Consider the following 57,671-nt stretch of genomic DNA (forward strand, 5'->3'; position numbering starts at 1 on the left):
GGCGATTGGAACGTGGTTCTTGCGTCTGGCACGGGGGGCGTAGCCTATCTACCAACAGACCTGCACGGTATGCTGGGTGACGGCGGTTCCGCGGCTGGTATCGAAGGCGAATCCTTCGTTTACGGTTCTCAAGGCGCGACCCGTCTTGATCTCGTGCCGCTACTTGCATGGGAAATGCTGGGTCTCAACGTCGAACCGGTCTTCGGGATTGAAGGTCGCGGCGATGGCCGTCTGATGTTCGAGCGTGGCGAAGCCAACATCGACTATCAGACATCTTCGTCCTACCTTTCTGGTGTGACACCGCTGGTGGAAGCAGGCTCTGCAACGCCTTGGTTCTCTTTCGGGGCACTGGACGCCGACGGCAACATTGTGCGTGATCCAACTTTCCCTGACATGCCGACGTTCAAGGAAATCTGCGAAGCCACAGACGGTTGCGAAACCGAAGGCGAACAATGGGACGCATGGAAAGCATTCTTCGTCGCAGGTTTCCCAGCACAGAAAATGGTATTCCTGCCAGCAGGCGCACCTGATGAAGCTGTTGCAACCTTCACTGAAGCCTTCGCGGCTATTCAGGAACGCGACGATTTCGCTGAAATCAGCGCCGCGCGTCTTGGCGTTTACCCACAGCTAACTGGCGCTGCAGCGCAAACAGCTATGGCAAGCGCGACTGATGTTCCGCAAGAAGCAAAAGACTTTGTGATCAACTGGTTGGGTGAACGCTACGGCGTCGTTCTTCAGTAATCTAAGTCTAACGACCCCACTTGCCTGCGATGCGGGTGGGGTCATTACTTTTTCAATTTCAAAACATGGATGGTGTCGAAGATGGAAGTCTTTGCGACAGCTTTACCTGCGCTCAATGATGCGTTTGCGATGATCCTTCAGCCCCATGTGATCGGCTATTTGGTCCTCGGCGTTCTGATGGGACTGTGCATTGGCGTTTTTCCCGGCTTGGGAGGGATCGCGGGGCTGTCGCTTCTCTTGCCATTCATGTTCGGGATGGAGCCTGTCACGGGGCTTGCTTTAATGATTGGCATGGTCGCCGTTGTCCCGACATCCGATACCTTTGCGTCCGTTCTGATGGGGATACCCGGATCGTCGGCTTCGCAGGCCACTGTCCTTGACGGGTTCCCAATGGCGAAGAAGGGCCAAGCGGCACGCGCACTTTCGGCCGCCTTCGCATCCTCCCTATTTGGCGGCCTTATGGGGGCGGCGTTCCTGACGCTCTTTATTCTCGCGGCCCGCCCAATTGTGTTGCTGTTCAAGACGCCGGAACTCTTGATGATCTCGGTTTTCGGCCTGTCGATGGTGGGTATTCTGGCCGGACGTATCGCTTTGAAAGGTATTGCGGCCGCGGGGCTTGGTCTTTTGGTTGGCACCATCGGTGAAGGCCGGTTTGAAGGCGAACTGCGTATGGTTCCTGTCAGCTGGCGCTCTGCCGAGAGCGGCAGCATTCCGTTCGAGCTGTACCAATACCTTGGTGACGGCCTGAAGTTGGTGATCGTTGGTCTGGCTATTTTCGCCATTCCCGAAATCATTGCCCTACTGCGTCAGGATCGCGCCATTTCCGAACGCGCCCCTTTGGGCGGCGGATGGCTGTCGGGTGTAAAGGATTGGTGGGCCAACAAATGGCTTTCACTTCGCTGTTCACTGATCGGCGTAACCGTTGGCGTGATCCCTGGCCTTGGTGGATCCGTTGTTGACTGGATCGCTTACGGCCACACTGTCCAAACCGCAAAAGACAAATCGCAATTTGGCAAAGGTGATGTACGCGGGGTGATCGGGCCTGAGAGCTCGAACAACGCCAAAGAGGGGGGCGGGCTGGTCCCCACGCTATTGTTTGGCATCCCCGGCTCAGGCTCTATGGCGATCTTCATCTCCGGAGTCGCCCTATTGGGCAGCGGCCAGATCGAGGTCGGCCCCGCAATGCTCGAACGCAACCTCGACTTCACCTATGCGATCGTCTGGCTGCTCGCGCTGGCGAACGTTGTAGGCACGTTGATCTGCATCGCGGCGTCCGGCGGAATTGCCCGCCTAACGAGCATCCGCTTTGCGCTATTGGCCCCGTTCCTTTTCATGATTATTTCTTTCGCGGCTTTCCAGTCGCGTCAGGAAATCTGGGACCTTGTCGCCCTGTTCGCCATCGGTCTTCTGGGCATCATGTTGCGCCGCTTTGATTGGTCACGACCTGCCTTCCTGATCGGTTTCGTGTTGTCGCTGCCCGTTGAACGCTACGCAAACCAAGCCCACCAGCAAGCTAGCATCAAATTGCGCCAAGGCTGGGAGGTCGCACAGCCATATATTTTCAGCCCAATTGTCATCACGCTGATCATCATCACTGTTCTTTCAGTATTTATCGGCTTGCGTCAGGCCAAGAACATCCAAGCCGAAGGCGACGTGAGCGTTGGCACCAAACGCGCGCCGATGATGTTCCTTCTGGGGATAACGGCGGTTGTCGCGGTCTTTATGCTCAACGCATGGCAAATCCCCGATTACGCCTTCCGAGATCGCATTTTTCCCAACTTTATCGCCATGGTGACGCTGGTATGTTGTGTCGCACTGATTGGGCAAATGATGCTGCGCCCAGAAAACCACGCCATCTTTGCTGATCGCGAAGTGCAAGACGCCGATGTGAACGTCTACGGCCTTTGGGGAACGCTGGCATGGTTTGCTGGCCTGCTGGCCGCGACTTCTCTTGTGGGCTTCATCCTTGCCCTGGCAGGTTTCCTGTTGCTGTTCATCCGCATTCGCGCAGGCAAAAGCTGGGGCTTTGCCGCCGCTTATGCCGCCGTCGGCGTCGCATTTATCTGCGCTATGGCATGGGCCTTGAACCGCGACTTCCCGCCGGGACTTTTGCAATCCAACTTTGATCTACCATGGCCACTGACATGACCCAAACCGCTATTCCCTTCCTGTTCATGCGTGGCGGCACGTCCCGCGGACCATACCTGAACCGTGCCGATTTGCCGGATGATCTGGAAACATTGGAACATGTGTTGATCGCCATGGTCGGCTCTGGTCATCCGCTCAACATTGACGGGATCGGCGGGGGCAACGCGGTGACAACTAAGGTCGCCATGCTGTCCCGATCGGATGATGATTGGGCTGACATCGACTATTTCTTCGCCCAAGTCAGCGTTGAGGACCGCACAGTCGATTTCAAACCGACCTGCGGGAATATCTTGTCAGGCGTTGGCCCTGCAGCCATTGAAATGGGGCTGATTAAGGCACAAAACGGCGAAACCAACGTCAACATTCATGCCGTCAACACCGGCGCAAGAGTGGCGGCAACCGTCCAGACCCCGAAAGGCGCGGTATCCTACGATGGTGACGCGAAAATCGACGGCGTGCCCGGCACGTCTGCCCCCGTGGCGTTGCAATTCATGGACACCATCGGCGGCGCGACGGGTGCGTTTTTACCCACCGGCAACCTGATCGATACCTTCAATGGTGTCGATGTCACCTGCATGGATGTTGCCATGCCGATGGTCATAGCCAAGGCGGACGCCTTTGGCCTCACGGGTTATGAAAGCGCCGAGGCCTTGAACGACAACAAAGAGTTTTTTGCTGCCATGGAGGACGTGCGCATTCAAGCGGGCGAAGCCATGGGCATGGAAAATGTCGCGCAATCGGTCACCCCGAAATTCGGGATTCTGGCCCCTCCAAAAGACGGCGGAACCATCGCGTCGCGCTATTTCATGCCGTGGAAGGCCCATCCAACGATGGCTGTTACCGGTGCGCAGTGCCTCGCCTCTTGCGTATTGACCCCCGGCACCGTCGCCGAGGGTATGGCCGCCCGGTCAAACGACCGCCCCGCGAAGATCACACTGGAACACGCCAGCGGTCAAATCGACGTGCTGGTTGACTATGATCTGTCAGCGGATGGCATCGACCTGCGCTCGGCTGGATTGGTGCGAACCGCTCGCTTGTTGGCGCGGGGTGAGGTGATGATCCCCAAATCGGTCTGGTCGCGATGAAGGTTCATATCCTAGATGATTGGTTCGACACCCTGCGCGGCTTGCCTTGTTTCGCCAAACTGGCTGATCACGATGTGACGGTCTGGACGGACCACGAACCCGACCCCGTAAAGCTTGCCGTGCGTATCAAAGATGCCGAAGCGCTCGTGCTTTTCCGCGAACGCACCAAGATCGGGGCCGAATTGTTGGAGCGCACGCCCAATCTCAAACTCATCAGCCAGCGCAGCGTTTATCCGCACGTAGATGTGGCCGCTTGCACCGCGAATAACGTGATGCTTTGTTCCAACATGGCGGGCGGCGGGACGAACTATGCGGCGGCCGAAATGGCACTGGCACTCATCCTTGCCAGCTACCGTCAGATCCCGCAGCAGGTGGCGTCCATCCGCGCAGGCGCGTGGCAAATGGGGGTCGGGCGGACCCTGCGAGGGCGCACATTGGGTCTTTATGGCTACGGCCGCATCGCGCGGGCATTGGCGGGTTATGCCGAAGCCATTGGAATGAATGTGCAATGGTGGGCCTCCGAAGACGGCCGCGCGCGTGCCATGGCCGATGGCCAAACCGTTGCCGCCAGCCGTGAGGCGTTTTTTGCAACTTCCGACGTCATCAGCCTGCACGTGCGCCTGAAACCCGAAACCCGTGGAATTATCACTGCCAATGATCTTGCGGCGATGGCCCCGCGCAGTCTGCTGGTGAACACGTCGCGCTCTGGCCTCATTGCGTCTGGTGTCCTTGAGGCTGAAATCGAAAAGGGCCGCATCCACGCTGCCGTTGATGTATTTGACAACGAACCGCTGCGCGACAAGGCGCACCCGCTGCTCACACATCCCGATGTCCTGCCCACGCCCCATATCGGCTTTGTGACGGAAGACGAATTTGACCTGCAGTTCAGCGACATTTTCGATCAGATCAACGCCTATGCCGCAGGCCAGGCTATCCACGTAATCAACCCGGAGGTCTAAGGGAGAAAAGGCGCGGCGATTGGCACCTCGATGCTTCCCTTCACGATCTGCAGCACGGGTGGGCGGTCACGAAGGCCGTATCGCCCGCGCGAAAAGAAACTCCGCCACGCAAATGGCTTCGACTGGCGGTCGGTGCTGTATGACGCCGATCAACGCCAGAATTGCTTTGGGCCGCAGCGATATGGTCGATCAGGGTCGCGAGTGCATCAAGCTTCCAGCCGTTGCGGCACCTCTAAAGATGGGCGACAATGACAGTCTCTCGGAGACCAGCGGCCCACCTGTTGGTAGAGAACTGCCTCAACAGCCTAAATTGGTAGAAAACGCGGCATTTTCTCGGACAAGTACAAAGAACTGTCGTTTCACATTTTTTGTCCTCCGGTATCCGCTTGGGTGCAATTATTATGGGACAGTTTTCCCGAAGTCATTTGCTGGGCCATTTCGCGCTTAAATTTAGTTGACCACATACGGCGTCGATCTTTCCCAACGGGGATTGAACGGCCAAAGACGTGGAATACTTTGCAACTTCCTGATCACTTGCGAGTACGCCCAATACTTGAGTTGTCATGATGCCTGTCTCCTTTTGGAACATCATTTTTTCTCAACGGGATGTGCTAAGCCCTAATACAGGGGGCACTTGCAACGCTCACATTGAACCTTACAACGCGAACGTCACTTTATATGAGGGTAGGTGGCATGTCAGCGCTACGTCAGAGCGTTATAATCAACGCGCGCTCAAGGCTTTCCACGGCTCCTTTTAACTCAGCTTCAGATGCAACAAATGGCGGGGCGAGCATTACGTGGTCGCCGATGCGACCATCTCGGGTGCCGGGCATTGGATAGCACGCAAGACCTTCTGCAAACGCTGCCTTTTTAATCTTACCTGCAATCCCGCGTTTTGGATCAAATGGGGCTTTGCTCTCTCGGTCCTCGACCAGCTCAATGCCCCAAAACAGCCCGCGCCCTCGGATGTCACCGACGTTTGGATGTTCCCCAAATACCTGATGAAGCTGCGCCCCTAAAAATGCGCCGCGCGACTGCACCTGCGCGACCAGATCATTTTCGAGAATTTCCTTGAGAACCGCACAACCGACGGCGGCGGCGATAGGGTGCCCCAGATAGGTGTGTCCGTGCTGGAAAAATCCGGTCCCTTTGGCCACGGCATCATAGATGTGCGACGTGCACAGCATCGCGCCGATGGGTTGATATCCAGCACCTAAACCCTTGGCGATGCACAGAATGTCCGGAGCAATTCCGTCGGCGTCGCAGGCAAATAAATGACCCGTTCTACCCATGCCACACATCACCTCATCAAGGATCAGCAGCACACCGTGCGCGTCGCAAATCTCGCGGATCCTTTTGAAATAGCCATCAACAGGGGGAACCGCCCCAAGCGTCGCCCCGACAACAGGCTCAGCGATAAATGCCATGACGTTCTCTGGGCCAAGGCGCTGGATTTCTTCTTCCAATTCATTCGCGATCCGCTGGCCGTAATCAAACAGCGTCTCATCCGCCGCCCGCTCCGCGTATTCATAACAAGGTGCGATGTGACTGACGTCGATCAAAAGCGGTGAAAACTGTTGGCGGCGCCATGCGTTGCCACCAGCGGCCAATGCGCCAAGCGTATTGCCATGATAGCTTTGCCGGCGCGCAATCACATGTTTGCGGCTCGGTTCGCCGTTCTCAATATGGAACTGACGCGCGAGCTTCAACGCAGCTTCGACCGCTTCCGACCCGCCAGAGACAAGATAGACACGATCCAGATCACCTGGCGCATGTGCAATCAAGAGATCGGCCAGTTCTTCGGCAGGTGCGGTGGTGAAGAACCCCGTATGGGCATAGGCCAGCGTTTCGGCTTGGTCTTTGATGGCGGCAATGACTCGTTCGTTTGAATGTCCAAGGCAAGACACCGCTGCCCCGCCTGACCCGTCAAAGTAGCGTTTGCCAGAGGCGTCGATCAGGAAACAACCGTCACCACCGACAGCGGTGGGCACGTCAGCGTGACAATGGCGTGGGAAGATGTGGGACATGGGTGCGACCTTTATAGTCTAGTATGAAATGCTGGCGGAGGCGTCTGAGATTGCGCTTTAGGCCTGATAACCTGTTGCGCAGACGGATCGTGATCACGTCGTCTCCGTTAATCTCTGGGACAAAGAGGAAACAGAACCCGCGTTATCCTTGTGAGTATGCCCGTCTTCGCCGGTTATGCTGTTTTCAAATCCGACCCGTAGCGCACCACCACGTTGGGCTGCGTCAACCAAGCATGCGTGCTCAAAAGGCCCAAACGCGCAGACCATCCAACTGTCAGCTTCATGTTCAGCGGTCAGAAATGGTTGCAAATCTTCGGGGCGTGACGTCTGGTTTTTGCTGTACCTGCCAAGGACGTAGATCACATCGGTTTGGTGCTGCCGGATAATGCCGTCGGCGCGGCGCTGCATGTAAAGCGAAACATCATCTGGGCCGTAAAGAATATGCTGGACCTTCGTATCAGCGTCCGCGCATGCGCCATAAACAGCATCGGCCAGATCAGGTGATCGGTCGATTTCACGGACTGAAATTGATGCCCATTTGGGTTTTACAGTCTGCAAGCAGCGCAATTGCGCGGATACATCGAAAATCCCGCCGGCTTCGGTCGTGATCTGAACAGGCATGTAGGGCAACATGCGGTCCAGCTCTGCAATCGTTTCAAGGTACCGACCACCATCCAACGAATGTCGACCATCATCATCGCGAACATGGAGGTGCAACGCGTCGGCCCCTGATGCGTGGCAACTGATCGCCGTCTCAACAATTTCGTCCATCGTCATCGGTAAAGCCGCATGATCAGATTTCGTGCGGCGTGCGCCTGTCGGGGCCACCATGATGAAAGGCTTTAGCATTTAGTGTCTCCGCATCCGCGAAACGTTCGGGGCGACAAACGACCGTGCGGGTTTTGATTATGTTGCCGAGACAGATAACCCGAATACGGGAAGGCCTTTGTCAGCCTGCCGGTTTTCGTAACGACGGCATCGGCGACCAACATCGTTGCACAGTAGAGCAGGGGGAAAGCACTGCCCTCAACGAAAAGAGGCGCAGGCGAAGGAAATTCAGGCATTGGGACACGATCTATGTTGAAACCAAATCTTGCTGTAAGAATGTTCAAATTACAGATCCTGTCAATTGCATATAAAAATCACAAATGTTATTAACTGGCAGCAATTATGTGAGGGATGATCGCCGTGGATCCAACGCTGAAGTCCAAAACAATATCAATGCTTAAGGGCGAACTGCCTGACCTGTCGCCACGCCTTCAGATCGTTGCAAAGTACATCGTTGATCATCCTGCCGACTTTGGGCTGGACCCAATTCGCGAAACAGCGCGTAAATCGGGCGTGTCAACTTATACGCTCGTACGGATGGCCAAACACCTTAATTTCGATAGCTTCGAAGACCTGCGCGAACCGTTCCGGCACGCATTGGTCGCGTCCACGCACGTTACCGATTTGCCGGACTGGTTAACCAACTTGCAATTGTCGGGTGCAAAAGGGGCGGCACAGGCCGAAGCGGCGGCCAATTCAATCGGGGTCGTCCACCGGTCTTTGGAACTCCAGACATCAGGTCAGTTAGAACGGGTTGTCGAGATGCTGTTGGGCGCGCGAAACACGTATCTCACAGCCGTTCGCGCCAGCTACGGGCTTGCGTATTACTTTCACTATGTTGGCCGTATGGCGTTGCCATCATTGCAATTAATTCCAAGACACATGAACAGCGCAATTGATGAACTGAACGATGCAGGCCCCGAAGACGTCCTCGTTGCGATCACCTTCACGCCCTATTCAAAAGAGACGATTGAGGCATGTAAAATCGCAAATGAACGCGGTGTGAAGTTGATAATCCTGTCCGACAGTGAAATCGTTTCGTCGGAATTCACACCGCACGAAAATCTCATCGTGTCGGTTGTTTCAACGCATCATTTCGGCTGCTACGTCGGTGCGATGGCCGTGATGGAAGGCCTGCTCGCCATGCTTGTCGAGGCCGGAGGAAACGACGCGAAGCATCGGATCAAGAATTACGAAGATCTACGGCAAAGCCACGAAGCATATTGGGGCCCTAGGAAAAAACATTAGTTTTCGGCCGGATCACGCAGATCATTCGCGACGCAAAAGAAAACACCAGCAACTCGATCTGATCGGCGCACCGCTAGCCAGTATTTTCACCCATACGTTTGTTCCGATGCCACATCATATGGCCAACAAGTATCATCGCCGCTGCCGCTATGCCGATCCACATCACAGGGGCAGTTTTCCACAACACCAGAACTGCAATGAACAAACGTAATCCCGCTTCGGCACGTCCAATTGGTCCATAATCGAAACGCGCAAGTGCGGACGCGACAAGATAAAGCACAAGCACCAGTCGCAGGCACACGCCTGCCAAGCCGACCCAATCGACCTGCCCAGTATACCCTTCGATCAGGACGCGACGGCCCGTGTCGCTCGTAATCGTCACGGCCTCTTCGATCAGCAGCAATTCGGGGTACCACGCAAATACGAAGGGGATTGTGAACATGACGATGCCCACGCGCACGGCCGCAATGCTGGTCCGCATTGGTTCGGTCCGCGTGATCGACGCGGCGGCAAAGGCAGCGATAGCGACTGGTGGCGTAATCGCTGACGCGACCGCAAAATAGAACACAAACATATTCGCTGTGAAAAAGCTGACCCCAAGGTTGGCCAAAAGTGGCCCCAGCAAAAGCGCGACATTTACGTAGGCGGGGACCGTCGGCATCCCCATACCCAAAAGGATCGCGCAGAACATTGCGCAGGTCAGCGCAAGCATCAGGTAGACCCCGCCGACAATCGGGATTTCATAGCCTGCAATGCGCAAGACCTGTGCCGTTTCCAGCCACGCTGTGACAGCGCGCGTCAATTCGCCCGTCAGCCCGCTTTCGTTCAAAAACGCAGAGATGATGGAAACCGCGAACAAGAGCAAAAACAACCGTGAAACAAGAACCCCGCCTTCTCCAAGAGAGGTAAGAACTTTGGACGGTTTCGCCCGTGTTGCTGGGTCAAGAAACAAAAGCGGCAACAGCACGATGACGGCCCACCATCCGGCAGAAATTGCATCGCCCGTCGAATTGGTGATCGTCTGCGCGACACCAGCGGGCAGAATGCCTGCCAACGCGCTTTGTGCGAATGCATCTTTGTTTCCCAGCAGCAGGAACAGGATCGTCAGGATCGGAAGGAAAATGACAACAAGGTTTAGCCAATCCTGCCGTTCCATCACCAGATCGTCCGGAATCGTGCGCATGGCCTGCACCTTCTCGCGGCGGGCTTGAAACACAACGGCTAGAAAGATCGAAAAGAAGAACGCCATCGCGGGAATGAATGCCGCCGTGATGACTTTGGTGTATGGCACCGCCGTAATCGCCACGAGGACGAAGGCCGCGACCCCCATGACCGGCGGCATGATCTGTCCGCCCGACGATGCCGCGGCTTCGACCCCGCCTGCAAATTGCGGCGAAAACCCGTTGCGTCGCATCATTGGGATCGTCAGTCGCCCCGTGGACAATACATTGGTTACAGGCCCGCCTGTGATCGTGCCAAACATGGCCGAAGATACAATCGCTGCATGGGCCGGACCACCCCGCAGGTTTCGCGTCAACCGGACGGCCAGCTTGATCAGCGACGTGCCACCTGCCGAAGTGCCAAAAAGTGCGCCCAAGATGACATATGGGAAAACCTGATTGACGATGATGTCCATGAAGCGGCCCATGAAACCATCAGGCGTGATGAAAACGTTCGTCGCTTTTTGGATTGCTGCGGCAAGCGGATCACCCCCGTCTGCCCCGAGCTTCGTCAGCAGAAAGTTATTATCGCTCAGGTCAAACACCCAAATCAGCGCGGTGGATATGGTGTACAGCACAACAACGCTGGCGACTGCCACAAGCGGCAATCCCCAGACGCGGATATTGTAGAGAAAAAACAGCGTGATGATCGTGAACAGTAACGGAATGATCCAGACTCCGAACCGCGCCTGACACGCTGGAACTTCTGCCTCGAAGGTCATACCGGGGATCACACCAGCGGATCGTTCTGCCGCATCCGCGATCAACCGTGCGCGTTCGCCCGTGATTTGGTCGATCAAGCAAATGGAATCAATTTCGACAAGAAACCCCAATGCTCCAAGCACAGCAGCAAGGATCAGTCCCCCATCTAGACAGGCCCCAAGCCAAGCACGCCGCGGCTTCTCGTTGCGCCACGCCCGATAGACGCTGGCGTCCAGCGTGACGATCACCATCATCAAGACAAATAGCGGTGGATACAGATATTCGGTGGGAAACCCTGAAACACGGAAATAACGCAGGCCGGTGACGTCGCGCATCCAGTCCTGCAGCCCAGCGATTTCCGGCATGGTGTTGAGCATGCCAATGATCACGAGCACGAAGGCAAGCACCAGCGCCGCACGTCGGCCTCGGGGCATAGCAGTTTCCATGTTCCGTCTCTTTCAAATTCCGGTGGGGAACAATCGGGGGGCCGTTATACGGCCCCCGTGTTTGACTTAGGGACGTACGCAATCCGCGACGGTGTGACCGGCTTCTTCGTAAGCGCGGATCGCACCGGGGTGCATCAACATCTTGACGGCACCGCAAACACCTTGGCTGGTTCCGTCGATGTCACCAAAGCTCAGGAACAGGTAAGGACCGCGCGGCGATCCTGTTTCAAACCGTTCTTGGCCCTCTAGGAATGCTTTTGTGACCTGATAGGCCAGCTCGTCATCCATTGACGCCGGGACGATCTGCGCGAACGCCGTGGCAAAGCTGTCAAACGTATCGTCGTCAGTGACGATGGTGATATCGTTACCTTCATAAGCAGCCCGATATTCGTCTACAGGCACAGAATACACGGCATGACCGGGCGCATTCATAATCTGCTGTCCCAGTTCACTGTTCAGCAAGTCAGACGGCATATCGTAAATGGTAATCGCACCGGCGGCAGAAATCGCAATCTGTCGTCCAGATGGCAGCCCTTCGGGAATAGTCCATCCATCGGCACCACCGCCCGTGATGCTGGACACCGTATCAGGCCAAGGCGATTGAATGCCTTCATATCCTTCGCCTTCGGTCAAACCGGAAAGCAGTTGAACCGCCGCACGTCCGGATGTCAGCGCAGCACCGCGAGGCGGTCCGTTCCAGATGCGCAGTCCGTCAAGTTGTGTGATGTCCGTGATAGCGCCGCTATCATAATGACCAAAGATCTGCGCAGACGCGGCGGTAAAGAACAGCGCGCGCAGGTTTCCGGCTAATTCGGCACCTTTTTCTTCACCGACGCCGGAATAGGGGCCAATCCCACGTGACATCAGGAACGGCAGGATAAGCGGCGCGGGTGCCATATCCAATTGGCCTTCAGCAACAGCTTGCACCGAATTGGTCAGTGTGGCGCCTTCGGTAATTTGCAAGCTGGCCACGCCGGCAGATTCCAGAACGGCGGCAAGCGTTGTGTCAATATAATGGGGTGTTGATCCCGGCGATGTGGTTTCCGCTGTTAGGTTTGCTTGTGCGACTGTAACAGCAGGCAAAGCGGCAATGACCGCAGCCATAATGGATGCCTTGAACATATTTTCTCCTCCCTAGTGGCTGCATTGGGTCAAGCAGCCTTCGCTTCGGATAACCAGAAGCAAGGAAAGGTTTGCAAATATTACGTGACTTGTCACGTAATATTTTTTGCTGTTGAATGAGCCCGTAGGAGACGCAGATGGATCAAAAGTCGAAATCACGCGCGCAGCGACTGGCGGCACGCAAGGCCACGCAGGATGCAAACCTGTTCGGGCGCTTGCAAGCGGCGGCCACCGCATCGCGCACGCAGGCACAACGGCTTTTGCTGTCCGCGGGCGGCCTGTCGATCACCCAATGGCGCATTCTTTGGGATCTGCACGAGGCCGGACCACTTAGCGTGCAGGACATGGCGTCAATCCAGCGCACCGATCATTCCTTGGTCAGTCGGGCTCTGCCTGCGATGCGTGACAAGGGCTATGTCGAAACGGTCCCGAACCCCGATGATAAACGGCAATCGTTGGTCAATATGACTGCGGTAGGTGCACAGGCCTACGCCAATGCGGCACCGATCATGCAAATGCGTCGGGACGGTCTTAGCGAAAGCTTTGACCAAGACGAAATCGCAACTTTCCTGCGCTTGATCGACCGTTACGAAGCCCACCTCAACCAGCCAAATCTGGAGTCAGAATGAACGATCGCCCCAATGTCCTATGGATCATGGCCGACCAACTGCGCTTTGACTACCTCAGCTGCTACGGTCACCCACACCTGCACACCCCTCATATTGATGCGCTCGCACAGCGGGGCGTTCGCTTCACCAATGCCTACGTGCAATCGCCCGTTTGCGGACCATCGCGGATGTCGGCCTACACAGGGCGATACGTGCGCAGCCATGGATCCACATGGAACGGCATGCCTTTGCGGGTTGGGGAGCCGACCTTAGGTGATCATTTGCGCGACGCAGGCGCACGGGCTGTTTTGGTCGGCAAAACCCACATGATTGCGGACAAAGAAGGTATGGCTTGGCTGGGCATTGATCCGGCCAGCGAAATTGGCGTGCGCAGGTCGGAATGCGGGTTCGAACCGTTTGAAAGGGACGACGGTTTGCACCCCGACAGTCCGCGCCAGAATTGGTCGGCCTACGATGACTACCTCGTGTCACATGGCTACCAAAGCGATAATCCGTGGGAAGATTTCGCAAATTCAGGGCTCGACGACGATGGAGAACAGCTATCGGCGTGGTTGCTTGAAAACTCTCGCCTTGCGGCAAACGTGCCGGAAAAACACTCCGAAACGGCCTATATGACCGACCGCGCTATGGCCTTCATGGAAGACGCTGCGGCTGACGGACGCCCTTGGATGTGTCACCTCAGCTATATCAAACCGCACTGGCCCTATATTGTGCCCGCGCCGTATCACGACATGTATGACGAACGGCACATCATTGATCCGGTGCGCAGCGACGCAGAACGGCAGACCGAACATCCGTTAATGGCGGCCTACCTTGATGCGCGCGTCTGCAAAAGCTTTTCACGTGACCATGTGCGCAAGCATGTGATTCCGGCCTATATGGGGCTGATCAAACAGCTCGATGACAATCTGGGGCGGCTGTTTGCGTGGATGGATGAAAAGGGGTTCAGCGATAACACGATCATCGCAGTCTGTTCTGATCACGGCGACTATATGGGTGATCACTGGATGGGGGATAAGGACTTCTATCACGAAATGGCCGTCAAAGTCCCGATGATCATCGCGGACCCGCGCAAGGAGGCAGATGCGACCCGCGGCTTGGTGTCAGATGACCTGATCGAAATGATCGACCTCGCGCCGACCTTTATGAACGCCTTGGGATGCGAACCGAAGCCACATATCATCGAAGGGCGTGATTTGACGCCGATCCTGCATGGTACAAACGGTTTCGCGCGTGGCTATGTGATCAGCGAACACGATTACCACTGGTCTGAAATGGCCCGTACCTTGGACGTCCCCCAAGAAGACGCACACACCACGATGATCTTCGACGGACGTTGGAAATATATTCGGTGCGAAGGCTTTGATCCGATCCTGTTTGATCTCGAAACAGATCCTCAAGAACTGATCGACCTCGGGACGTCACAGGACATCGCCCACATCGAGACGCGCAAACGGATGGAAGCGGCTTTGCTGAAATGGGCGACCCAGCATCATACGCGCATCACGGCAACGCCGGCAGTTCTGGCAGGGCAAAAGACGGCAGCAAAGGCCGGCATCCTGATCGGATTCTGGGACGCCGAAGAATACGAAGCCACAACAGGCATCGCGTTCGCTGACCTGAAACCACAGGGCCCACGATAACTGCTTGGTATTACCTAGATTAGTCCACCGAACCCTCGTGGCGGTGGGGAGAGTTTTCACCGAATAAGGCTGACTTTACGTAATAATCGAAAAACATGACAAAAGTGCGAAAACGCCCCTTGCGGTCGCCAGCCACTCGCAGTATCTGATGCGAACTTGGCGCGGGATGGAGCAGCCCGGTAGCTCGTCAGGCTCATAACCTGAAGGTCGTAGGTTCAAATCCTACTCCCGCAACCAAGTCCTACAAACCCCACCCGTAAAACGGTGGGGTTTTGTCGTTTCTGGTCGCCACTCTGCCTAAACCTCATTCTTTTGGAACGGTCTTGCCGATCCATTTCGCCAGTGGCGCGGCCGACATGCCGTGTAGAATGATGGACATGAACACGGTCATCGACACGCACGCCAGCAGCTCATCTTCACCCGGAAAATCGAATTCGTCGATCATGATCAGGGTGAACAAAATCGACGCCAACCCACGCGGTCCGAACCATCCCAGAAATAGCTTCTCGCTCACATGCAGGTGTGTGCCCCAAAGCGAAACCATGATGGGTAACATCCTGACAACCGTCAGAAAAAGGAACGCCAGTATAACCGCGTTCCACGTCATATGCGCAAAGCCGTCCGGCAGCAAAAGCGCACCAAATGCCAAAAACGCAAACATCGTCAGAAGTTGGCCGATGCCTTCCATAAATTCGCTGATGAAATGCAGGGGGTATTTGTAGGTGTTTCCGAAAACCATGCCAGCGGTGAAGGCAGCGATAAACCCATTCCCGCCGACCAATTCGGACAACAAATAGGCCGAGAACGCGACCATAACAAACGCAACGCCACCAGCCGCTTCGGCCATGACATCCTGTCTCTGCGCGAGCCCCATCGCCTTTGCTGCGGTCCAGCCGATACCGATCCCGACCAACGGGCCGAACGTGATCTGTAGCAACGCCGAAACGACCAGACCATCGGTGTTCGCGCCTTGCATGCCTGCCGACGCAAGGATCCCGCCCAACAAGACAAACGGCAGCACAAGCCCGTCGTTCAGGCCGCTTTCAACATTGATGGTCTGCTGTAAATTCTCCGGCACGGAATCGCTTGATAAAACCGTCTGGCCAAGTGCCGCGTCAGTAGGGGTCAGCACCGCTGCGGTCAGCAATGCCATCGCCATACCGCTGCTTGGGTTCAGTCCGTAAGCTACAACGGTGCCCAACGCGATGGTCAGCGGCAGACCGATCACAAGCATGCGTAGGGGGATGCCAAAGCTGCGCCTCAATTTCTGGATGCGCACATGGCTGGCGTCTGAAAACAGGACCAGAACCAACGTGATTTCTGCCAGCAACCGCTTCCCGTCATCAAGCAGTTCGGGTTCGGCCATCAGCGCAATCGGGCCTGCCGCAAGATACCCAACCACCATGAAAATGATGGGGAGCGTGATAATTGAACGCGCAATCGCTTTGGTCAGCAAGGAATAGGCGAAAATACAGATCAGGACGCCAAGCAAGACGATTTCTGGATCAAGTGTCATTTTCACCCCTTAAGCAATCTACCTTTGATCAAGCTAACTACGCGTGGTTTCAGGCTGCAAGGGATGTCATGCAATCTAAGCGATCCGTCCGGCCGAATTTCTCGGTGGATAACCCGCATCTTGGTCTTGGCCCTGCCGGACAGGGGCGCTATCACGATCTTCCAAACGAGTAGATGGAGCCGCTCATGACCGCTGTCGCAGACCGCATTGCCCGCAATATTGCCAGCGACATTGGCGCAAGGCCCGATCAGGTCACAGCCACTGTGGCCATGCTTGACGGCGGGGATACTGTGCCCTTCGTGGCCCGTTACCGCAAAGAGGCGACAGGCGGACTTGATGATGCGCAATTGCGCCGTTTGGCGGAACGTCTCGACTATTTGCGTGATCTGGAAAAGCGCCGTGCGTCGATTGCCGATCAGATCACCTCGCAAGGCAAAATGACCGATGCGCTGGCACGCGACATTGCCAAGGCCGATACTAAAGCCGTGCTCGAAGATCTGTATCTGCCGTACAAACCCAAACGCCGGACCAAAGCGATGATCGCCCGTGAAAACGGGTTAGAACCGCTGTTGCGCGCCATCATGGACGACCGCAGCGCAGAACCCGTCGCATTGGCCGAAGGATATCTGTCAGACGAAGTGGCCGATACCAAAGTAGCGCTGAACGGCGCCCGCGATATTCTGGTCGAAGAACTGGGCGAAAACGCGGGCCTTGTCGGTCGTCTGCGCGAGGTCATGCAGCAAGAAGCGATGATCAACGCCCGCGTCATTGCAGGCAAAGAAGAAGCTGGCGCAAAGTTTTCAGACTACTTCGCCCATTCCGAAAAATGGGCTACAATCCCGTCGCACCGCGCTCTTGCGATCCTGCGTGCGACGAAAGAAGAAATCGTCACCCTCGATATCAGCCCCGAACCCGAAGAAGGGCTGCCGCGCATTCTGAACATCGTCGCAGCCGAAATCGGCATTCGCGGCGATGCACCAGGTGATCTGTGGCTGCAAGGCGTGGCCAACTGGGCATGGCGGGTGAAGCTGAGCCTTGCGATGTTCATGGACCTGATGGCCGAAATGCGCCGGTCGGCACATGCCGCAGCCATCGACGTTTTCGCGCGCAACCTACGTGATCTTTTGCTGGCCGCACCTGCGGGTCCTCGTGCGACGCTAGGGCTTGATCCGGGTATTCGGACGGGGTGCAAAATTGCGGTTGTTGATGAAACGGGCAAACTGCTCGACACGGCAACGATCTATCCATTCCAGCCGAAAAATGATCTGCGCGGGGCAGAGGAAACGCTGATCCACATGATCCGCAAAAACGGCATCGCGTTGATCGCGGTCGGCAACGGCACCGCCAGCCGCGAATCCGAACGGCTTGTCGCAGACGTGATCAAACGCTTGCCATCCAGCGTCACGCGCCCCACATCCGTGATCGTGTCAGAGGCGGGGGCGTCGGTTTATTCGGCCTCTGAACTCGCATCGCTCGAATTCCCTGACATCGACGTTTCGCTACGCGGGGCGGTGTCCATCGCGCGGCGGTTGCAGGACCCGCTGGCCGAATTGGTCAAGATCGACCCGCAAGCCATTGGCGTCGGCCAGTACCAACACGACGTGGACCAACGGCAATTGGCGCAATCTCTGGCCGTCGTGGTGGAAGATGCGGTGAACGCGGTCGGCGTCGATCTGAACATGGCCTCCGCGCCGCTCTTGTCGCATATCGCAGGGCTCGGCACGTCATTGGCGCAAGCTGTCGTCGCATATCGCGATGCCAATGGGCCGTTTCCAAGCCGCAAAGCACTGCTCAAAGTCCCCGGATTGGGACCAAAAGCTTACGAGCAATGCGCAGGTTTCCTGCGGATCACCGGCGGGGACGAACCGCTTGATGCGTCGTCTGTCCACCCCGAAGCCTACGGTGTTGCCCGCAAAATCGTGGCAGCCTGCGGGCGCGATATCCGGCAGATCATGGGGGACGGTGCGGCGTTAAAAGGCCTGCGGGCCGAGCAATTCGTCGACGACAGCTTTGGCCTGCCAACGGTGCGCGACATCCTGACAGAACTCGAAAAACCGGGCCGCGACCCGCGTCCAACCTTCAAAACCGCGACCTTCGCAGAAGGCGTCGACAGCATCACGGACCTCAAAGCCGGCATGTCACTGGAAGGCACAGTCACCAACGTCGCAGCCTTTGGCGCATTTGTTGATATCGGTGTGCATCAGGACGGACTGGTCCACGTCAGCCAGCTTGCGGACAAGTTCGTCAAAGACCCGCACGAGGTCGTCAAAGCAGGCGATGTGGTGCGGGTCCGCGTGACAGAAGTCGACGTGCCGCGCAAACGCATCGGGCTCAGCATGCGCAAAGACGGTGGTGCGAAACCCGCGCCCCGAGACAATCGCGATAAACCCAAAGGACCGCGGACCGCGCACAAAACGTCAGCGGCACCCAAAACCACCAGCCAAGGCGCATTTGGTTCAGCGCTGGCAGCAGCAATGAAAAACCCCAAAGGGTAAGGCGGTCGTAAGCGTTACATTTGGGGACCGTTTTCGGGGCTAATCCCGCTTTTCTGAACTTGGTATTCATCGCCTCCTCAATGGAGGAGGCGAGCAGTTCCAAACACGCGATCTGGGGATTTACGATTGAAGTCAGCCCCTCTAGCCGAAAGATCTGGCCAAACGAGCACAAGTATGAAGCCGCCCGGCGCATTTGTGAAGATGGCCTATCTTCGGGAGAAATCACCGCTGAGATCGGCACAAACGAATGCCTCGTGAGGAAGCAGTCTGTCGCAGATCGTCGAACCTATCTCGGTACAGGAACCCGACTTTACTGAAATCGTAACGGCTGAAGGTAGATTACCGAAACAGAATATGAACAGCCCATTGGTTTCGTCGGAAACTGCGTACCTACGTTGCGGCTCCGTAAGTATTGAATTCTCCGTGGCCATTTCCGAAGCGAACCTAACAAAGCTTGTCGCGGTTGTCGGGCGGTTCTCATGATTTATCCGTCAGGCTCATATAAAGTCTACTTGGCCACCCATCCCGTTGATTTTCGTAAGGTGATGGGCGGCCTTGCTGGTTATGTGATGAACAAATTCGCTCTGGACCTGTCACGCTTTTGTGCTGCCCCAGGTACTCGTTTAAGCCACTTTTCGTTCGAAAGCGACGGGGCTTTTCCAACCCAGTGCTGAGTGCCGACGGCGTGGGTTGTAGAAGCCATTGATGTATTCGAAGATTGCCATCTCAGCCTGCCGCCGTTTTTCCCACGATCGCCGCCAGATCAGCTCGGCCTTGATGGTTTTGAAGAAGGTCTCGACTGCTGCATTGTCATAGCAATTACCCTTCCCAGACATCGACACCATGAACCCATGCTGGCGCAGGATCTTCTGATAATCGTGAGAACAATATTGCGACCCACGATCTGTGTGATGGATGCAGCCTTTCGGCGGTGATCTGAAGGCTATGGCCATGTTCAGCGCACGGATCGCCAGGTCGCGCTTCATACGATTGCTTACCGCCCAGCCAATGATACGGCGTGAATGTAGGTCAAGGATCACCGCAAGATAAAGCCAGCCCTCTCGGGTCCAAACATAGCTGATATCGCCCGCCCATTTCTGGTTCGGTTGGTCAGCCACAAAATCCTGATCCAGCAGGTTTGGCGCAATATTGAACTTGTGATCGCTGTCGGTGGTCACCTTGTGTTTGCGGGTTCTGACAACGGATATGCCGTTCTGGCGCATCAAACGGGCCACACGGCGATGACCGACGTTCAGGCCGATCTCCTTCAACTCTTCGGTCATTCGAGGTCTGCCGTAGCTGCCAAGACTGAGACGCGATTGTTCTTTGATATGTGCCAGCGTCACCAGATCAAACCGCTGTCTGCGGCTTGCAGGTCGGCTGCGGAAGGTACGTAAACCGCGGGGACTGACAGCCATTACACGACACATCAGATCAATGGAAAACGCAGATCGGTGTTCTTCGATGAACTTAAACCTCACGGCTTTTGGCTCGCAAAGAAAACCGTGGCCTTTTTTAACACTTCCCTTTCCTCCTTGAGAATCCGGTTCTCACGCCGAAGCCGGTCATTCTCTTGGGCAAGGCTTAAATCCTCTTTCGATACCACATCCGTATCTCGGTGGGCTGTGATCCATTTGTTCAGCGTCGACATCCCGACACCTAGATCATCCGCCACCTGTTTCCACGTAAGCCCGCTGGTCAGTGCGATCCGCACTGCATCTTGGCGGAATTCGTCCGTCCGTTTCAGTCTAATAGTCAGTCTCCTTTGGTGCAGTAAATGCTATCAAAGGAGCAGCATCAAACCGCGACAGGTCCAAGATCACGCGCGAAGAACATGAAGACGCCCGTCAGGTCGCCCGCGATATTGCCAAGACCAAGCAATATAAAATCTCGATGCGGCTCCGAAAAAAGGTCGAAATGTTCTTGGCCCACCTCAAACGCATCCTTGGGCTGGGGCGGCTGCGATTACGCGGGCCATGCGGCGCAAATGACGAATTCCTACTCGCCGCCACCGCCCAAAACCTCCGCAAACGAGCCAAGATCTTTCCTGCACCGCAGCAAACGCGAAAAGCCTGATCAGAAAGGCGCTCGCGCTCCGTTCAACGCGGCACTTTTTGCGCCAGCAACACGTTGTTTTTCAACAGAATCGGCGGGAAGCGGACCGTCGCCGCGCGAATTATGAACGGCTGGTCAAAATACGTTTCGCGAATTGTACTATATCAAGGGAAATCGCCCGTAAATTCAGATACCAGATTTCATTTAATTTCTGACTGGCCAAAACGAATGCAAAAAGTGGCGCCTGTGGTTGTCGGTAGGTGTTGAATGTCGGCTCCATGGGCCCGCAGTATATTTTTTACAATAGACAGTCCCATGCCGGTCCCACCTTGGTCACGCCGAGTCGTAAAAAAAGGTTCAAAGAGGCGACCCGCATTGCCAGAGGATATGCCCGTGCCATTGTCTGTCACGGTAAGAACTGCGCGATCGGAAAGGGCCTTGGATTTCAGTTCTATTCTAGTCGCATCGTGCACGACAGCATTTGCGACAAGGTGGCCCAAGACGATGCCCAATCCTCTTTGCTCTAAAGGAAATAATACCGAACCCCCAATAATGTCGAAATCGATTGCGCAATGTTCCACTTCCAGTTTGCAGCGCAAATCGTTCAATGTTGATGAGCCGATATACTGCACTTCCCTCGCTCGCACGATGAGTTGCATTGCTTGGAGCTGATCCTGCATTTGATTGCTGGCTCCGGAGATCTGATTGACCAAGTGCAAGTCGCCTTGCGATAGTCCGCCTCCTTCTTGAAGTAATTCTGTCGCTGCTCGTATGGCTGCAACCGGCGTTTTCATCTCATGTGAAACATGATCCGAAAAGCTGCGGATCGTCGTTTCGCGATTGTGCAACGTTTCCGCCATTTCCATTACACTGACAGCCGTTGCTTGCAGCTCGGTCGTGCCGAAGTGTACGGGGGCCATGGTGTGATCAACAGGGGCACTGCGTGATTGCGTCGCAAACCGTTGAAGATCTGTCATTGGTCGCAAGAGCACGCGCCATAACATCCAACCGAGCACACTTGTAGCAGCCGCGATGACACATGCCAATAAGACGGCCGCATCACGAAACCCGATGGCTGGCCCAAGGTATCGGTAGGCGATCAGCCCAGCAAATGACAAAGCCAATGTTCCGCTCAGGGCCCCACCCAAAACAAGGGCCAAGCTTGGTCGCCACTTTTGTATCATGTCAGATCAGAACTCATTCGGAATCCAACACCGTGGACGGTTTCAATTGCGTCTTGCCAGCCTGCTTTGGCCAGCTTTGATCGGACATTGCGTAGGTGACTGTCCAAGGTGCGATCCGAAACTTGTGATCGTTCGCCCCAAATTGCATGGATTAGCTGGGTTCTGCTTTGCACCGATGTGGGCCGACGAGCAAGCGTTCCCAACAGATCAAATTCGGTCGCAGTCAATGCTATTGTTGTCGCACCTATCTGACATTTATGTGCTGACACGTCCAATGAAAGTGGGCCGTATATCAACGTTGTTTCAGCCCGCACGCCTGCTGCTGTACGTTTTAGGATGGCCTTGACCCGTGCTACCAATTCACGCGGGCTGAAGGGTTTTGTGACGTAGTCATCTGCGCCCAATTCGAGCCCAAGAACCTTATCAACTTCATCATCGCGGGCCGTTAGAAAGATAATTGGCACGTCGGATGTAAGCCGAATGCGACGACAAACTTCGAAACCGTCCATTTCGGGCAGACCGATATCCAGCACGATCAGATCCGGGTGTTCGCGCGTTGCTTGCTTGACGGCAATTTGCCCGTCGCTTGCGGTGATCACGGTATATGTTGCCCGTTCCAATGCCAGTCTTACCAATTCGCGTAGCCTGGGATCGTCATCAACTAATAAGATTTTCATCTAAACAATCCTACCAAAGCACTGACGCAGGTAAATAGCGATTTGTGCGCAGCAAACGAAAGTCAACTTCCCGCCAGTTACTCGTGAGATGCCTTTTCCCAAAGCAGCTTTGCAAACGAGAAGGGGGCTGGATATTGGGAGAGGCCTCCAAGCCATTGACTAACGCTTTAGAAGCGGTGGAACCAAGACCACAAACGTAGCTCCAATCAACAGTTCCTTCGTTCGTTGGATTAGCTGCCCGCTGCAAAGTATGCGTAGCAATAATGCTTGCGAAATTCACAAATGCGCAAACATAGAGCGTCCCTAAACCCAGGGCGGCAAGACGCAGGAGCAACACGAGCGATGAACGTTCGCGCAGCACGTGCCACAATATGACAATCAGTCCGCTCGCGACTAACGCCATCCAAATAAAGGCATAAATTCGCAAATATGTCAGGCCGTATTCCGCGACGTAGAGATCAAGACGCAACGCTGCAGACAACGTAAGCAATACGTTCTGTCCAACCCACAGCAACAACAACGGTTTGATTAACCCGTTTTCTTGCAAGAATGGATGAGCCGCGAAGGTGAATAAACCCGCAAGCATTGCGGTGACCAACAAGGGGTAAGCACCGCGATGGGCGTATGTCGCGTAACTCATATCATCCGGCAAGGCAGCACCGCCCAACAGGATGGAGACATCAAGTAAGCTTTGCACCGCTAAAAACAGGTTGAAAATGACCAAGGCGCGTAAGACAGAGCCCGCATTCAATCCGATGTTTGTTCTAATACTTGGAACCGACAACACGGTGGGTGCTGAAGGCATGGGCGGGTTGATCAATGGCCAAATCAACAGACCCAATCCGCACCACAAAATAACGCGATTAATTAAGCTAATGAGGTCCACATCAGCTCGAAAAAGGCTGGCAATAGATTGTTCCAAAACAGGATTTGCAGCCATCAACAGCCCGCCCAAAACCAAAGCACCTCCCATAGGAAAAGCCCAGTTCTGCCAGAGCTTGTGTAAGCGCGGATTAGCGGACATAGAGCCCGATCTGGTGCTATGCCGAAGTTCTGAAATGCGTCCGATCAAAACCACTGCACCAGCATATGGAACCCATGCTGCCAGTTTAGTTGCTGCTGCGATGATCAAGCTGGCGTCGCCATCACGAAGCACTTTCACCCAAGCCAATGCGACGATCGAGCCAGCAATGAGCAGGCCAACCGACAGAACCTGAACATGTTCAACAACTGGCAGAACCGACAGGCACATGAGAAAAGTCGGCTTGGACAGGCCAGATCGGTGGCCGCTTTGCAATACTGAAACACCAAAGACCGCTAAAGCGAAGACAGCCAAGGTAAAACCTGGTCGATACCCCCAAAATAAAAAATCGCCAAAGAGAACCAGAAAAATTAGACCCGCGCTGCCGAAAGGTGGCCGCACAGGCGATCCTAATCTGGGTTTTTGGCGTTTGGGCGGTTCGCATGTCAGCGACGCGTCGTCGTCAGCGTCGGACGCAAGCCACCAAGCATCCATTGCTATGGATTGTGGTAGCCCGTTGACGGTAAAGGGTTTCGGCATCTCAATCTCCTATCTGCTGCTCGCCCGTTTTTAACGAAACGGTTTGCAGACGGAGTGCAGGAGATATGCAGAAACTGTGCAGACGCGGAGATTAGCGAGAAACGAAGTCGAATTGCTTCAGAACTCGATCGCAGGCCGCACCAACATAAGCCAGAGCAAGGCTATAATTGCCAAGAAGGCTGGAATGCCGCACGCGAACCAGATTCGGAAAAGTCGCATGTAGCGTGGCGTTAAGCTCGAACCGGATTGCGCCGACTGGCGAGCCTCGTCGCGCATTTTTGCTTGAATAAAGATTACGGGAATCCAAAAGATCCCGATGAAAACATACAGCCCAAGAGAAATCCCAAGCCAGCCTACCCAAAGTGGCCATCCAAGGTTCTGCGCTAAAATGATGCCAGTAACTGGCTGTGCTATCGCAGCCGTTGCTGTGAACAACATATCCGCAACGACAACAATGGCGGCCGTATGCGCGATGTTTGCAGCATCCTTGGTGCGATGGGCCATAACCATGAAGAACGCGATCCCGGCGCCGGTCCCAATCAAAACGCATGCACCAAGAACATGCAGCAAACGGACGACGTCAATCCAGTCAATCATCGTGTCTCCAGTGCAATGCGTGCGACCAAAGCCAAAGCAATGCTTGGCAAGACTTTCACCATTGGGCCCAGCGGATCAAGCCAAAGGTCAGGTACAAATAGAGTAGATGCGGCTAGATAAAAGACACTAACCCCAATAGCGCACCAACACGCCATCTTTGCGGTAGGTCGATATGCTAACCCCGCAGCGATTGCGATATCGATCACTGCCCAGAAAAGGACGCTGGTAACTGCTAAACCACGTGGCCATCCAATATCCTCTAGTACAAGAGCGGCTGCATTCACGCTGATAAAACCGATAACACCCGACAAGAACCAGAACACAATTAGCGTGGTGATGATAATGGGCGTCAGTAGCGCCATGCGCGCAAACAATCGATCCTCGGATCGCGCGGGCATACTTTCCAACGATTGTCTTAGCGATCTGACCGGAGCCGCACCAAATTTTGTCAAATCGGCGGGAGTTCCAGTCACGCCATCGGCGAGCACTTTAAGTGCGGTGCTTCTCAGTGGCGACCGCCAGCCGAGCCGAGCCAATTGATCAGCAACTTTGGATATCCATCGTGTCATGACGTCCGGAATGACGATCTCACGTCTGGCAGGCGCAAATCCCAGCCATTGCCGCATTGATGCGACGACTTGGCGCAACGAATGGGCTTCAGGTTCGACCAGATCTCCGACGAAACCGCTTGGAATATTTCCTGCCAGGGCGATGCTCACGGCTTCGGCAACATCATCCAAAGCGACAGTCTGAATTTTGGTCTCAGGCATTGCGATGGGCTGAACTAAGGGAACAGCCGCTAGCATGCGCAACATGGTTGAGCCGCCATAACTATGCCTTGCCAATACAAGTCCAGGTCTGAAGATCTGGTGATCCCCGCCTGCGGTTTGAATGGCCGCATCGCCTCGGGCTTTTGAGGTCAGAAACGACGTTGTCGCATTCAAATGAGCCCCTGCTGCCGAAATCTGAACGACTTTCACATCGGCTGATGCGCAAGCTTGCGCCAAAGCAGCCACGGCATGATGATGAACAACCTCAAGGTCATCTTGAGGACCATCTTGCAAAGCGCCAGAGCAGTTCACGACTGCGTCCACGTCCTTTAGCAGTGGGCGCCAAGCAGAGACTTCGGTCAACGCACGAAGATCGGCGGACACCCAGTTAATAGTTGGAAGAACACGTTTTCCGGCCTCGATATCGCGCCCAAGTCCAATAATAGTATGGCCGTCTCGTCCTAACCGGTCTGCTATCCCGCACCCGATGAGGCCATATGCGCCAAGGATCAGAACAGTCTTTGTTGGCGGCGCTTCAGAAATGGAATGGCTCATTCAGATTCTCTACTAGTCAAAATGGTTTGCGAGCGATGATGTGTGGTTCGTCGCCCTGTCTTGAATACACAGTGCGGCAATTTTGCGAAACGCATCTAATTGCGACTGTGGACATTAGCCGCACAACAGAATTTCGGTGAAATGGGGTCATTTTGGCGTTAGCTGTGCCGCCTACGAAAATCCGGTTCTGCCGCGAAAGGCAGCTTATGTTGGGCGAAAAGGCATTCTTGTTCCGTGGAATTATTGTACCCCTTTGATGTTGTGAGATGTGAGAGGCAACTTACGAGTGTTTTTAACAACTTGTGTCGAAAACCGAGATAACTTGCCTTTTGGCGCGGTAAGTTGTGTTTTTCGACGTGCATTACGGACCTTTCTTTTCAATTTGATCGCCATCGCTTGTTTCTCGCGCCTTTCAATCGTTGCAGGTTTTCAAGACAACGCACGTAGTGCGCTTGCTCTGAAACCTTGCAACGTGGCAAACGCGGGGGGCGAGGCAGATCGACGCGGCCGATGGACAGCATGAGACAAAGGAAAAGCACCGACTCTGAAAGAGACGATGCCCGACTATTGGATCAGCTGGCGATTGGGTGTGCCGTTCTAGGTGAAAGCTGCTCTAAGCAGATGGAAGCTAGAGCGCGGTGACACATCCAAAGGATGGGGCAGGGGCCATGCTGCAATCGAAGCAAATGGCAGCACGAGCCCTCTTCGACCGATGCTGCATTATGTACGAATGACAGCTATCGGTATTTAGCGGTGTTGCCGGTCCAAGCGGTTATACGTCGCGCCTTGATGATGCTATTGCATCTGTCCGTTCTGAAGCCCGCCAGAGCCATGCGATCCCAACGATGGCGATCAGGGCGATCAATTGAATGCTCATGAAAAAGACGTTGTCGAGGTCGGGCCGAAGGTTCATCGACACAATCATGGCCATCGTCAAGAGGCCCACACCAATGTTCAACCATCGATTGACACTATGTGTTAAAAGCAAAGTGAGGACTGTCATCAAAATCGGAATCTCTATCATGATCCCGCCTAACAGCATCAACATTTCCGTTATCACGACCCCGTCAATTGTGCCGGACATCATCTGCTCCAGCATGCCGGGACGACCTAATTCGTGAATATCACGTGCAAAGAAATTAAGAATGATGAAGACCCAAAGGATCGACAATAGTAGACGGGGGTTGGCATTATTGTGCGTCATTTTAAGTCTCATTTCTTGGTGTTGAAGCTCGGACAAGAGGTGGTGTCGCATGCTTTTGCCGACGTTTTGGCGGCCTGAGCATTGCACGTATGAAGATTTCTGCAGCGACCAGATTGACCACCCACGCGAAGATCATCAGCCCGTCGCGCAGGGGTCCAATCGCTTCAGAACCGACGACGATGATCCAAGCAACGCCCAAAACACTCTGCGTCGACGCGCCCTGGCCGATGGCATAGGCCCGCACCATCGAAGCACTATGTTGGAACAGTCCGCGGGATCTAATTGCGATTACGGCCCAAATGATGAGGCCAATCATTGCCGTACCCAGAGCCAGCCGCACCCAATACAGCGCAGCCCCCTGAAGTGCTTCGGGAAAGACATAGAAATGCGTCATCCACAGACCGGTGAGCGCAGACATACATCCTGCCGCCGCGATTACCCGCCCGATGACACGATGCCCGGCCGGACGCTGGCGTCTGATGCTTGGCAAAAATTGGAACGCCCCCACGATACAGAAAAGAAAACTGCTCAGGATGTGGAGGATGATGGGTGTAGGGGTGAGCAAAGCTCGAGGGTTTTCCGGTGCAATTTGTGGTCCACCTGCAAGCTCCAGAACGCGGATTAAACCACCAAATGCTGGAATGGACGAATAGACAAAGATGACGCCAAGAGCGACCCACTCGGTCTTTGTCAGATAGATTTTAGGGGCATTCCGACTTGGCGTGATCATAGCGGCCGCCGCGCCCAAAAGGCAGTGCTCGCAAAGCCAGCCGCGCCAAGCCGAACCGGTTGGTATCCGACTTCGACAAGCTGGGATGCATTTAACCACGCGATTCCCTCTTGATCTGTGATCGCCCATGTGCGCCAGAGAAGTTGGACGAGTGCGCCGAAAAGTGAGGGGCGCGTCACGCAAAGGAACACCATCCCACCTGGCTTTAGAACGCGAACCATTTCTGCGAGGGCAATTTGCGGGTCCGGCAAATGTTCAAGGACATGCGCGGCCATTACGACGTCAAAAAACTGCTCCTCATAGGGCAATGATTGAACATCGGCCTGTTGCAGGTGCGGGTCCAGCCCCGCGTGCTGCATCATGGACTTGGCCTGCACAAGCATTTCGGCGGAGGTATCAATTGCATGGAAGTCGACCGGACCTTTCATAAGGCTATTAAGCGCGATCGAAAGGCTTCCATTTCCGACGCCGCAATCAAGGACCCGCGCCTTTGGCTCAAGCTGCATAAGGTCTATGACGACATGAGAAGCCAAGAGGGGTTCGCAGTATGCGGCATTCAATCGAAAACGACGCGCCGTCCGCGCCCATTTACCCGAGACGGCGTCGTAGCGACTAGCGAGCTCCGTCCTCGAGAGCGGACGCCTACTTATCAGCACCTCCCAAGAGCCGATGCGCCGAGAGGTCATGGGGATAGCCTGTTCCATTGCTGCGTTGTGCGATGGATTGAGGCCATTGTTTTCTGGTGGCGTCATATCTTTTACCTGCTGAAATTTGATCGTTGGCAAAGATATAGAATGCAGCCAATTGATACGAAATTGCGTATCTATCTTGATCTGGTATACGTAAATAATGGAGTGGAAACGATCAGCCTTCGACTGGAACCAAGCGCGGGCGTTTCTCGTTACCGCTGAAGAAGGATCGCTATCCGCAGCGGCACGCGCGCTTGGGCTGACGCAACCGACTCTGAGCCGACAGGTCGCAGGTCTCGAAGAGGCTCTTGGGGTGGTCCTCTTTGAGAGGACATCGCGCGCACTTTTGTTGACACAATCAGGCGTAGAATTATTGTCGCATTTTCGGATGATGGGCGATGCGGCGAACAACATTTCTGTTGTCGCGACGGGCCAATCCGAAGCCGTGACCGGACATGTGTTAATCTCTGCCACAAACCTGATGGCAACGCATTTTCTGCCGCCTGTTCTCAAGCAGTTGCGTACAACTGCGCCAGACCTTCAGATCGAGATCATCGCATCAAATGAACTAAGCGATCTGCGGCGCCGTGAAGCTGATATAGCAATCCGTCACAGTCGCCCCGTAGATGAAAACCTGTTTGCAAAACGGCTAAGGGATACAACGGCGCATCTTTTTGCTTCAAAAGAGTACCTTGACGAAGTTGGTCGCCCGAAGTCGCTCGCTGATCTTGAAGAATTAAAGTTTGTCGGTTTCGACCAACCCGCACAACGACTTGGATTAATGGCATCCCGTGGCGTAAATTTGACGACCGCGAATTTCAATTTCTCGACGTCGAGTGCAACACTATCGCTCGAACTTGTCCGGCAAGGCTTTGGGATCGGTATTCTCCCGGTCGAAGTCGGGGCGGCTTATCCAGAACTCGAAAACCCGTCTTCGGCGTTTGAGCCGATCAGTATCGAGACATGGCTAGTGGCCCACCGTGAACTCAAAACAAATCTACGCATTCGGGTGGTTTTTGATCTGTTAGCAGAGGGCATTGGTTAGAAACATCCAAGTGCAGTCACCGGATTGACGTTGAAAGGCCAAAACCGCCCCATTCAAAACAAATCACAGAATGGGAAATCGCATGGGAGGTCCCTGCACAGATGAAACTTCACTTGCGGACATTGAAGGAAGCCCAGCGAAATGGCGCTTTGTCCCGTATCTTACCGGTTCGTCCGCCGTACAGCGAAGGGCCGTGGCCCCGAACCGGCCACTCATGACCAGCGCGGCGAAGGTGTCATGGGGCGCAGAGTTACGGTTGCTACAGCGGCGATAAATGGCTGCTTTGACGTTGATAAGCCTCAATACGAACGTTGAAAAATCTTCGAAGTATTGGCGCTGTCCTTGGTGCAATCCTGCGACCATAGTTCGTAACGAATATCGTGTTTTGCAAGCGCTAGAAACACCCGGTGGGGGTTGATGCCTGCCGCTTCTTGATCAAAGGTCACCACGCGTTCATCGGTCAAGTGAAGTTCAAAACGTTCGCTGGTTTCGGTGTGCTCGCCGTCGCTGTCCGTGCCTGTTCGGCTGATTTTCAGCCGCAATGCCCTTTCAATACTGCCGAGTCCGATGTCCATCGGTAGATTTTTGCAAGGTATGGCCACGTCCCACATCAGCCTGTCTGCGCCGATTGTGGCTTTCCAATCTCCGGGGGTATTGAAGATACGCCAAATTTTCCGAGCTTCGCTCATTGCAATAGCGCCACTCATCAAAGCGCAAAGCGCGAACAAGACTTTGAAGAACGGCCCTATATGATCGGCAGAGTGAATTGCGAAAACATAAAGTATAGGCCAGACCAGTCCAAAGCAGACCCATACGATGTTCATGTTGGCCACGCGCAGCTTCGACGACTGGATGATGATCCGTTCTATCATATTTGCCGGTTAGCATGGAACTGTATCTAAATTATGACAAGATGTGCGCTAGGTTATGGCCCGCTATCCATCACCAAGATGGACAGCGACCATTCACACCATCATCTGAAAAGGCAGCGTTGTCCGCGCCTCGTCGGTTGGCACGGAACGCAGACAAAGGTCAGATTGAATCTTGCGGAATGCACCTTAAATTTAGGCGTGACCTCAAATATTCAAATATGAAGTCTCAAGCTACGAATTCCCTGCGATGTATTTTGCAGTAACGCACCAAAACATCTCGGAACGCACATAGCTTTTGGGAGGGCCACACATCTGGGTGCCCCACAACCCAAATATCGGCGTAGGGCTGCGGTGGGAGAACAGGAACCTGGACAAGTCCCGCAGAAGCACGGCCAAGAAACATCGGCATTCGCACCACACCCAACCCTGCCTGAGCGGCACCTACCATTGCGACCATATCGTCGAAACGAAACCGCACATTGTTATTGGGAAACCCCGAACCGATCCCCTTGGGCACATTCGGATGGGCGTCATAGACAATCCAATCGATGATTGCTTTTGGATCGGAGGCAATCTGTTCTGCTATGTCTTGATTGGCAAAGCTTGCATTTTGCTGCTTCAACAGCCGCAGGCCCGTCAAAGTGTCTCCCGGGCTTCGACTAACGCGAATAGCGAGATCGGCTTCTAACCGTGTCAAATCCAACAAGTCGTTCGTCGCGAGGATGCGAAGGTCAATTCGTGGGTGTGCTTTGGTGAATTGGTCAATGACCGGCGATAGAAAGCTCGCAATGAGTAATTGTGGGGCGGTTATTGTCAGCACACCCGAGAGTTCGGTTTCTGCCCCTTGCAGTTGTCGCATCATGCTTTGTTCGGTGTTTTCCATCTGAACTGCATGCTCTGCGAGTAAGTGGGCGGCTTCTGTTGGCCGGTAACCTTCGGGCAGCCGTTCAAAAAGCAACTGGTTCAAGGCTTTTTCCGCACGGCGGACCCTGCGTGCGACGGTTGTGTAATTCACGCCCAATGCATCGGCCGCTCCAGCCAGTGAGCCATGGCGAACCAACATCATAACTGTGCGTAAATCGTCCCATGCTACATTCATGCATGCGTTTTCGCATGTTCACTATGCAAACACACGCGTTTTTACCCACGGGAGATTGGATATGTTGTCTTAACAATCATTTAACGGAGACAATCATGATCTACGCATATGCAAAAATTACCGTAACCAACCCAGAGGCTCTGGCCGAATACCGCGATGTTGCCAATGCAGCACTTGCCAAACATGGTGGCAAAGTAGAGGGGGCCGCGCGGGAATTCACAGTCCTAGACGGTGCGCCTGACATGCCCAATGTTGCAGCGCTGCTTAGCTTTCCTGACAAAGACGCGGCTATAGCTTGGTCAACTGACCCGGAGCTTGCCGATGTGCATGCGCTTCGCCGTGGTGCCGGTGCGTCTGACATCCTATTGCTGGGTTAAGCGAAGCTATTGCGGAGAAAAAAGCCGCCATTCGCGAACCTTTTGCGAATGGCAACAAAGTCCCGCATTGCAGTGAATACCCGCAAAGTTGGCTGCGACAATTGGCGACCGTTTCAATGGGCGTTTTCGAGCCGCTTGCGACAACCGAAGCTTAGCAGTTTCAGCGAATGCTTCACGGTGTCCGATAGCCGCTGTAGACCGAGGTCGACCAATGTTGCGGCATGCATGAATGACGGTCTTTCTTAGTTGTAGGCCCCAACGAAACTCGGCCGTCAAAAATCCAAACCAAGATCGACAGTCGGTGCCGAATGGGTCAGTGCACCTGATGAGATGTAATCGACACCCGTCGCCGCAATCGACGCAATGCGGTCTTTGGTGACATTGCCACTGGCTTCGGTTTTCATGCGTCTGTCCACGAGGGCCACCGCCTTACGCAACGTGTCGTTGTCCATATTGTCTAGCAGGACAACCGATGCGCCGCCGATGTCGAGAACTTCGGTCAGTTGATCCAACCGGTCCACTTCGATCTCTACCACCATCATATGGCTCGCGTGGGCTTTCGTAGCCTGGAGCACCTGCCGCACACCACCTGCCGCCGCAATATGGTTGTCTTTGATCAGGATCGCATCCGACAACGAATAGCGATGGTTAAATCCACCTCCATGCAGAACAGCGAGTTTTTCGACCAAGCGCATGCCGGGAGTAGTTTTACGGGTGCACGTGACACGCGCATCCGTACCCGCCGCCTCAGCGACGAAAGAAGCCGTTTTGGTTGCAATCCCCGTCAAGCGGCCGGCAAAATTCAGGGCGACACGCTCGGCTGACAAGATGGAGGCAGCGCTGCCCTCTATCGTCATAAGAGTTTCACCAGTTTTACAAGGTTGGCCATCTGCAACATGCGTTTTGATCTCGAGCGACGAATCCACGAGATGAAACGCGATCCGTGCCACCTGCATACCGGACACAATAGCATCAGCGCGGGCATTTAGGCGCGCAGTATACGTTGTCTCTGCAGGGATTACAGCGCGGGTTGTGACGTCGCCGTAGCTGCCCAGATCTTCCATAAGCGCGTTGCGGATCATCGGTTCTAGGATCAAGTCGGGAACGTTGGAAAAGCTCATGATGCTTCCTTGCAAATTTGGGACCGTATGGCCAAGGCGTCGCGGAGCGTAAGCCGCGACCGTTTGCCATCGCCAGCGAGCGTATCAGGGAAATCGGAACGGCAATGCGCACCGCGGCTTTCTTCGCGCTTCAACGCGGATACCGCGATGAGCGTGGCGGTTGCGGTCATATTTAGGAACGACACACTGGTCTGGTTCGCCGCTTCAAGGTCCGCAATCTTGCGCAAGGCCGATTTCAAACTATTGGCATCGCGCACAACGCCAACACAGCCAGTCATCGTATGGCGTAGCTCTGCCACGGCGTCTGGATCGGGCGGCATGCCACCGTCTTCGAATGAAATACGAATGCGTTCGGCTGTTGTCTCGGGAACGACGGTCGCGATGCCATCCGCACAAATACGTGCAAAAACCAGCGCCTCCAAAAGACCATTTGAAGCGAGACGATTAGCACCGTGCAATCCGGTCGATGCAGCTTCGCCACAGACCCAAAGATTGGACAATGACGCACGTCCGTCAGTGTCCGTTGCAATCCCGCCCATGTGATAATGCGCAGCGGCTGCCACCGGTATCGGCTGAGTTGCCGGATCGATTGCATTGCGCGCGCAGGCATCAGCGACCGCAGGGTATTGAGACTTGATCGCCTCGCCGAGGGCATCACGCGTATCAAGCATTGGGCGTAGCCCAGCTTGGCTTTGCGCAAAGATGGCGCGGGCAACGATGTCGCGCGGCGCGAGCTCTGCATCTGGATGCAACGCCTGCATGAAACGTTCACCGTCCTTGTTCGTCAGGATTGCCCCTTCACCGCGAAGGGCTTCGGTGGCCAAGGGCGCGGGGTCCTCACCAACGTCCATTGCTGTCGGATGAAATTGCACGAATTCAGCATCAGAGATAACGGCGCCGGCGCGCGCGGCCAGACCGATGACCTGCCCGCGAATACGTGGCGGATTTGTCGTCACCGCATAAAGCCCGCCAGACCCGCCGCCTGCGAGCAAGACAGCGCTGCCCCGCAACATCACAGGAGCAGAGCGCAGTTCATTTGCAGATTGGACCGCAACGCCTGTGACCCGCCCATCGGACACCTCAAGATCAACAGCCATAGTGCCTTCTAAAACTTGGATCGATGGCGTCTCTTTAACGCGTTCGATCAGGGCGGCCATGATCTCTGCACCTGCTTGGTCACCTTTGACACGCACGACGCGCGCGTAGCTATGTGCGGCCTCGCGTGACATCACGTATCCACCATCGTCTCTCCGATCGAACGGTGCCCCGAGCGCCGTCAGATGAAGAATGTGTTCACGCGCTTCTTGGGTAACAAGGTCGGCAACGCGTGGGTCAACCGTACCATCGCCCGCTTTGACCGTGTCCGCAGCATGGCTCTGGGCGCTATCTGCGGTGTCCATTGCGGCGGCAACACCGCCCTGCGCCCAAGCCGAACTTGCCCCTTCCCCCAGACTTTCAGGTGAAATCATTACAACAGGACGCGGTGCAAGCCGCAATGCTGCGTAAAGCGCCCCGAGGCCTGCGCCGACGATGACGATCCGATCAGTTTGGATGCTTTTCATTTGGGTTAGAGACCCAATTTGCGGGACATGTCGATCATCGCTTGCACCGAAGCGCGGGCTTTCTTGCCAATTTCAGGATCGACGAACACTTCGTTTTCGCCCGTGTGAAGGACCCAAAGGATCTTTTCGAGCGAAATTTTCTTCATGTAAGGGCACATGTTGCAGGGGCCAACGAAGTCCACTTCTGGCAATTGGTCAGAAATATTAGACGCCATAGAACACTCGGTGATCAACATCGCCTTTTCAGGCTTCTCATCAGTGACATATTTGAGAATGCCACTGGTTGATCCGGAAAAGTCAGCCTCGGCGACGACGTCAGGCGGGCATTCAGGGTGGGCAATAAGGCGCGTGCCCGGGTTCCATTCACGGAATTCTCTCAGGTCTTGTGCGGTATATTGTTCATGCACAATGCAGGAGCCGGGCCAGTAAACGACATTCTTGTGGCTCTGATTAGCCACGTTTTGTGCCAGATACTGATCTGGCGTCATAATGACCGTGTCGCTCTCCATTGCATTCACGATTTGCAACGCATTCGAGGACGTGCAGCAAATGTCAGACGCGGCCTTAACGTCGGCAGTGGTATTCACATAGGTGACGACTGGTGCACCGGGGTACTTGGCCCGCATTTCTTCGATACCATCTGCTGTAATGCTTTCAGCCAAGGAACATCCGGCGTCCATGTCGGGCATCAAGACAGTTTTTTCCGGACATAAGATTTTGGTTGTCTCAGCCATAAAATGCACACCGGCCTGAACGATGACATCCGCGTTGACCTCTTGCGCCTTCATTGCGATTTGCAAGCTGTCGCCCACGAAGTCGGACACGCCATGAAAGATTTCGGGCGTCATGTAGTTGTGGCCCAAGATAACGGCGTTACGTTCTTTCTTCAGCGCTTTGATTGCTTTGACATAGGGGGCATAGGTCACCCAGTCTGGCGGTGTCACGACCCGCTCCATGCGCGCATACGTATCTGCCAATTCCTGAGCGACCTCAGATGAGGGCGTCAGATCGTAGTGTTCTGAAAGAACGGTTCGAAGATGTGGCAAGTCAGGCATATCGCGCATTTCCAATTATTTTGAGCCCTAATACATGACAACCGTCGCCAGTCCAACTTTGGCCGATTGAGCCTATGCGGCTCAAGAAATCAGCTGTTCGGGCAATGCCTGTCAGCGACGGAAAAATCTACGGAACTTAAAGTCACCATTCCCCTGATTTCGCATTTGCGATGTATGGTTGGTTCGATAGGCGGTATTGTGGTCGAAGGGGGTAAGGTCTAGTTCGAGCCGTTAATGAAGGTGGTTCATTGTGGCTCCGTGCCTGTGCTTTGCCAGATTCGACGGCGGTAGTGAGGCCTTTTTAGTTTCCGCCGCAATGCAGCATTGTATTGCAGCGGATGCTGTGAAAATACCTGACGCAGGTCAACGTTCTTCAAAGAAGGCCATCGATTTGGATCAGCTTAGGATCATGTAAGTGACAGACAAAGAACCCGCTCCTCAGATTATTCGTCATGTTGTGTTTTTCAGCAGCCGTGATGCCAATGATATTGATCGGATCGTGGATGGGCTGTCCATGCTATCCGCCATACCGTCCCTCAGGCATTTTGAAGTATCCCGCAATCGGAGCGATGATCGGTTTTCCAACGACGTGGACGTGATTGTCTATGCAGAGTTTGATGATGAAGACTCCCTGAAGGCGTATCGCGCCCACCAAATTTATCAGGATTGCATTGATATCGTACGGCCCTTGCGTGAACTCCGAATCGCGGCTGATTTTTGGTCTCCCTATCAAACATGACCCGATCTGTTCAGTTTGACAGGGGGCCGTTGCAAAGCGGCTCTCTTTTTCATCAAGCAGATCACATCATCGCGGCGTGGCACCCCGAGGAAGTCGATGAAGCGCTGTGCGAGATGCAGGCGGCCCAAGCTAAAGGCAAATGGCTTGCGGGCACCGCATCTTACGAATTGGGCTACGTTCTAAATCCGAAATTGCTTCCTCGATTACCCGGAAACCGTCAGGCTCCATTGCTCTGTTTCGGCGTGTTTGATCGGGTTCAACCAGTCCCTGATGCGAAAACAGCGGGCATGGCCAACCTTGGGCGTTTCGAACCCGAATGGGATTTCCAGACCTACCGAGAAGCCTTTGATGTCATTCATGAATACATCCGCAACGGCGATATTTATCAGGCTAATTTAACCTTCCCTATGGTCGCGCACTACGAAGGCTGCCCGCGCAGCCTTTACGAAGCGCTCAAGCGTAAGCAGCCTGTTCCGTTCGGTGCATTTGTGGATCTTTCTGAAACAAAATTATTGTGCCGATCACCCGAACTTTTCTTTGCCCTGTCATCAAATGGGCAGCTGCGTGCGCGGCCCATGAAAGGGACAATCAAGCGTGGTCTGAATGCGGAAGAAGACGCAATTCTAAAAGCCCAGCTTGCGAATTCCGAAAAAGACCAAGCCGAAAACCTGATGATTACCGATCTTTTGAGGAATGATTTTTCACGCATTTCACAGATTGGTAGTGTGCGCGTTCCAGCGCTTTTTCACGTTGAAAGCTACGCGACCGTTCACCAGATGATATCCGAGGTGACAGCAGAAATCCGGCCGGATTGTAAGCTCTCTGATATTCTTACAGCGATCTTTCCATGTGGTTCGATCACCGGGGCACCAAAGCTGCGGGCGATGGAAATTCTGTCAGACATCGAAAACGATGCCCGCGACACATATTGCGGCGCTGTTGGGTGGATCGCACCAGATGGTTCGATGGAATTTAACGTCGCAATTCGAACACTGATTTGTCGGCCCTCCGGCAAGGTAAAGCTGAACGTCGGCGGAGGTATCGTTTATGATAGCACTGCCGAAAGCGAGTATAGCGAAGCCTTGCTGAAAGCGCAGTTCGCACAGCTCTAGGAAGGAGCGATGAAAGAGGGCAAGCCGATTTTGGCGACCAAGTGCTGCATTTCGGTCGATCCGAGGTCCTCTCCGGAAGATCAATCTGCAGCTTCTAAAAACCAGTATACTGACCTATTTCGGTTGCTGAGTAGACATCGGAAAATTAAGATGGTTGTCGGTATAGGTCTCCCTTTAGATCGGGGCCACGTTCGGGTTTTTTCCCGCCGAGTTGGCTTCGCTGACGCCGCGATATTTGGAATAGTTCCTTGGCATCCTCAGAGCCGAGCGCTTCGAGGATTACGGCATCAACGGCCTCCCATGCGACAATAATCGCGTCCATTTTTGCACGCCCGTCATCAGTCCTTTCCAGCAGACGTTTGCGCCGGGTTTTTGGGGCGGGCGTTTGATTGATAAAACCGGCAGCACTTTCAGCGTCTATCTTGAGTGTGTCTAACGCGCCGGTTCTTGCCCATGACATCACCGACGCGCTTTTTTTCTGATCGTGCAGTCTCATGTTCCGAGTACCCGTCAAATAATAAGGCAACTGCCACAAATGCGGGAAATGGCATTATCCATAAGGCGACGGCAACCCGATGGCGATGTTTGAGCAAACAGATGCTTCATCTGCTTCGCCTGTGATTGGTTTTGCAGCAGATGTTTTTCCGATTTTTGGCGGCTTCATCGATGACTAGGAATATGTCGCCGAATCCGGTGATCGTGATGCCTGCAACGGGATGGAGCAATGCGGGGTCTATGGGTATGTCGTGACCGACACCTATTCCACGTCATGGCATGCTTTACTGGAAAGCCTGACCCGCCTTTCAACAAATGCAGGCGCTGATTGTCGAATTAGGTGCTGCTAGAATTTCGCTGCGACCGAAACATCTTTTAATTTGAGCTGTTGTCCCGCACGATCCGTGCATATTGACGCGTCGAGATGTGCGGGCGCTCGTGGAAACGTTCTGGCCAGAGAAATTTGGACCCGACCATCGGGGATATTTCATCCACCTCGCGACCGATGCCCGCGCCTTGAACTGGTCAGGTAAGTTCCTGTATGGGGCCCAGATGCGTCGCTTACGGGCGGTCATCACGCCCGTACCAAACAGGCCGCGCGACACGTCATGTGTGTTGCGCGACCTTTTTTGTTGGCAAAATCATAGACCGCAGGTAAGCGATGCATCTAACCCCCAAATCCATAGGTTACACGTATTTAGAAACACCCTATATTGACGCGTAGCGTCAATACAGTCGGCCTAAAACAACGCTTTCGCCGCCATTCAGGAGCCGGGTCGGCGCTGCGCTGCAGCTTCACCGAAACGGACATTGATCGATTGCGCAAGATTTTGGTGTAGCGGAAATATGCTCTGTGGAGCAAACCGCCATCGGCATTAAATTATCAAATGTCGGCTTTGGCCTAATTCACGGGGCTTAGCATGACTCGTAGGGGCAATGCCTATTGAGCCAACTGTCATAGCAGTCAATTTCGTACAAGATACGGCACCGTCACACCAAGCGAGTACCGTATATCCTTGCTCGGGGGTCTAAATCGGGCGATAAACCGACCACCATCACTGAGGGAGCTTCATAAAGCTTGGCCAAATGAGATGAGGAATGACCTAGGGGGCAACGGTGAACTTCATTGCGTTAGAGACTGAACAGAAACTACGCGGCGGTTACTACACGCCAGAAGACCTTGCTGCATTCCTAACCCGCTGGGTGGCACCTAGTGCTGGGACCCGGGTGCTAGAACCAAGTTGCGGTGATGGCGCATTCTTCCCCACTTTGCAAGGCACAGGGGCGGAAGTTACCGCGTTCGAGCTAGCGCCAGAAGAAGCCGCCAAGGCCACGGCACGCGGCTTGCCAAATTGCACAGTCCACAACCGCGATTTTCTCGGCTGGGCACTCGATAGCAGACGAGGCCAATTCGACGCAGTGATCGGCAATCCACCTTTCGTTCGTTACCAATATCTGCCCGCGACTTTTCAGGCCAAAGCTGAACAGGTTTTCTCGCGGCTGGGATGCAAGTTCACTAAGCATACGAATGCATGGGTGCCGTTCATACTGGCGTCGATGGAATTGCTGCGCCCTGGCGGGCGGTTGGCGATGGTCGTTCCCTCCGAGATCGTACACGTCATGCACGCACAGTCGCTGCGAACCTTTCTAGGGGAGCAGTGCCGCAGAATAGTCGTCGTGGACCCGCAAGAAATCTGGTTTGAGGGAACACTACAGGGTGCAGTCCTACTTATGGCGGAAAAAAAGTCCGCGCCGAACGTTCACGGCGAAGGGTTGGGCATTCATCGAGTAGCGGGTCGTGATTTTTTACGACAAGATCCCGAGGCGGTGTTCAATACACCCCGCGCGGTCAACGGAAAGACCGTGCTAGGCAAGTGGACCCGCGCGTTAGTGCCTTCCACAACACTGGCCATTCTTGACTCGATAGAATCCAGCGACCAGTTTTGCCGGTTCAACGATGCAGCCAAGGTGGACGTGGGCATCGTCACTGGGGCGAACAAGTTTTTTCTCGTCACGGACGAAGTGGTGAAGCGGAACGGTTTGGAAAAGTGGGCTCACCCGATGTTCGGACGCAGCGACCACTGCCCCGGTGTCATTTACGACGAAGCTCAGCATGCCTGCAACGCCGCCACAGGCAAGCCAACGAACTTCCTATGGCTCAACGACGAGACGGTGGAGGAATGCCCGAAGGTCCGAGCATACCTTGCATCGGGTGAACTCGAAGGCCTACACAAGCGATACAAGTGCCGCATTCGAAAACCGTGGTACAAGGTGCCTTCCGTTTATGCCACCGAAGTTGGAATGCTGAAACGTAGTCACGACACACCGCGCCTCATCTTAAACCGCGTCGGTGCTTACACGACAGACACTGCCTATCGCATTAGGGCCCTGCGTGGAACTGCGCAGGGGCTGGTATACAGCTTCTTTAACAGCCTAACCGCTCTAAGCGCAGAGTTGGAAGGCCGGCACTACGGCGGTGGCGTGCTTGAACTGGTGCCTTCGGAGATAGAAAAGCTGCTATTGCCATCTCCTGAAGGCATCGTGCCGGACTTGGAACGTCTGGACCGAATGGTCCGAGAAGACAAAGTGATCGATACGCTGGAAGTACAATCCGAGGCCGTACTAGGTGCGCTCACCAAGGCCGAACAGATGGACCTGCTGGCGGCGTGGGCCACCCTGCGCGACAGGCGGCATCGCCTTCCCGCCTAGTCGATTTCCAGCGTAAAGCGGGTCGGATCGTCCGTCTCGCGGTACAGCTTCAACACCCTGCCAAGAAGATCCTCGTGCGCCACCAGCGGTTTGGCGTCGCCCCAGTGCAGGCCGGTCATGCTGTTGCGCTGTTCGTAGGCGGCGGTATCCGTCCGGGTGTTATGCGACAGGTGCAGAGTGCGTTCCCCGTAGTCCACGTCTTTCACGATCAGGCGCATCGCGGCCTCTGCTCGTTCTATGTGTGCCCGCGCCGGGGCGGGATCGGGTTGCCAAGCAAGCTCCGCGAACACTTCGTCTCGGAAGTAATGGCGCTGGTCGATTCCGTCCCAAGCGCCCACCCCCAGCAGCATCGAGCCAGTGGGATTGGTGTTCGCCCCGGTGGGAATATTGAGGTGGCGGCGGGTCAGGCCATTGCTTTCCCAAACCTGTTCAAGCCGTTCGCGCGCCACCGGGGCGGCGGGGGCAACGGGTGGCACCGGAGGCGCAGCAGGCCGCGCTACACTAATCGGCGTGGTGTGCAAGGGCATCTTCGGCACGGTGTCCAGCGCGCGGTCGGCGGAACTTCCGGCCGGTTCTGGCGGGCGGCGCTTGCGTTCGTCTATAAGGCGGCCTGCGCGTTGCAGGTCGGCCAGTTGCGCAGCGTCGGTGGCGGGGATCACATGGTCGGGATAGTCGGCAATCAGCGCGTCCAGCTTGCCTTCTAGGTCAGTCAGAAAGGCCGCGTCCGTCGCCGGGTCGAACTCTTGCAGGACGCTGGCCTCGATGTTCGTGCGCAAGCCGCCCATCGTCAGGTTGGCACTGCCCAGCAGCAGCTTGGCGCACGCGGCGGAACGGGCGTAGTACAGCTTCGGATGGAAGATGCGCTGGCGAGTGCCGGTATCCACCATGTACGTCTCGCAGCCCAAGTCCAAAGCCATCTGGATAGACTGCACCGTTGTCACACCGTTGCGGATGCCGACGAAGATGCGCGCCCGGTCCGCGATGGGTTCCAGCACCCCTTGCAGCAGCGACAGGCCCGACGCCGTCATAAAGGCGGTGCTTATAGTTGCGTTGTCTAAATCGGCGAGACTAAGCACTTCACGTGCCGGGGCAAGGTGATCTTCGTTGTTGACGGCTTGGAGTAAGAATCTCATATTCTACATGGTCCGATTGCGTGATTTGCGTTTAGAGTTTTCTTGGTTCGAGCGGTTATGTTTCGTCAAAGCGGTTTAGCTGAGTGCCGAAAGCAACAGAAAACAAATACCCGGACGAGGACTATGTCCAAGGTGGTAAGGTGGTTCAGTAACCACGCGCAACGATTCATAGGTCGCGTTCCAGCACCTGCACTCGCTTTAATGAAGACGGATCCAGCCCACATAACTGTAAAACCTCGTGTGGTATGACGATTTTTCCGAGGCGAGAGTGCTTAGGTCTAGACTCAAGTTTCTCTTTTAGTTTTGTGGGAAGTTGCATTGAAAGGCTAACCAAAATGATTGAATACGGAGAAAGATTAACTGTAATTCTACCTCTTGAAGCCAAGGCCTCCGCCTCCAAAACTACCCCTAGCTCCTCAGGCTTTAATTCGAGGCGCTCTAAAATTCTGGCCACTTGTTCCGCAAGGCGTTTATAATCAGCTATTGTGTGTGGACTATCATCTTTCCCAAACTCCGCCTTGAGTACTTCTATTATTTTGCGAAGGTTCTCATAGGCTGGGTTCTTCTTATCAAGAAAATCTGATGTGGCAGTTTTCTCCATTTCGTTTATGGATAAATCGACATTGTCCAAAACAGCTTTAATCTGTGCAGCCAACCTTTCTTTAGCCCAACTTACATCGTCGCCTTTATACGAAAACTCATGTGTCGCTTTAGACCAAGCATGCTCCAAGAGAGTTTTTATTTGAATTTCAAAGGAATGCTTAAGGTACGGTTTCGGGTTTACGCTTGTCGGCAATTTGCAGTACATTCTGACCGAGTCAAAGCCAAAATTGGTTGGCCACGCATTGGTTTCAGGACCAGGTTTCTCGTCGATCACTCTGACGCTGGACTTTACGAAATCGATGGCCTCAAGCACAGCTTTGAGATTCGGTACAACTATCGTGCAGGCGTAGAAGTCGTCGATTTCGTAGCCATTGTAGCGTCCCGTCATCAATTTCATTGCATAGGAATCTATGGATTTTAGGCGGTCCTCAAAGGTCCATTTTCTGAGTTCACATGCTCTTCGAAGAAGGTCTTGTAGGTCTCCTTGGACAAACGTAAATTCCTCACTAAGACTTTCGTGGGCACGTCGTATTGACGCTTCAATCTTGGCGCTCATTTTTTCAAGTACGAGGTCAGGGCCGTGTGACGTTTCTTGCGGAGGTCGACTTCTGTTGCAGCACCTGTACTGTTGTTAAAATAGCTTTGAACATCCCCGTCGAGGCCGTCAATTGCTTTATCGTCTTTGATTAACTGAAAGGCGTCACTTACGTCGGTCATAAATGCGTCGTACTTCCCAGCAATTTTCTGATGATCCATTTGTATCAGTTCACTATCTAGGGCTAAGGCAGTCCAAAGTGAGTACAAGTCGGTCGTGATACGGCGCTTGTGTTTAGATATGCACTGGTTATGGGCTTCCAATTTTTTTAGGAACTCTCGAATTTGAGCAAATGCATTATTGAATCCGATCAGTTTTTCTTTTGTAAAGTCAATCTCTTGCAGCTCATCATCTTCAAGATCATCAAGGTCAACTTCATCATCTGGTAGTTGATCTTCTTCAAAGTCATATTTTGCATACAACTCATCAATATGGCTCTGTGGAAATCCGACAAAGTCTCTCTCGAGGAGAACTAGCATTAAGATCGAGATGAACTCGACATCCTTCATACGCGCTGATTTTGCTCGGCTTGAAACACCAACCTCCTTCCAGAAAGCCTCTAGTTCGGATTCTTTTTCCGCTCTGTTGATTAACCAACCATCGAAACGAGCATGTCGCAGTTCCTGATCGCCAAGTTTCTTTTGGTTCTTGTTAACCCTCTGGAAAACCTCTCCCCAGTCGACCTCAGTTTCAGAGCGAATTTGTTCGACCATAAAGATGTAGTTGTAAAAGTGGGCTTTGTCGTCATCGTCAATTTCGATGAATTTTTTTCCACGAAGGCGGCTTACATCGAAGTCTTTACCGATGCGGATCCTCCCGGCATGGAAATCAAGAACTGTACTAAGCCGCTGCTTACCGTCCACAACATTGTAGAGCGGTCCTTTTGGCGTGTTTTCCTTCTGAAGATAAACAGCAGGGCATGGGTAATTGTTGAAAATAGTATCGAGGAAGAACTGCTTGTCCTTGTAGGTCCATACGCTCTTTCTCTGATAGGGTGGATTGAGTTCTAGACGCTGCTGCGTTTGCATATCTACGAACCACGAAAGATCTTGTTGATTGGGGTTGCGTTGAAATGCCATCGATTAATCCTCTTTAAAATCTTGTCTTTCTAACCGCGCATAGATGATCCAAGCGATCCACAGAAGCGCTCTAACGCATTCGAAGTATTGATTGCACTGTTTGCAAAGGTATTCAACGCTACGGGCAAGTTTCTTGGGCCTTGGCTGCGTCGCGTCAGCGTTATGTTTAGAGGATTCACCCACTCTTGGATCTGATTTAAGCTTCGTAGCCGCAGCGAAGTGCCGCTTTCCGCAATTCATGCAGATGAATGGGAGCTCGTCCTAGCGAAAACTGCGATTAACGTGAGATCCTAAGGTGGCTGGGTGCGTTCCAAGGCAGCAGCTGATGATACTCAGACCGAGGTCGTCTCGACGCTATCTCATCGAGAACCCACTTAAGGTATGGTTCTACGTTAACTCCATTCTGCTTGCACGTCTCAACCAGCGAGGACACGATGCTCCAAGCTTCAGCACCCTCATCACTACCGATGAAGAGCGCGTTTTTGCGCAAGAGGATCGTCGGTTTGAACATGCGCTCAACCGCGTTAGTGTCCAAGTCAATCCGGCCATCTTCAATGAATTTTGTCAGATCCGTCCAGATCTTCTCTGTATATGCAATCGCCTTTCCCATACCATTTCGAGACAACGTTCTACCCTTCGCCTCCAACAGAAATGCAAGCAGCCGCACCAAAATGGGCGCAGAATGCGTTTTGCGATGTACAACGCGGACGGCAGGTGGCTTCCCTCTGATCAGCGCTTCTACTTTGTAGAGTTCAGCAATAATTTCAATTACGGTTTTTGCGTCATGGGTCCGATTGAATTCGAATTCGTCTGTGAAGTGCCGTCGGACGTGTGCCCAACACTTCGCAGGGATGACATTTGCGACGCCCGTCCCTGCTTTGCCAAGCTGTCCGTAGCCTCCGTAGGCATCCGTCTGAACTATAGCTTCGACGCCGTCCAAGATTGTATGAATATGATGCATCGCACGACTATTTCGGGCGTAATAGACAACAGCCGGTGGCAGATTTCCTCCGAAGGAAGAGTCGTCTCTCAGTACTGCATAAAGGTAGCTGGTCTTCGTTTTTCCAAGCCCCGGCTGCAGCTTGGGTACCGTTGTTTCGTCCATGAACAATCGCGTGCTGTTTTTGAAGAGCTCAACCTCTAGCAACTCGAAAATTGGCTTTAAAGCTTCTGTAGCAATACGGTTAGCGTTTCTAGCGAGTGTTTCACGCTTAAGGTTGATGCCTTGGGACCAGAATATCTGCTGTTGTCGGTTCCAGGGTAGGTACCATGCAAAACGCATTGAAAGAGCACTCGCTAAGATGCTGTTGCTTATTGTGGTTTTCTGGAAAATGCGGGGCCGGAACTTTGTTCCAATAACACGGTCCTCCAAGCGACAGCGGTACTTTGGATATTGCCGGACGGCTACGAAATGCCGGGCCGGTATTACTTCAAGAGTTTCGTTAATGTCGAATCCCACTATTCCGCCGCCGCATCCACATGTACATTTGCGGTCTTCGGTCCCCATATAGATCTCCTTGCGTTCCAGGTGCGCAGGAAACGTACGTTTTCGGCGCCCCCTACTACCTTTTTTCTTGGTCGGCGCTGGCGTCTTGTTCTCAGGTGTTTCTTCCGATGGCCCCTGAGGCTGATCGGTTGGGGGCACCTCCGCCATAGTCTTTTCACCGTCGAGTTGATCGCCGTTTTCTGGAATGTCGGCATTTCTTGCGGTATCGGGATTGAGATCAGCTTTTTGGCCAAAGGTCATTTTTTTGAGCTTTGCAATCTGCCTTTTCAAATCAGCGATCTGAGTTTTCAGAGCACGTTCCCGCGCCCGAGCCTTCATTAGGGCCTGCTCCAGCTCTTGGTTTTTCGCTTCGAGTGACGACTGCTCGGACGACAAGCTTCTGACCGTTTCTACAACTTCAAAGACAAGGTGTCGGCTCTCACTAGCAATGGCCGCGAGGAGGCTTCTTTCCAGACTCTGAAGTTCAAGTGACACGTGTGGATTCCATGTGGAACAGGAGGCTCCGCTATTGGGAAGCTCGACAACTGATTGATTGAGTGAAGGCACTGGCCGCCAGTCGGCATATTGGAATTGCCCTAAAGCGGACTGGCGGTTGCAGGTACTATTGTGGATCCTTGGACTGATCGGCGGTTAACGGTTCTGTCGCCGACTAGGATTGCCCGCACGATATGGGCAAGCGTTTTTTTGGGCGAAAAAATTACCTTAAAGCACTAAAAACAAACAGTTTTCGTGCGAAAAACCGCGGATGCGATCTTTTCAAGGAAGGTTTATTCATTGAGAATATTGGCTTGGGCAATTGCGCATAGAGACAAAACCATTGCGAAAAAGGATGGACGAAATTTTCTCTCAACCCCAGGCAGCCGACCTTCAAATCAAGATGCTAAAAAAGTGTTGCGCAGAGGCCACAAATTCTCTGACTTTGCAAATGAACCATTCGGTCACCAGTCTTATCTACCTTGCAACTGCATCCCGAAAAATGCATCCAATACAGCCACAACGGCTTTGCTTTCGTAACCGTCTGCGAGCATGCTGTTTGGCGAGAGGTGTTCTAAGAGAAAGTCCTGAACGAGAGGTGGCACGTCTCTGCGATTCAGCGGTGTTTCGGCCGAGACCGCATGCTGTGCCCGCTTGAAAGCAATGCGGCACAAGAAGGCCAGTTCTCTGGATTCGTCGAAAAATTTTGGCACCAAGAGAGCGCAGACATCAACTGCTAGATAACCTTCCGGATTGATTTTCCAACCAAGATCAGCAGCACGTTCATCCAGCAAAGCCAAAAGATGTTCCGGGATGGTCGGCCGTGCTACAATGGCGTCAACGGCTTGCGATCTGGCATGGTCGTAAAGATTAGCGCGGGTTTGAGATATCAGTTCCATCACAAGTACCTGTCCAATATGCAAAACGGGTTCAATCGATCGCAGGTCTGCTTCCGTCTCTTTTGTCGAAGACCTTAGGCTGTTGATAGTCGGCGGAGGTCACGCGTCGCCAATCAATCCCCTCGAACAGAGCTTCGAACTGGGCCTTGGTCATCGTGATTGTGCCCTCGGACAATTTCGGCCAAACAAACCCTCCGCCTTCTGCGCGTTTGTAGATCAAAACCAGTCCGGTGCCATCCCACATCAGGACCTTGATTTTGTCCCGACCCTTGGATCGAAATACAAAAAAGGCACCGGAGAATGGATCGAGTTCAAAGTTGCTCATGACGTAGTTTGCCAATCCGTCCATGCCCTTTCGGAAGTCTACGGGTTTGGTGGCAAGATAAATCTTGTAGGAATGAGATGGCGAGATCATGAACACTCCCTCGCAACACGAACCAGTTTCAGAAGATCGCCTTCAGAGGCACTTATCGGAAACTCAAAGCTGAAATTGTCCATAACCAGGCGTGCCGTACCATTGTTACGCTTGGGTCCAGGAGGTGACGGAGAAACGGTGGGAGCGGGCGCGAGTGCCGTTTTGACCTCGGTGAAGGCAGGCCCTTCGACCTGAATCTTCTCCCCGCGGCTGCGACGATCGGCAACAGACCATTTGCGAACAAGGCACTCATGCGCACCAAGATCGGCCGCGACTTCACCAGCAGATTGACCATCCTCACGAATTCTACGCGTGGCCTCCCGCTTCAAGTCATTCGGCCAAATTTTTCTGCCCGATGCGCTCGTCTGAACTTCAAAGCCCCAGACCATATCATTTGCCATGCTAAACCTCTTTCAAATGGTCAGGCATGAATATCACCGATCAAGAGACGTGTTCAGATACGGATCAGGGGGTTAGATGCATCGCTTACGACCGCAGGCGATCAACGCCATGATCAACACATGGGTTCGCAAGACAAAAAATCTGTTTGAAGGATGGTGCTGTGAGGGAGGATTGAACTCCCGACCTCACCCTTACCAAGGGTGTGCTCTACCACTGAGCTACCACAGCATCCGTGAGGCTGGGAATTAGACGTATTCGCATTGCGGTGCAAGCCCTCACTAGACGCTTTTTGCACAGCTTGATAACACGTCGTATATGACGCAAGACACAAGCAAAAAAACCAAGGCTCCGCAAACTCGGGAAGACCGGCTAAAGGCGGCGCTGAAGGCGAATATGGGCAAACGCAAAGCGCAGGCAAAAGCACGCGCGGCGTCGGACAAGACTGAAAAGAAAGAGTAGGCGGGTAGATGGATTCAATTGTTGTAAAAGGCGGGCGCGAACTCGGCGGTCAAATTCAGATCGCAGGCGCGAAAAACGCCGCACTGACGTTGATGCCAGCCACGTTGCTGTCCGAAGAACCGCTGACGCTGACCAATGCGCCACGTCTGTCAGACATCAAAACTATGACGCAGCTGCTGCAATCACTGGGTGCTGAAGTCACCGCATTGCAAGACGGCAAAGTGCAGGTCATGTCCACACACGGCGCGATCAACACGACCGCGGATTACGACATTGTACGTAAAATGCGGGCCTCCAACCTCGTTCTGGGGCCTTTGTTGGCGCGTGAAGGCCATGCGATTGTATCGCTGCCCGGTGGCTGTGCGATTGGTGCACGCCCGATGGACATCCACACTGACGGTCTGACCAAGATGGGCGCAGAGATTGATCTGCGCGACGGCTATCTGCACGCAAAAGCCATGGGTGGCCGTCTGCAAGGTGCGGTCATTGATTTCCCGTTTGCATCCGTTGGTGCGACCGAAAACATCATGATGGCGGCGACCCTTGCGAAAGGGACTACGGTCATCAACAACGCGGCCCGCGAACCGGAAATCGTTGATCTTGCGGATTGTCTGCGCCGGATGGGTGCACAGATCGACGGCGACGGCACATCCACAATCACGATCCAAGGTGTGGACCGTCTCGGGGCGGCAACGCACCCCGTCGTCACCGACCGGATCGAACTCGGTACCTATATGCTGGCTCCTGTGTTCACAGGCGGCGAGGTCGAATGCCTTGGCGGCAAGATGTCCTTGGTCGCAGCTTTCGCTGAAAAACTGGATGCAGCAGGCATTGATGTGACCGAGACGGCCAACGGCCTGAAAGTCCGCCGTCGCGGGGATCGCCCGAAAGCGGTTGATGTGACGACCGAACCATTCCCGGGTTTCCCGACCGACCTGCAGGCGCAGATGATGGCGATGCTGTGTATCGCTGACGGAACATCGGTGCTGGAAGAAAAGATCTTTGAGAACCGCTTCATGCATGCGCCCGAATTGATCCGCATGGGCGCAGACATTGACGTGCAAGGCGGCACTGCGACTGTCAAAGGCGTGGCCAAAATGAAAGGTGCGCCTGTGATGGCAACCGATCTGCGGGCCTCTGTTTCCTTGATCTTGGCTGGGCTTGCGGCGGAAGGTGAAACCGTTGTGAACCGCGTCTACCACCTTGATCGCGGCTATGAACACGTCGAAGAAAAGCTGGGCGGCGTTGGCGCACAAATTGAACGGGTACAAGGCATATGACCGAAGACGCACGTTTTGAAGATGGCGGCGAAGCACCCCTACGGCTGAAGGCGCTCGATGCCGAAGACTTGGCGGTACTTGCCGCTTTGGTGCAAGACGCCGTATTTCCGGCCGCTGAAATGAAATGGGACCGCAAGGCACGCCGCTTTGCGATCCTGTTGAACCGTTTTCGCTGGGAAGATGCGGACAAAGCAGCCCTGCGCAAACGCGACTATGAACGTGTGCAGTCCGTTTTGGTGATCGAAGACGTGCAGGCGGTCAAATCGCAAGGTGTCGATCCACGCGATGCGGACATGGTGTATTCACTGCTTTCTATGGCGTTTACGGCGGGCGAAGATGGCATGGGACGCATCGAACTAACGCTTGCGGGCGACGGTGCGGTTGCGATTGACGTCGAAGCGCTCGAAGTCGTTTTGCGTGACGTGACGCGGCCATATGTTGCGCCCTCAAAAAAGGTACCTGATCACAACCTGTGATCGGGTCACGAATTTTCTAGAAAATTCGGATGCCTCCGGCAGAGGTATTTAAGACCAAAAGAAGCAACCCTGTCGCATTGATGGTACCGCGTGAGCGCTGTAAGACAGGCGTAAGGAGTACCCGATGCCACAGTTTCTTTCCAGTTCAGATGCCGATTTCGAAGCCCAGTTTGTTGCCCTTTTAGGGGCAAAACGCGAGGATTCGCCTGATGTGGATCATATCGTTGCGGATATCATTGCGGACGTGCGGGCGCGTGGTGATGCGGCTGTTCTCGAACTGACTGCAAAGTTCGACCGTTTTGACGTCACGGCAGACACTTTGCGGTTTTCCGAGGCTGAAATCGCTGCGGAATGCGCGAAGGTATCTGATGAAGACCGCGCTGCACTCGAATTGGCCGCAGACCGCATTCGCGCCTATCACGCGCGTCAGTTGCCCGATGATCAAATGTGGACGGATGACGCGGGTGCGACGCTTGGCTGGCGCTGGACACCTGTGTCTGCTGCGGGACTTTATGTGCCGGGTGGTTTGGCGACCTATCCGTCATCCGTTTTGATGAACGCGATCCCGGCGAAGGTTGCAGGCGTGCAGCGTCTGGCGATCACAGTGCCGACGCCAGATGGTTTGGTAAACCCGCTTGTACTGCTGGCCGCCCAAATCGCAGGTGTCGACGAAATTTACCGTGTCGGTGGTGCGCAGGCGATTGCGGCCTTGGCATATGGCACGCAAACCATTGCCCCCGTTGATAAAATCACGGGTCCGGGCAATGCATTTGTTGCGGCGGCCAAGCGCCGTGTTTTCGGTAAAGTCGGCATTGATATGATCGCAGGCCCGTCTGAAATCCTTGTCATCGCGGATAAAGACAATGACCCTGATTGGATCGCGCTCGACCTTTTATCGCAAGCAGAACACGACGAAAGCGCGCAATCACTGCTGATCACCGATGACGCGGCCTTTGGTCAGGCTGTCGCGGATGCCGTGGAAAAGCGCCTCGAAACACTGGAACGTCGCGATATCGCACGCGCCAGCTGGCGTGACTTTGGTGCCGTGATCACAGTCTCTGATTTGGACGAAGCGGTGACGCTATCCGATCGGATCGCACCAGAACACCTCGAACTCTGTGTTGCAGACGCCGATGCGCTAGCCGCGAAAATCACCCACGCGGGCGCTATCTTCATCGGTGCTTGGACGCCCGAAGCCATTGGCGACTACATCGGTGGACCAAACCACGTGTTGCCAACGGCGCGATCTGCGCGATTCTCCAGCGGGTTATCCGTCATGGATTTTGTGAAGCGCACAACGCTTGCACGCATGTCGCCCGAAGCTTTAGCCGCTATCGGCCCGTCGGCGGAACGGCTGGCGCAATCCGAAAGTTTGGAAGCGCACGGTCTATCGGTGCGCGCGCGTTTGGACCGCCTGAATGGGGACCCATCATGAACCGCATTTCACATATCGATCTGGACGACAGCGCGCTGCCGCCGCCAACGCCAGAGATTGAACAGGAACGCAAAGTCGCGCTTTTTGATCTGTTGGAAGACAACAGTTTTATACCTGCATCGCGAGATGATCGCGCCGTGCCGGAAGGGCCCTACCGGCTTGGTCTGTCGATCCGTGACCGTCGGTTGGTTTTCGCAATCTCCACCGAAACTCAAGACGAAGCAGGCGAATTTCACCTGTCGCTGGGGCCGTTCCGGCAGGTTGTGAAGGATTACTTCCAAATCTGCGAAAGCTATTTCGAAGCCGTGAAAACCCTACCGCCAAGCCAGATCGAAACCATCGACATGGCGCGGCGCGGTATCCACAATGAAGGGGCGCGGGTGCTTCAAGAACGGCTCGAAGGCAAAGCCGAGGTCGACATCGACACCGCCCGCCGCCTGTTCACTTTGATCTGCGTCTTGCATTTTGGTGGTTAAGATGACGGACGGGGCCAAGACATACGAAGATCTCCCCCAGTCGGTCCTCTTTTGCTGCGATCATAACGCAGTCCGGTCTCCCATGGCCGAAGGGATCATGAAAAAGCTATACGGAACAGAATGTTACATTCAGTCCGTTGGCGTGAAAAATGATCTTGAGATCGACGGTTTCGCGATTGCTGTGTGTCAGGAACTGGGGGTGGAACTGTCGCGCCACCGGTCCCGCAGCTTTGACGAGATGGAACAATGGGGCGATGATCTGTCATCTTTTGATCTTGTGCTGGCGCTGTCACCCGCAAGCCAACGACGGGCGCTTGATCTCACGCAATTCTACCACCTCGAAGTCGAATACTGGCCAATCATTGACCCAACAGGATTAGGCGACAGCCGCGATGCCCAACTCGTTAACTACCGTCAGGCCCGCGACCAAATCGTTGAAAAACTGACAGCACGTTGGGGTGCTGGCGTCGAAACCTGACAACCGGCTTGGGATTTGCGCACCGTCGCTAAACCCGCGAATATCGACGAAACCACAATGATCGCCGTATTCCGCAAAAAATCAGCCCGATATTTCGCGGAACAAGCGGTAAAATGCAGTGTGATCAAATGTAAACACGCCTTTACACTTGATATTTCTCGGAAGGGGGCGCATGTACCCCACCACGGGACATAACCCCGTATAAACTACTCAGGAGAGACCATGGCCAAGGAAGAACTGCTCGAATTTCCCGGCGTCGTGAAGGAACTCTTGCCAAACGCGACATTTCGGGTCGAGCTGGAAAACGGCCATGAGATCATCGCACATACGGCAGGTAAGATGCGCAAAAACCGCATCCGTGTTCTGGCTGGCGACAAAGTACAGGTCGAAATGACCCCGTACGATCTGACTAAGGGTCGGATCAACTATCGATTCAAGTGACCGTTATGCCGGTGAATTCCGGCCTACGGCTGATTTTAGGCTCTGGTTCGCCCCGGCGACTGGAGCTTTTGGCGCAGCTTGGTCTGACGCCATCCGACGTACGCCCCCCCGATATTGACGAAGACCCGCACCGCGCGGAACTGCCGCGTGATTATGTGAACCGCATCGCCCGTGAAAAGGCCGAAGCGGTTGTCATCGCGGATGATGAAGTTGTGCTGTGTGCCGATACAACCGTCGCACTTGGCCGCCGCATCATGGGCAAACCCGCCGATGCAGCAGAGGCGGCGACGTTCTTGCACGCGATGTCCGGCCGTCGTCATAAGGTGATCACATCTGTTGCGGTGAAACGCGGTGACCATGTCTGGTGCAAAGACGTGCAGACGACCGTATCGATGAAACGGCTCTCGAATACCGAAGTAAACTGGTATCTCGGCACCGGCGATTGGCAGGGCAAGGCAGGCGGCTACGGCATCCAAGGCCCCGCATCCGCCTTTATCCCGTGGATCAACGGATCATTTCACGCGGTCATGGGGCTGCCTTTGCCCGAAACCGCTGGCCTGCTGACCGCAGCAGGATTTCCCCTATTTGGAGACGCATCATGAACGGGCGTACAATTGTTCTGGATCACATCGGTGACCGCGAAGCAGCAGCCTACATGATCGACGGTAAACTCGACGATTTACTGATCGACGATCTGGATGCGCCGCGCCCCGGTGCGATTTTCCGCGCGATTTGTGATCGTCCACTCAAGGGGCAGGGTGGTATGATGCTGCGCCTCCCCGACGGTGAGAAAGCGTTCTTGCGGTATTCCAAAGGGCTACGACCGGGTCAGCCGATGCTCGTTCAGGTCACTGGTTACGCAGAAGGCGGCAAAGCTGTTCCGGTGACCGATCGCGTCCTGTTCAAAAGCCGCTACGTGATCGTGACACCCGGCAAACCGGGCATCAACGTGTCCCGTCAGATCGAAGAAGAACAACGCGACCGTCTGCTCGAACTGGCACACGGGGCCCATGATACCGAACACGGGTTGATCATCCGGTCCTGCTGCGCTGCGGCAGATGTGGCTGAAATCCTTGAAGATATCGAAGCCATGAACACGCTTGCCGACGCCATTATGGCCGAAGGCGAAGGGACCGAACCAGAGGCATTGACCGAAGGCGACGGCCCCCACACCGTCGCATGGCGCGAATGGACGGGCCGCGCGGATGTCGTGACGGATGCTGGCAGTTTCGAACACCTCGGTGTGCTCGACCAGATCGATGGTCTGTCCGACCCGATGGTTACAATCGGCGAAGGCACGATGTTTGTCGAACCGACACGGGCGCTTGTGGCCGTCGATGTGAACACTGGCGGCGATACGTCCCACGCCGCGGCGTTGAAGGCAAACTTGGCGGCCTGTCGGGCATTGCCAAGGGCGCTGCGCCTGCGCGGGCTTGGCGGCCAAATCACCGTCGATTTCGCCCCAATGTCCAAAGCGCACCGCAAACAAGTCGAACAATCGCTTCGGGCAGCGCTCAAGGCGGACCCGATCGAAACATCCATGGTTGGCTGGACGCAAATGGGCCTGTTCGAATTGCAGCGCAAACGCGAACGTCTGACGCTGACAAGGACGCTACCGGAGGGCGTTTAAGATGGCTTGCCCAATCTGTGATCGCGAAACCGACGCAAAGTTTCGGCCCTTCTGTTCGAAACGCTGTGCGGACATTGATTTAGCAAAGTGGCTGTCAGGCAGCTACGCGATCCCGTCGCAGGACGAAGATGACGCAGAAAACTTGGCAGAAGCCCTTGATGATGCGGCAAAAAACGGCCCCGAACGGCTGCATTAGAAAACTTTGCAAAATGGCACTGGACACCCCTGTGTGTTCCGCCTAAAACGCGCCTACCCGATGACGATGTCATCCCGGTGCCCGGGTAGCTCAGGGGTAGAGCAGTGGATTGAAAATCCTCGTGTCGGTGGTTCGATTCCGCCCCTGGGCACCATTTAAACTTCCAGATCAGTACTTTTGTGATCATTGCTAGCGCAGCAAAGGTCTTGTTTGGGCCGCTTTCCTTTTTGGTACTTTGAGAACATTCAAATTACGGTGCTGAAACGGACGCGGCGTGAAACCTGCGTTGAACGCATCCTATCCCGATCCTTCCCCCACATGACGCTGCCTAAACGGTATGACCACAAACGAACCCCCCTCATCTGTGGGGATATGGTTCAGCTCCCGCGAATAGTACCTTGGTGCCAAGTTAAAAAATGGGACCGTCAAGATGCATGCATATGATCCGAAAGGTAACGCAAAAGCGAAACGCATTGATGCGGTCACGTTCACCGAAACGCAGCCTCCAGCGCATCTGAGCAATGTTGTGCACCGCTTCATCGAATTGAAAACAAACGGCGTTCTGGAAGAAGACTATCGTTTCCATGCCCTACCCGATGCCTGCATCTACATCGTGTTTGATCAGCTTGATCCGAAGGTCACGGGGATCACAACGCTGCGGGCGACGTCCGAGGAATTGAACTTGGGGCGTCAGTTTCATTTCCTGAACATCCGGTTTCTCCCCGGCGTCTTTCGTCTCGATCGCGAACAATCCGGATATGGGCAGATCAACGCATCCTACCAAGGGAAGCTGCCGCTGTTGGACTTTAGCCAACGTCTGCTCGGGCAAACGCCTGCAACCCAGTGTGCGATCCTGTCCAATTTGGTTGAAACACTGATCGCGGCAAAGCATGTGGTGCCAAATGCGGTCACGCAAAAGATTTTCCGCGACATCGAAGACATCAACACGGTGTCAGACATGGCCGCATCGTCCGATTTGTCGCCACGTCAGTTACAACGGACGCTCAAACGGACAACAGGCTTTGCGCCGCACGATTTTCTCAAAGTACTGCGACTGCAACAGGCGTTAACCACAGACACAGCGGATAACTACGCCGACCAATCACATTTCATCCATTCGTTCCGTAAAGCCACAGGGTACACGCCCGCCCGCTACGCCAGAAAGTTCGATGTCTGATATCTACAATACAGATCAACAGCCTCATCCTAATGTGATGAGGTAAATGCAAAATAACCTTAAGGACAAGGAAATGACCAAAATGAATGCCGTTGGATGGTTTGACATTTTTGTAGACGATTTGGACCGCGCAGTCGCGTTTTACGAAACCGTTCTGGGCCAGAAACTAGAGCCGATCGGCGACCCGACAGGCGAAACGCAGATGATGGCCTTCCAAGGCGACATGACCGTTTACGGTGCCGCTGGCGCGCTGACAAAATCAGATCACGGCAAGCCGGGGATCGGCGGCACAATCATCTACTTCATGGCCGAAGATGTGGCCGTTGAACAGGAACGCGTCGCGGCAGCAGGCGGTTTCGTGATCCGCCCGAAATTCTCGATTGGTGAATTCGGTTTTGTGACGCTTTGTCAGGATACCGAGGGCAACATGTTCGGCCTGAATTCGATGAAATAAAACGCGCTACCTCCCAAGCGCATCTTTGGACACGGGCAGTTGTCTTACCTGCTCGTGTCCCTTTTTTGCAGACCCAAGATCATTTGGGCTGCAATCAACCTTGCTAAAACGTGGTTCTGCAGTGAACACTTCAGTCTAATGATTGAAGCGACCGCATCGGCGTTTGGACAAGGGTATTGAGAATGCAGATTATTGTAGCTGGTGCTGGCATCGTTGGCGTGTCTTGCGCGATTTGGTTGCAACGCGCTGGGCATGATGTCACGATTGTCGACAGGGCGGGTCCGGCGAGCGGGACAAGCCACGGCAACGCAGGCGTTCTGGCGGCGGGCGCTGTCATTCCGGTCACAACGCCGGGCCTGATGTGGAAAGCACCGGGCATGTTATGGGACAAGGATGCGCCCCTTTTCCTGAAGTGGCGCTACCTGCCGAAACTGATCCCGTTTTTGGCCAAATACCTGACCTACACCACGGATAAGCACGTCGATCACTATGGCGCGGCGATGTCGACATTGCTGCACGATTCCGTAGATCAGCATATGGCGCTTGCCCGTGGGACTGGCGCGGAAAAGTACATCAGCGCGGACGACTATTGCTTCGGTTATTCGACACAAGCGGCCTTCGCGGCGGATAAATACAGCTGGGACAAACGCACAGCAGCAGGTTTCGCCTACGACGTCATCGATGGCGAAACCTACGCGCAATATGATCCGGCCTACGGCAATGCCTTCGCGGTCGTCGTACGGTGCAAAGGGCACGGTCGGATCAGCGATCCTGGGGCCTATGTGAAAACGCTGGCCGATCATTTTGTCGACCAAGGCGGCAAACTCCTCATCCAGAACATCACGGATATCGCCGTGGAAAATGGGGAAATCACGCATCTGAAAACGGCAAACGGGGATATGACAGCCGACCGGATCGTCTTTGCGCTGGGCCCGTGGTCAAAGACCATCGCACACAAACTCGGGGTCAAAGTCCCCTTCGAAAGCGAACGCGGATATCACATCGAAATGACCAATCCGTCGCAGATGCCGAAATCCCCGATGAT

52 protein-coding genes, 3 tRNA genes and 1 pseudogene (2 of these 56 running past the window's edge) are annotated in these 57,671 nt (G+C 54.4%); 28 read left to right on the forward strand and 28 right to left on the reverse strand.

Going from position 1 to position 57,671, the window contains the following annotated elements; translation table 11 throughout:
• The 4 genes from AC0L7R_RS04990 to AC0L7R_RS05005 form a co-directional block, all read left to right on the forward strand.
• A protein-coding gene (locus AC0L7R_RS04990; RefSeq protein WP_348106974.1) for a tricarboxylate transporter crosses the window boundary here: on the forward strand, positions 1-741 show its 3' portion. The gene continues 351 nt to the left of window position 1, outside the view; 741 of the gene's 1,092 nt are visible here — the last part of the coding sequence; its start codon lies beyond the left edge, outside the window; its stop codon occupies positions 739-741.
• A gap of 81 nt (positions 742-822) precedes the next feature.
• Positions 823-2,889, forward strand: coding sequence for a tripartite tricarboxylate transporter permease (locus AC0L7R_RS04995; protein ID WP_473659244.1), 2,067 nt, complete (start codon positions 823-825; stop codon positions 2,887-2,889).
• The gene (locus AC0L7R_RS05000; RefSeq protein WP_473659246.1) at positions 2,886-3,974 is read left to right on the forward strand and encodes a 4-oxalomesaconate tautomerase; all 1,089 of its coding nucleotides are present in this window, start codon (positions 2,886-2,888) and stop codon (positions 3,972-3,974) included. Before AC0L7R_RS04995 ends, AC0L7R_RS05000 begins: the two co-directional genes overlap by 4 nt.
• Entirely contained in the window at positions 3,971-4,933 is a 963-nt protein-coding gene (locus AC0L7R_RS05005; RefSeq protein WP_473659248.1) for an NAD(P)-dependent oxidoreductase, read from the forward strand. Before AC0L7R_RS05000 ends, AC0L7R_RS05005 begins: the two co-directional genes overlap by 4 nt.
• Before the next feature lie 707 nt (positions 4,934-5,640).
• On the opposite strand, the gene AC0L7R_RS05010 is transcribed toward AC0L7R_RS05005, so the two are convergent.
• Both AC0L7R_RS05010 and AC0L7R_RS05015 read right to left on the reverse strand, forming a co-directional pair.
• Positions 5,641-6,960 carry an aspartate aminotransferase family protein gene (locus tag AC0L7R_RS05010; RefSeq protein ID WP_473659250.1) on the reverse strand — a complete coding sequence of 440 codons (1,320 nt, stop codon included), beginning with the start codon at positions 6,958-6,960 and terminating at the stop codon, positions 5,641-5,643.
• A gap of 93 nt (positions 6,961-7,053) precedes the next feature.
• On the reverse strand, positions 7,054-7,809 hold the full coding sequence (locus tag AC0L7R_RS05015) for a 3-keto-5-aminohexanoate cleavage protein (RefSeq protein WP_473659252.1): 756 nt from the start codon (positions 7,807-7,809) through the stop codon (positions 7,054-7,056).
• A gap of 330 nt (positions 7,810-8,139) precedes the next feature.
• On the opposite strand from AC0L7R_RS05015, the gene AC0L7R_RS05020 reads away from it, so the two are divergent.
• Positions 8,140-9,036 (forward strand): SIS domain-containing protein, encoded by an 897-nt coding sequence (locus tag AC0L7R_RS05020; protein WP_473659254.1) that lies wholly within the window; start codon positions 8,140-8,142, stop codon positions 9,034-9,036.
• Between the two features lie 73 nt (positions 9,037-9,109).
• Here the strand turns inward: AC0L7R_RS05020 and AC0L7R_RS05025 are convergent, their stop codons facing one another.
• A complete protein-coding gene (locus AC0L7R_RS05025; RefSeq protein WP_473659256.1) occupies positions 9,110-11,392 on the reverse strand; it encodes a TRAP transporter fused permease subunit in 2,283 nt (760 codons plus the stop codon).
• 78 nt (positions 11,393-11,470) lie between these two features.
• Positions 11,471-12,526 carry a TAXI family TRAP transporter solute-binding subunit gene (locus AC0L7R_RS05030; protein WP_473659258.1) on the reverse strand — a complete coding sequence of 352 codons (1,056 nt, stop codon included), beginning with the start codon at positions 12,524-12,526 and terminating at the stop codon, positions 11,471-11,473.
• 137 nt (positions 12,527-12,663) lie between these two features.
• Between AC0L7R_RS05030 and AC0L7R_RS05035 the strand changes: the two genes are divergently transcribed.
• The 3 genes from AC0L7R_RS05035 (at position 12,664) to AC0L7R_RS05045 (ending at position 15,035) form a co-directional block, all read left to right on the forward strand.
• Positions 12,664-13,155 carry a MarR family transcriptional regulator gene (locus AC0L7R_RS05035; protein ID WP_473659260.1) on the forward strand — a complete coding sequence of 164 codons (492 nt, stop codon included), beginning with the start codon at positions 12,664-12,666 and terminating at the stop codon, positions 13,153-13,155.
• Entirely contained in the window at positions 13,152-14,798 is a 1,647-nt protein-coding gene (locus tag AC0L7R_RS05040) for a sulfatase-like hydrolase/transferase (RefSeq protein WP_473659262.1), read from the forward strand. Before AC0L7R_RS05035 ends, AC0L7R_RS05040 begins: the two co-directional genes overlap by 4 nt.
• A 160-nt stretch (positions 14,799-14,958) precedes the next feature.
• Positions 14,959-15,035: transfer RNA gene (locus AC0L7R_RS05045), tRNA-Met, on the forward strand.
• 67 nt (positions 15,036-15,102) lie between these two features.
• Here the strand turns inward: AC0L7R_RS05045 and AC0L7R_RS05050 are convergent.
• Positions 15,103-16,314, reverse strand: a complete 1,212-nt coding sequence (locus AC0L7R_RS05050) for a cation:proton antiporter domain-containing protein (RefSeq protein WP_473659264.1) — start codon at positions 16,312-16,314, stop codon at positions 15,103-15,105.
• A gap of 185 nt (positions 16,315-16,499) precedes the next feature.
• Between AC0L7R_RS05050 and AC0L7R_RS05055 the strand changes: the two genes are divergently transcribed.
• On the forward strand, positions 16,500-18,809 hold the full coding sequence (locus AC0L7R_RS05055; protein ID WP_473659266.1) for a helix-hairpin-helix domain-containing protein: 2,310 nt from the start codon (positions 16,500-16,502) through the stop codon (positions 18,807-18,809).
• A gap of 623 nt (positions 18,810-19,432) precedes the next feature.
• On the opposite strand, the gene AC0L7R_RS05060 is transcribed toward AC0L7R_RS05055, so the two are convergent.
• Positions 19,433-20,562, reverse strand: a protein-coding gene (locus AC0L7R_RS05060; protein WP_473660359.1) for an IS3 family transposase whose coding sequence is annotated in 2 segments (ribosomal slippage) — positions 19,433-20,328 and positions 20,328-20,562 — 1,131 coding nt in all. Because the reading frame shifts where the segments join, the coding sequence is not laid out codon by codon here.
• 47 nt (positions 20,563-20,609) lie between these two features.
• On the opposite strand from AC0L7R_RS05060, the pseudogene AC0L7R_RS05065 reads away from it, so the two are divergent.
• Positions 20,610-20,885 (forward strand): annotated as a pseudogene (locus AC0L7R_RS05065) (transposase); the annotation flags it as partial.
• A 179-nt stretch (positions 20,886-21,064) separates the two neighbouring features.
• Here AC0L7R_RS05065 and AC0L7R_RS05070 read toward each other — a convergent pair.
• From AC0L7R_RS05070 to AC0L7R_RS05105, 8 genes are all read right to left on the reverse strand, one after another.
• Complete coding sequence (locus AC0L7R_RS05070) at positions 21,065-22,024, reverse strand: ATP-binding protein (protein ID WP_473659268.1); 960 nt, start codon at positions 22,022-22,024, stop codon at positions 21,065-21,067.
• A 20-nt stretch (positions 22,025-22,044) separates the two neighbouring features.
• Positions 22,045-22,725, reverse strand: a complete 681-nt coding sequence (locus AC0L7R_RS05075; RefSeq protein ID WP_473659270.1) for a response regulator — start codon at positions 22,723-22,725, stop codon at positions 22,045-22,047.
• A 10-nt stretch (positions 22,726-22,735) separates the two neighbouring features.
• Complete coding sequence (locus AC0L7R_RS05080; RefSeq protein WP_473659272.1) at positions 22,736-24,286, reverse strand: DUF4153 domain-containing protein; 1,551 nt, start codon at positions 24,284-24,286, stop codon at positions 22,736-22,738.
• Positions 24,287-24,403: 117 nt separating this feature from the next.
• Complete coding sequence (locus tag AC0L7R_RS05085; protein WP_473659274.1) at positions 24,404-24,883, reverse strand: DUF2269 family protein; 480 nt, start codon at positions 24,881-24,883, stop codon at positions 24,404-24,406.
• The gene (locus tag AC0L7R_RS05090; protein ID WP_473659276.1) at positions 24,880-26,208 is read right to left on the reverse strand and encodes a DoxX-like family protein; all 1,329 of its coding nucleotides are present in this window, start codon (positions 26,206-26,208) and stop codon (positions 24,880-24,882) included. Before AC0L7R_RS05090 ends, AC0L7R_RS05085 begins: the two co-directional genes overlap by 4 nt.
• Before the next feature lie 772 nt (positions 26,209-26,980).
• On the reverse strand, positions 26,981-27,424 hold the full coding sequence (locus tag AC0L7R_RS05095; protein WP_473659278.1) for a DUF6326 family protein: 444 nt from the start codon (positions 27,422-27,424) through the stop codon (positions 26,981-26,983).
• Positions 27,414-28,142 carry a DUF2306 domain-containing protein gene (locus tag AC0L7R_RS05100; protein WP_473659280.1) on the reverse strand — a complete coding sequence of 243 codons (729 nt, stop codon included), beginning with the start codon at positions 28,140-28,142 and terminating at the stop codon, positions 27,414-27,416. Before AC0L7R_RS05100 ends, AC0L7R_RS05095 begins: the two co-directional genes overlap by 11 nt.
• A complete protein-coding gene (locus tag AC0L7R_RS05105; protein ID WP_473659282.1) occupies positions 28,139-28,894 on the reverse strand; it encodes a methyltransferase domain-containing protein in 756 nt (251 codons plus the stop codon). The genes AC0L7R_RS05100 and AC0L7R_RS05105 overlap by 4 nt, the downstream gene beginning before the upstream one ends.
• Before the next feature lie 97 nt (positions 28,895-28,991).
• On the opposite strand from AC0L7R_RS05105, the gene AC0L7R_RS05110 reads away from it, so the two are divergent.
• Complete coding sequence (locus tag AC0L7R_RS05110) at positions 28,992-29,876, forward strand: LysR substrate-binding domain-containing protein (RefSeq protein WP_473659284.1); 885 nt, start codon at positions 28,992-28,994, stop codon at positions 29,874-29,876.
• A 299-nt stretch (positions 29,877-30,175) separates the two neighbouring features.
• On the opposite strand, the gene AC0L7R_RS05115 is transcribed toward AC0L7R_RS05110, so the two are convergent.
• Together AC0L7R_RS05115 and AC0L7R_RS05120 are read right to left on the reverse strand one after the other, a co-directional pair.
• The gene (locus AC0L7R_RS05115) at positions 30,176-30,748 is read right to left on the reverse strand and encodes a hypothetical protein (RefSeq protein WP_473659286.1); all 573 of its coding nucleotides are present in this window, start codon (positions 30,746-30,748) and stop codon (positions 30,176-30,178) included.
• Between the two features lie 226 nt (positions 30,749-30,974).
• A complete protein-coding gene (locus AC0L7R_RS05120; RefSeq protein WP_473659288.1) occupies positions 30,975-31,847 on the reverse strand; it encodes a LysR substrate-binding domain-containing protein in 873 nt (290 codons plus the stop codon).
• Positions 31,848-31,942: 95 nt separating this feature from the next.
• On the opposite strand from AC0L7R_RS05120, the gene AC0L7R_RS05125 reads away from it, so the two are divergent.
• Positions 31,943-32,224, forward strand: coding sequence for a DUF1330 domain-containing protein (locus tag AC0L7R_RS05125; protein WP_473659290.1), 282 nt, complete (start codon positions 31,943-31,945; stop codon positions 32,222-32,224).
• 272 nt (positions 32,225-32,496) lie between these two features.
• Here AC0L7R_RS05125 and nadC read toward each other — a convergent pair whose 3' ends face one another.
• Genes nadC through nadA form a run of 3 tightly spaced genes read right to left on the reverse strand, consistent with a single transcriptional unit; the run spans position 32,497 to position 35,962 of the window.
• Positions 32,497-33,345, reverse strand: coding sequence for a carboxylating nicotinate-nucleotide diphosphorylase (gene nadC, locus AC0L7R_RS05130; protein ID WP_473659292.1), 849 nt, complete (start codon positions 33,343-33,345; stop codon positions 32,497-32,499).
• Positions 33,342-34,907 (reverse strand): L-aspartate oxidase, encoded by a 1,566-nt coding sequence (locus AC0L7R_RS05135; protein WP_473659294.1) that lies wholly within the window; start codon positions 34,905-34,907, stop codon positions 33,342-33,344. Before AC0L7R_RS05135 ends, nadC begins: the two co-directional genes overlap by 4 nt.
• A 5-nt stretch (positions 34,908-34,912) precedes the next feature.
• Positions 34,913-35,962, reverse strand: a complete 1,050-nt coding sequence (gene nadA, locus AC0L7R_RS05140) for a quinolinate synthase NadA (RefSeq protein ID WP_473659296.1) — start codon at positions 35,960-35,962, stop codon at positions 34,913-34,915.
• 415 nt (positions 35,963-36,377) lie between these two features.
• On the opposite strand from nadA, the gene AC0L7R_RS05145 reads away from it, so the two are divergent.
• Together AC0L7R_RS05145 and AC0L7R_RS05150 are read left to right on the forward strand one after the other, a co-directional pair.
• Positions 36,378-36,701, forward strand: a complete 324-nt coding sequence (locus AC0L7R_RS05145; protein WP_473659298.1) for a Dabb family protein — start codon at positions 36,378-36,380, stop codon at positions 36,699-36,701.
• A complete protein-coding gene (locus tag AC0L7R_RS05150) occupies positions 36,698-37,813 on the forward strand; it encodes an aminodeoxychorismate synthase component I (protein WP_473659300.1) in 1,116 nt (371 codons plus the stop codon). Before AC0L7R_RS05145 ends, AC0L7R_RS05150 begins: the two co-directional genes overlap by 4 nt.
• A gap of 145 nt (positions 37,814-37,958) precedes the next feature.
• Here AC0L7R_RS05150 and AC0L7R_RS05155 read toward each other — a convergent pair whose 3' ends face one another.
• Positions 37,959-38,309: a hypothetical protein gene (locus tag AC0L7R_RS05155; RefSeq protein WP_473659302.1), complete on the reverse strand. Its 351-nt coding sequence runs from the start codon at positions 38,307-38,309 to the stop codon at positions 37,959-37,961.
• A 1,115-nt stretch (positions 38,310-39,424) separates the two neighbouring features.
• Between AC0L7R_RS05155 and AC0L7R_RS05160 the strand changes: the two genes are divergently transcribed.
• Positions 39,425-41,017 (forward strand): Eco57I restriction-modification methylase domain-containing protein, encoded by a 1,593-nt coding sequence (locus tag AC0L7R_RS05160; protein WP_473659304.1) that lies wholly within the window; start codon positions 39,425-39,427, stop codon positions 41,015-41,017.
• On the opposite strand, the gene AC0L7R_RS05165 is transcribed toward AC0L7R_RS05160, so the two are convergent.
• The 8 genes from AC0L7R_RS05165 to AC0L7R_RS05200 all read right to left on the reverse strand — a co-directional run bounded on the left by AC0L7R_RS05165 (position 41,014) and on the right by AC0L7R_RS05200 (position 48,352).
• Positions 41,014-42,150 (reverse strand): hypothetical protein, encoded by a 1,137-nt coding sequence (locus AC0L7R_RS05165; protein ID WP_473659306.1) that lies wholly within the window; start codon positions 42,148-42,150, stop codon positions 41,014-41,016. The genes AC0L7R_RS05160 and AC0L7R_RS05165 overlap by 4 nt on opposite strands.
• 166 nt (positions 42,151-42,316) lie before the next feature.
• Positions 42,317-43,309 (reverse strand): hypothetical protein, encoded by a 993-nt coding sequence (locus AC0L7R_RS05170; protein ID WP_473659308.1) that lies wholly within the window; start codon positions 43,307-43,309, stop codon positions 42,317-42,319.
• Positions 43,306-44,427, reverse strand: coding sequence for a GmrSD restriction endonuclease domain-containing protein (locus AC0L7R_RS05175; RefSeq protein ID WP_473659310.1), 1,122 nt, complete (start codon positions 44,425-44,427; stop codon positions 43,306-43,308). Before AC0L7R_RS05175 ends, AC0L7R_RS05170 begins: the two co-directional genes overlap by 4 nt.
• Before the next feature lie 277 nt (positions 44,428-44,704).
• A complete protein-coding gene (tnpC, locus tag AC0L7R_RS05180; RefSeq protein WP_473659312.1) occupies positions 44,705-46,408 on the reverse strand; it encodes an IS66 family transposase in 1,704 nt (567 codons plus the stop codon).
• 473 nt (positions 46,409-46,881) lie between these two features.
• Entirely contained in the window at positions 46,882-47,307 is a 426-nt protein-coding gene (locus AC0L7R_RS05185; RefSeq protein WP_473659314.1) for a hypothetical protein, read from the reverse strand.
• A 31-nt stretch (positions 47,308-47,338) separates the two neighbouring features.
• Positions 47,339-47,722, reverse strand: coding sequence for an IS66 family insertion sequence element accessory protein TnpB (tnpB, locus tag AC0L7R_RS05190; RefSeq protein ID WP_473659316.1), 384 nt, complete (start codon positions 47,720-47,722; stop codon positions 47,339-47,341).
• A complete protein-coding gene (locus AC0L7R_RS05195) occupies positions 47,719-48,123 on the reverse strand; it encodes a transposase (RefSeq protein ID WP_473659318.1) in 405 nt (134 codons plus the stop codon). The genes tnpB and AC0L7R_RS05195 overlap by 4 nt, the downstream gene beginning before the upstream one ends.
• 154 nt (positions 48,124-48,277) lie before the next feature.
• A tRNA-Thr gene (locus AC0L7R_RS05200) sits at positions 48,278-48,352 on the reverse strand.
• A gap of 239 nt (positions 48,353-48,591) precedes the next feature.
• On the opposite strand from AC0L7R_RS05200, the gene murA reads away from it, so the two are divergent.
• From murA to AC0L7R_RS05265, 13 genes are all read left to right on the forward strand, one after another.
• Complete coding sequence (gene murA / locus AC0L7R_RS05205) at positions 48,592-49,863, forward strand: UDP-N-acetylglucosamine 1-carboxyvinyltransferase (protein ID WP_473659320.1); 1,272 nt, start codon at positions 48,592-48,594, stop codon at positions 49,861-49,863.
• Positions 49,860-50,339: a DUF2948 family protein gene (locus AC0L7R_RS05210; protein ID WP_473659322.1), complete on the forward strand. Its 480-nt coding sequence runs from the start codon at positions 49,860-49,862 to the stop codon at positions 50,337-50,339. The genes murA and AC0L7R_RS05210 overlap by 4 nt, the downstream gene beginning before the upstream one ends.
• A 124-nt stretch (positions 50,340-50,463) precedes the next feature.
• Positions 50,464-51,774, forward strand: a complete 1,311-nt coding sequence (gene hisD / locus AC0L7R_RS05215) for a histidinol dehydrogenase (protein WP_473659324.1) — start codon at positions 50,464-50,466, stop codon at positions 51,772-51,774.
• Complete coding sequence (locus tag AC0L7R_RS05220) at positions 51,771-52,250, forward strand: UPF0262 family protein (RefSeq protein ID WP_247129940.1); 480 nt, start codon at positions 51,771-51,773, stop codon at positions 52,248-52,250. The genes hisD and AC0L7R_RS05220 overlap by 4 nt, the downstream gene beginning before the upstream one ends.
• 1 nt (position 52,251) lies before the next feature.
• Positions 52,252-52,728 carry an arsenate-mycothiol transferase ArsC gene (locus AC0L7R_RS05225; RefSeq protein WP_247129941.1) on the forward strand — a complete coding sequence of 159 codons (477 nt, stop codon included), beginning with the start codon at positions 52,252-52,254 and terminating at the stop codon, positions 52,726-52,728.
• 222 nt (positions 52,729-52,950) lie between these two features.
• Positions 52,951-53,169 carry a translation initiation factor IF-1 gene (infA, locus tag AC0L7R_RS05230; protein ID WP_007205486.1) on the forward strand — a complete coding sequence of 73 codons (219 nt, stop codon included), beginning with the start codon at positions 52,951-52,953 and terminating at the stop codon, positions 53,167-53,169.
• A gap of 5 nt (positions 53,170-53,174) precedes the next feature.
• A complete protein-coding gene (locus AC0L7R_RS05235; RefSeq protein WP_473659326.1) occupies positions 53,175-53,771 on the forward strand; it encodes a Maf family nucleotide pyrophosphatase in 597 nt (198 codons plus the stop codon).
• Positions 53,768-54,799 carry a ribonuclease E/G gene (locus AC0L7R_RS05240; RefSeq protein WP_473659328.1) on the forward strand — a complete coding sequence of 344 codons (1,032 nt, stop codon included), beginning with the start codon at positions 53,768-53,770 and terminating at the stop codon, positions 54,797-54,799. Before AC0L7R_RS05235 ends, AC0L7R_RS05240 begins: the two co-directional genes overlap by 4 nt.
• A gap of 1 nt (position 54,800) precedes the next feature.
• Entirely contained in the window at positions 54,801-54,995 is a 195-nt protein-coding gene (locus AC0L7R_RS05245; RefSeq protein WP_348419766.1) for a DNA gyrase inhibitor YacG, read from the forward strand.
• 79 nt (positions 54,996-55,074) lie between these two features.
• Positions 55,075-55,149, forward strand: a tRNA-Phe gene (locus tag AC0L7R_RS05250).
• Between the two features lie 276 nt (positions 55,150-55,425).
• A complete protein-coding gene (locus AC0L7R_RS05255) occupies positions 55,426-56,172 on the forward strand; it encodes a helix-turn-helix domain-containing protein (RefSeq protein ID WP_473659330.1) in 747 nt (248 codons plus the stop codon).
• A 73-nt stretch (positions 56,173-56,245) separates the two neighbouring features.
• Positions 56,246-56,626 (forward strand): VOC family protein, encoded by a 381-nt coding sequence (locus AC0L7R_RS05260; RefSeq protein ID WP_473659332.1) that lies wholly within the window; start codon positions 56,246-56,248, stop codon positions 56,624-56,626.
• A 182-nt stretch (positions 56,627-56,808) separates the two neighbouring features.
• On the forward strand, positions 56,809-57,671 hold the 5' portion of the coding sequence (locus AC0L7R_RS05265) for an FAD-dependent oxidoreductase (RefSeq protein ID WP_473659334.1). The gene runs 379 nt beyond the window's last position; 863 of the gene's 1,242 nt are visible here — the first part of the coding sequence; the start codon lies at positions 56,809-56,811; the stop codon falls past the right edge of the window.

The organism is Yoonia sp. D2-7, assembly GCF_055809435.1.

Bases quoted from the DNA above. Each gene is read 5' to 3' on its own strand.
- AC0L7R_RS04995 (WP_473659244.1), top strand. From the start codon at position 823: ATGGAAGTCTTTGCGACAGCTTTACCTGCGCTCAATGATGCGTTTGCG.
- AC0L7R_RS05000 (WP_473659246.1), top strand. From the start codon at position 2,886: ATGACCCAAACCGCTATTCCCTTCCTGTTCATGCGTGGCGGCACGTCC.
- AC0L7R_RS05005 (WP_473659248.1), top strand. From the start codon at position 3,971: ATGAAGGTTCATATCCTAGATGATTGGTTCGACACCCTGCGCGGCTTG.
- AC0L7R_RS05010 (WP_473659250.1), bottom strand. From the start codon at position 6,960: ATGTCCCACATCTTCCCACGCCATTGTCACGCTGACGTGCCCACCGCT.
- AC0L7R_RS05015 (WP_473659252.1), bottom strand. From the start codon at position 7,809: ATGCTAAAGCCTTTCATCATGGTGGCCCCGACAGGCGCACGCCGCACG.
- AC0L7R_RS05020 (WP_473659254.1), top strand. From the start codon at position 8,140: ATGATCGCCGTGGATCCAACGCTGAAGTCCAAAACAATATCAATGCTT.
- AC0L7R_RS05025 (WP_473659256.1), bottom strand. From the start codon at position 11,392: ATGCCCCGAGGCCGACGTGCGGCGCTGGTGCTTGCCTTCGTGCTCGTG.
- AC0L7R_RS05030 (WP_473659258.1), bottom strand. From the start codon at position 12,526: ATGTTCAAGGCATCCATTATGGCTGCGGTCATTGCCGCTTTGCCTGCT.
- AC0L7R_RS05035 (WP_473659260.1), top strand. From the start codon at position 12,664: ATGGATCAAAAGTCGAAATCACGCGCGCAGCGACTGGCGGCACGCAAG.
- AC0L7R_RS05040 (WP_473659262.1), top strand. From the start codon at position 13,152: ATGAACGATCGCCCCAATGTCCTATGGATCATGGCCGACCAACTGCGC.
- AC0L7R_RS05050 (WP_473659264.1), bottom strand. From the start codon at position 16,314: ATGACACTTGATCCAGAAATCGTCTTGCTTGGCGTCCTGATCTGTATT.
- AC0L7R_RS05055 (WP_473659266.1), top strand. From the start codon at position 16,500: ATGACCGCTGTCGCAGACCGCATTGCCCGCAATATTGCCAGCGACATT.
- AC0L7R_RS05075 (WP_473659270.1), bottom strand. From the start codon at position 22,725: ATGAAAATCTTATTAGTTGATGACGATCCCAGGCTACGCGAATTGGTA.
- AC0L7R_RS05080 (WP_473659272.1), bottom strand. From the start codon at position 24,286: ATGCCGAAACCCTTTACCGTCAACGGGCTACCACAATCCATAGCAATG.
- AC0L7R_RS05085 (WP_473659274.1), bottom strand. From the start codon at position 24,883: ATGATTGACTGGATTGACGTCGTCCGTTTGCTGCATGTTCTTGGTGCA.
- AC0L7R_RS05090 (WP_473659276.1), bottom strand. From the start codon at position 26,208: ATGAGCCATTCCATTTCTGAAGCGCCGCCAACAAAGACTGTTCTGATC.
- AC0L7R_RS05095 (WP_473659278.1), bottom strand. From the start codon at position 27,424: ATGAGACTTAAAATGACGCACAATAATGCCAACCCCCGTCTACTATTG.
- AC0L7R_RS05100 (WP_473659280.1), bottom strand. From the start codon at position 28,142: ATGATCACGCCAAGTCGGAATGCCCCTAAAATCTATCTGACAAAGACC.
- AC0L7R_RS05105 (WP_473659282.1), bottom strand. From the start codon at position 28,894: ATGACGCCACCAGAAAACAATGGCCTCAATCCATCGCACAACGCAGCA.
- AC0L7R_RS05110 (WP_473659284.1), top strand. From the start codon at position 28,992: ATGGAGTGGAAACGATCAGCCTTCGACTGGAACCAAGCGCGGGCGTTT.
- AC0L7R_RS05115 (WP_473659286.1), bottom strand. From the start codon at position 30,748: ATGATAGAACGGATCATCATCCAGTCGTCGAAGCTGCGCGTGGCCAAC.
- AC0L7R_RS05120 (WP_473659288.1), bottom strand. From the start codon at position 31,847: ATGAATGTAGCATGGGACGATTTACGCACAGTTATGATGTTGGTTCGC.
- AC0L7R_RS05125 (WP_473659290.1), top strand. From the start codon at position 31,943: ATGATCTACGCATATGCAAAAATTACCGTAACCAACCCAGAGGCTCTG.
- nadC (WP_473659292.1), bottom strand. From the start codon at position 33,345: ATGAGCTTTTCCAACGTTCCCGACTTGATCCTAGAACCGATGATCCGC.
- AC0L7R_RS05135 (WP_473659294.1), bottom strand. From the start codon at position 34,907: ATGAAAAGCATCCAAACTGATCGGATCGTCATCGTCGGCGCAGGCCTC.
- nadA (WP_473659296.1), bottom strand. From the start codon at position 35,962: ATGCCTGACTTGCCACATCTTCGAACCGTTCTTTCAGAACACTACGAT.
- AC0L7R_RS05150 (WP_473659300.1), top strand. From the start codon at position 36,698: ATGACCCGATCTGTTCAGTTTGACAGGGGGCCGTTGCAAAGCGGCTCT.
- AC0L7R_RS05155 (WP_473659302.1), bottom strand. From the start codon at position 38,309: ATGAGACTGCACGATCAGAAAAAAAGCGCGTCGGTGATGTCATGGGCA.
- AC0L7R_RS05165 (WP_473659306.1), bottom strand. From the start codon at position 42,150: ATGAGATTCTTACTCCAAGCCGTCAACAACGAAGATCACCTTGCCCCG.
- AC0L7R_RS05170 (WP_473659308.1), bottom strand. From the start codon at position 43,309: ATGAGCGCCAAGATTGAAGCGTCAATACGACGTGCCCACGAAAGTCTT.
- AC0L7R_RS05175 (WP_473659310.1), bottom strand. From the start codon at position 44,427: ATGGCATTTCAACGCAACCCCAATCAACAAGATCTTTCGTGGTTCGTA.
- AC0L7R_RS05185 (WP_473659314.1), bottom strand. From the start codon at position 47,307: ATGGAACTGATATCTCAAACCCGCGCTAATCTTTACGACCATGCCAGA.
- tnpB (WP_473659316.1), bottom strand. From the start codon at position 47,722: ATGATCTCGCCATCTCATTCCTACAAGATTTATCTTGCCACCAAACCC.
- AC0L7R_RS05195 (WP_473659318.1), bottom strand. From the start codon at position 48,123: ATGGCAAATGATATGGTCTGGGGCTTTGAAGTTCAGACGAGCGCATCG.
- murA (WP_473659320.1), top strand. From the start codon at position 48,592: ATGGATTCAATTGTTGTAAAAGGCGGGCGCGAACTCGGCGGTCAAATT.
- AC0L7R_RS05210 (WP_473659322.1), top strand. From the start codon at position 49,860: ATGACCGAAGACGCACGTTTTGAAGATGGCGGCGAAGCACCCCTACGG.
- hisD (WP_473659324.1), top strand. From the start codon at position 50,464: ATGCCACAGTTTCTTTCCAGTTCAGATGCCGATTTCGAAGCCCAGTTT.
- AC0L7R_RS05220 (WP_247129940.1), top strand. From the start codon at position 51,771: ATGAACCGCATTTCACATATCGATCTGGACGACAGCGCGCTGCCGCCG.
- AC0L7R_RS05225 (WP_247129941.1), top strand. From the start codon at position 52,252: ATGACGGACGGGGCCAAGACATACGAAGATCTCCCCCAGTCGGTCCTC.
- infA (WP_007205486.1), top strand. From the start codon at position 52,951: ATGGCCAAGGAAGAACTGCTCGAATTTCCCGGCGTCGTGAAGGAACTC.
- AC0L7R_RS05235 (WP_473659326.1), top strand. From the start codon at position 53,175: ATGCCGGTGAATTCCGGCCTACGGCTGATTTTAGGCTCTGGTTCGCCC.
- AC0L7R_RS05240 (WP_473659328.1), top strand. From the start codon at position 53,768: ATGAACGGGCGTACAATTGTTCTGGATCACATCGGTGACCGCGAAGCA.
- AC0L7R_RS05245 (WP_348419766.1), top strand. From the start codon at position 54,801: ATGGCTTGCCCAATCTGTGATCGCGAAACCGACGCAAAGTTTCGGCCC.
- AC0L7R_RS05255 (WP_473659330.1), top strand. From the start codon at position 55,426: ATGCATGCATATGATCCGAAAGGTAACGCAAAAGCGAAACGCATTGAT.
- AC0L7R_RS05260 (WP_473659332.1), top strand. From the start codon at position 56,246: ATGACCAAAATGAATGCCGTTGGATGGTTTGACATTTTTGTAGACGAT.